The 57,671-nt window shown below is 50.9% G+C and carries 53 protein-coding genes, 1 tRNA gene and 2 pseudogenes (1 of these 56 cut by a window edge); 45 read left to right on the forward strand and 11 right to left on the reverse strand.

From position 1 onward, the window contains the following. The 9 genes and pseudogenes from dsbD to lysS all read left to right on the forward strand — a co-directional run. Nucleotides 1-707, forward strand: partial view of a protein-disulfide reductase DsbD gene (gene dsbD, locus HBM92_RS22065; RefSeq protein WP_000068938.1) — the final stretch only. The gene continues 991 nt to the left of window position 1, outside the view; the window shows 707 of its 1,698 coding nt (coding positions 992-1,698); its start codon lies beyond the left edge, outside the window; the stop codon is at nt 705-707. 36 nt (nt 708-743) lie between these two features. After that, nucleotides 744-1,319 carry a transcriptional regulator gene (locus HBM92_RS22070; protein ID WP_001188520.1) on the forward strand — a complete coding sequence of 192 codons (576 nt, stop codon included), beginning with the start codon at nt 744-746 and terminating at the stop codon, nt 1,317-1,319. 106 nt (nt 1,320-1,425) lie between these two features. Beyond that, nucleotides 1,426-1,501 (forward strand) — tRNA-Phe (locus tag HBM92_RS22075). 197 nt (nt 1,502-1,698) lie between these two features. Next, a pseudogene (locus HBM92_RS25755) lies at nt 1,699-1,858 on the forward strand (integrase); the annotation flags it as partial. Nucleotides 1,859-2,117: 259 nt separating this feature from the next. After that, a complete protein-coding gene (gene cadC, locus HBM92_RS22080; protein WP_001187191.1) occupies nt 2,118-3,656 on the forward strand; it encodes a lysine decarboxylation/transport transcriptional activator CadC in 1,539 nt (512 codons plus the stop codon). 365 nt (nt 3,657-4,021) lie between these two features. Further along, the gene (gene cadB, locus HBM92_RS22085; protein WP_000092909.1) at nt 4,022-5,356 is read left to right on the forward strand and encodes a cadaverine/lysine antiporter; all 1,335 of its coding nucleotides are present in this window, start codon (nt 4,022-4,024) and stop codon (nt 5,354-5,356) included. Nucleotides 5,357-5,435: 79 nt separating this feature from the next. Further along, nucleotides 5,436-7,583, forward strand: a complete 2,148-nt coding sequence (cadA, locus tag HBM92_RS22090; RefSeq protein ID WP_001296667.1) for a lysine decarboxylase CadA — start codon at nt 5,436-5,438, stop codon at nt 7,581-7,583. Nucleotides 7,584-7,642: 59 nt separating this feature from the next. Then, complete coding sequence (gene dtpC, locus HBM92_RS22095) at nt 7,643-9,100, forward strand: dipeptide/tripeptide permease DtpC (protein WP_000856826.1); 1,458 nt, start codon at nt 7,643-7,645, stop codon at nt 9,098-9,100. 236 nt (nt 9,101-9,336) lie between these two features. Continuing rightward, nucleotides 9,337-10,854, forward strand: a complete 1,518-nt coding sequence (lysS, locus tag HBM92_RS22100; RefSeq protein WP_000003806.1) for a lysine--tRNA ligase — start codon at nt 9,337-9,339, stop codon at nt 10,852-10,854. A gap of 118 nt (nt 10,855-10,972) precedes the next feature. Here lysS and ghoT read toward each other — a convergent pair whose 3' ends face one another. From ghoT to yjdI, 4 genes are all read right to left on the reverse strand, one after another. Next, nucleotides 10,973-11,146, reverse strand: coding sequence for a type V toxin-antitoxin system toxin GhoT (gene ghoT, locus HBM92_RS22105; protein WP_001173343.1), 174 nt, complete (start codon nt 11,144-11,146; stop codon nt 10,973-10,975). Between the two features lie 27 nt (nt 11,147-11,173). Continuing rightward, on the reverse strand, nt 11,174-11,470 hold the full coding sequence (gene ghoS, locus HBM92_RS22110; protein ID WP_001312331.1) for a type V toxin-antitoxin system endoribonuclease antitoxin GhoS: 297 nt from the start codon (nt 11,468-11,470) through the stop codon (nt 11,174-11,176). A 228-nt stretch (nt 11,471-11,698) separates the two neighbouring features. Next, entirely contained in the window at nt 11,699-11,971 is a 273-nt protein-coding gene (locus HBM92_RS22115) for a GNAT family N-acetyltransferase (RefSeq protein ID WP_000405647.1), read from the reverse strand. 11 nt (nt 11,972-11,982) lie between these two features. After that, the gene (gene yjdI / locus HBM92_RS22120) at nt 11,983-12,213 is read right to left on the reverse strand and encodes a 4Fe-4S mono-cluster protein YjdI (protein WP_000371715.1); all 231 of its coding nucleotides are present in this window, start codon (nt 12,211-12,213) and stop codon (nt 11,983-11,985) included. Nucleotides 12,214-12,393: 180 nt separating this feature from the next. Between yjdI and HBM92_RS22125 the strand changes: the two genes are divergently transcribed. From HBM92_RS22125 to HBM92_RS22145, 5 genes and pseudogenes are all read left to right on the forward strand, one after another. Next, the gene (locus HBM92_RS22125) at nt 12,394-14,025 is read left to right on the forward strand and encodes a sensor histidine kinase (RefSeq protein ID WP_001216466.1); all 1,632 of its coding nucleotides are present in this window, start codon (nt 12,394-12,396) and stop codon (nt 14,023-14,025) included. Next, the gene (gene dcuR, locus HBM92_RS22130; protein WP_000611291.1) at nt 14,022-14,741 is read left to right on the forward strand and encodes a two-component system response regulator DcuR; all 720 of its coding nucleotides are present in this window, start codon (nt 14,022-14,024) and stop codon (nt 14,739-14,741) included. The genes HBM92_RS22125 and dcuR overlap by 4 nt, the downstream gene beginning before the upstream one ends. A gap of 570 nt (nt 14,742-15,311) precedes the next feature. After that, nucleotides 15,312-16,652, forward strand: a complete 1,341-nt coding sequence (gene dcuB / locus HBM92_RS22135) for an anaerobic C4-dicarboxylate transporter DcuB (protein WP_000899522.1) — start codon at nt 15,312-15,314, stop codon at nt 16,650-16,652. Between the two features lie 77 nt (nt 16,653-16,729). Then, nucleotides 16,730-18,376, forward strand: a complete 1,647-nt coding sequence (gene fumB / locus HBM92_RS22140; protein WP_000066699.1) for a class I fumarate hydratase — start codon at nt 16,730-16,732, stop codon at nt 18,374-18,376. Between the two features lie 122 nt (nt 18,377-18,498). Beyond that, nucleotides 18,499-19,141: pseudogene (locus HBM92_RS22145) on the forward strand (DUF2238 domain-containing protein). On the opposite strand, the gene melA reads toward HBM92_RS22145, so the two are convergent. Beyond that, a complete protein-coding gene (melA, locus tag HBM92_RS22150) occupies nt 19,138-20,493 on the reverse strand; it encodes an alpha-galactosidase (RefSeq protein ID WP_000986622.1) in 1,356 nt (451 codons plus the stop codon). The pseudogene HBM92_RS22145 and the gene melA sit on opposite strands and share 4 nt — an antisense overlap. A 258-nt stretch (nt 20,494-20,751) precedes the next feature. Here melA and melR point away from each other — a divergent pair, with 258 nt between their 5' ends. The 7 genes from melR to pmrB all read left to right on the forward strand — a co-directional run bounded on the left by melR (nt 20,752) and on the right by pmrB (nt 30,234). Next, complete coding sequence (gene melR, locus HBM92_RS22155; protein WP_255123145.1) at nt 20,752-21,684, forward strand: transcriptional regulator MelR; 933 nt, start codon at nt 20,752-20,754, stop codon at nt 21,682-21,684. 198 nt (nt 21,685-21,882) lie between these two features. After that, nucleotides 21,883-24,150 (forward strand): arginine decarboxylase, encoded by a 2,268-nt coding sequence (gene adiA, locus HBM92_RS22160; protein ID WP_001528351.1) that lies wholly within the window; start codon nt 21,883-21,885, stop codon nt 24,148-24,150. A gap of 335 nt (nt 24,151-24,485) precedes the next feature. Further along, entirely contained in the window at nt 24,486-25,247 is a 762-nt protein-coding gene (adiY, locus tag HBM92_RS22165; RefSeq protein WP_001217059.1) for a DNA-binding transcriptional activator AdiY, read from the forward strand. 136 nt (nt 25,248-25,383) lie between these two features. Beyond that, nucleotides 25,384-26,721, forward strand: a complete 1,338-nt coding sequence (gene adiC, locus HBM92_RS22170; protein WP_000093154.1) for an arginine/agmatine antiporter — start codon at nt 25,384-25,386, stop codon at nt 26,719-26,721. Nucleotides 26,722-26,824: 103 nt separating this feature from the next. Then, the gene (gene eptA, locus HBM92_RS22175; protein WP_001443152.1) at nt 26,825-28,468 is read left to right on the forward strand and encodes a phosphoethanolamine transferase EptA; all 1,644 of its coding nucleotides are present in this window, start codon (nt 26,825-26,827) and stop codon (nt 28,466-28,468) included. Further along, entirely contained in the window at nt 28,465-29,133 is a 669-nt protein-coding gene (basR, locus tag HBM92_RS22180) for a two-component system response regulator BasR (protein WP_000697907.1), read from the forward strand. Before eptA ends, basR begins: the two co-directional genes overlap by 4 nt. Then, complete coding sequence (gene pmrB / locus HBM92_RS22185; RefSeq protein WP_001052123.1) at nt 29,134-30,234, forward strand: two-component system sensor histidine kinase PmrB; 1,101 nt, start codon at nt 29,134-29,136, stop codon at nt 30,232-30,234. Here the strand turns inward: pmrB and pmrR are convergent. The 4 genes from pmrR to crfC form a co-directional block, all read right to left on the reverse strand. Continuing rightward, on the reverse strand, nt 30,210-30,299 hold the full coding sequence (gene pmrR, locus HBM92_RS22190; protein ID WP_000797657.1) for an LpxT activity modulator PmrR: 90 nt from the start codon (nt 30,297-30,299) through the stop codon (nt 30,210-30,212). The genes pmrB and pmrR overlap by 25 nt on opposite strands. Nucleotides 30,300-30,410: 111 nt before the next feature. Beyond that, nucleotides 30,411-31,913 (reverse strand): glycine betaine/L-proline transporter ProP, encoded by a 1,503-nt coding sequence (gene proP, locus HBM92_RS22195; protein ID WP_001296659.1) that lies wholly within the window; start codon nt 31,911-31,913, stop codon nt 30,411-30,413. 263 nt (nt 31,914-32,176) lie between these two features. Then, complete coding sequence (locus HBM92_RS22200) at nt 32,177-33,055, reverse strand: YjcZ-like family protein (protein WP_000169154.1); 879 nt, start codon at nt 33,053-33,055, stop codon at nt 32,177-32,179. Beyond that, nucleotides 33,052-35,280: a clamp-binding protein CrfC gene (gene crfC / locus HBM92_RS22205; protein WP_000288549.1), complete on the reverse strand. Its 2,229-nt coding sequence runs from the start codon at nt 35,278-35,280 to the stop codon at nt 33,052-33,054. The genes HBM92_RS22200 and crfC overlap by 4 nt, the downstream gene beginning before the upstream one ends. 402 nt (nt 35,281-35,682) lie before the next feature. On the opposite strand from crfC, the gene HBM92_RS22210 reads away from it, so the two are divergent. The 16 genes from HBM92_RS22210 (at nt 35,683) to phnP (ending at nt 47,567) form a co-directional block, all read left to right on the forward strand. Next, complete coding sequence (locus HBM92_RS22210) at nt 35,683-36,018, forward strand: zinc ribbon domain-containing protein YjdM (RefSeq protein WP_001300891.1); 336 nt, start codon at nt 35,683-35,685, stop codon at nt 36,016-36,018. Between the two features lie 159 nt (nt 36,019-36,177). Beyond that, a complete protein-coding gene (gene yjdN / locus HBM92_RS22215; protein ID WP_001131332.1) occupies nt 36,178-36,621 on the forward strand; it encodes a VOC family metalloprotein YjdN in 444 nt (147 codons plus the stop codon). 132 nt (nt 36,622-36,753) lie between these two features. Then, nucleotides 36,754-37,542 carry a phosphonate ABC transporter ATP-binding protein gene (gene phnC, locus HBM92_RS22220; RefSeq protein ID WP_001193412.1) on the forward strand — a complete coding sequence of 263 codons (789 nt, stop codon included), beginning with the start codon at nt 36,754-36,756 and terminating at the stop codon, nt 37,540-37,542. A gap of 24 nt (nt 37,543-37,566) precedes the next feature. Beyond that, nucleotides 37,567-38,583 (forward strand): phosphonate ABC transporter substrate-binding protein, encoded by a 1,017-nt coding sequence (gene phnD / locus HBM92_RS22225; protein ID WP_000991977.1) that lies wholly within the window; start codon nt 37,567-37,569, stop codon nt 38,581-38,583. A 105-nt stretch (nt 38,584-38,688) separates the two neighbouring features. Continuing rightward, on the forward strand, nt 38,689-39,468 hold the full coding sequence (gene phnE / locus HBM92_RS22230) for a phosphonate ABC transporter, permease protein PhnE (protein ID WP_001296658.1): 780 nt from the start codon (nt 38,689-38,691) through the stop codon (nt 39,466-39,468). 20 nt (nt 39,469-39,488) lie between these two features. Continuing rightward, the gene (gene phnF / locus HBM92_RS22235; protein ID WP_001296657.1) at nt 39,489-40,214 is read left to right on the forward strand and encodes a phosphonate metabolism transcriptional regulator PhnF; all 726 of its coding nucleotides are present in this window, start codon (nt 39,489-39,491) and stop codon (nt 40,212-40,214) included. Beyond that, complete coding sequence (phnG, locus tag HBM92_RS22240; RefSeq protein WP_000542780.1) at nt 40,215-40,667, forward strand: phosphonate C-P lyase system protein PhnG; 453 nt, start codon at nt 40,215-40,217, stop codon at nt 40,665-40,667. Continuing rightward, the gene (phnH, locus tag HBM92_RS22245) at nt 40,664-41,248 is read left to right on the forward strand and encodes a phosphonate C-P lyase system protein PhnH (protein WP_000171593.1); all 585 of its coding nucleotides are present in this window, start codon (nt 40,664-40,666) and stop codon (nt 41,246-41,248) included. Before phnG ends, phnH begins: the two co-directional genes overlap by 4 nt. After that, complete coding sequence (phnI, locus tag HBM92_RS22250; protein ID WP_001304700.1) at nt 41,248-42,312, forward strand: alpha-D-ribose 1-methylphosphonate 5-triphosphate synthase subunit PhnI; 1,065 nt, start codon at nt 41,248-41,250, stop codon at nt 42,310-42,312. The genes phnH and phnI overlap by 1 nt, the downstream gene beginning before the upstream one ends. Beyond that, nucleotides 42,305-43,150 (forward strand): alpha-D-ribose 1-methylphosphonate 5-phosphate C-P-lyase PhnJ, encoded by an 846-nt coding sequence (gene phnJ, locus HBM92_RS22255; RefSeq protein ID WP_000002278.1) that lies wholly within the window; start codon nt 42,305-42,307, stop codon nt 43,148-43,150. Before phnI ends, phnJ begins: the two co-directional genes overlap by 8 nt. After that, a complete protein-coding gene (gene phnK, locus HBM92_RS22260) occupies nt 43,147-43,905 on the forward strand; it encodes a phosphonate C-P lyase system protein PhnK (protein WP_001075531.1) in 759 nt (252 codons plus the stop codon). Before phnJ ends, phnK begins: the two co-directional genes overlap by 4 nt. 110 nt (nt 43,906-44,015) lie before the next feature. Then, a complete protein-coding gene (phnL, locus tag HBM92_RS22265; protein ID WP_000611411.1) occupies nt 44,016-44,696 on the forward strand; it encodes a phosphonate C-P lyase system protein PhnL in 681 nt (226 codons plus the stop codon). Next, on the forward strand, nt 44,693-45,829 hold the full coding sequence (gene phnM, locus HBM92_RS22270; RefSeq protein WP_000586248.1) for an alpha-D-ribose 1-methylphosphonate 5-triphosphate diphosphatase: 1,137 nt from the start codon (nt 44,693-44,695) through the stop codon (nt 45,827-45,829). The genes phnL and phnM overlap by 4 nt, the downstream gene beginning before the upstream one ends. After that, a complete protein-coding gene (gene phnN / locus HBM92_RS22275) occupies nt 45,829-46,386 on the forward strand; it encodes a ribose 1,5-bisphosphokinase (RefSeq protein WP_000145993.1) in 558 nt (185 codons plus the stop codon). Before phnM ends, phnN begins: the two co-directional genes overlap by 1 nt. Next, complete coding sequence (phnO, locus tag HBM92_RS22280; protein ID WP_001110514.1) at nt 46,373-46,807, forward strand: aminoalkylphosphonate N-acetyltransferase; 435 nt, start codon at nt 46,373-46,375, stop codon at nt 46,805-46,807. The genes phnN and phnO overlap by 14 nt, the downstream gene beginning before the upstream one ends. Before the next feature lies 1 nt (nt 46,808). Next, nucleotides 46,809-47,567, forward strand: coding sequence for a phosphonate metabolism protein PhnP (phnP, locus tag HBM92_RS22285; protein WP_000059916.1), 759 nt, complete (start codon nt 46,809-46,811; stop codon nt 47,565-47,567). A gap of 27 nt (nt 47,568-47,594) precedes the next feature. Here phnP and yjdP read toward each other — a convergent pair whose 3' ends face one another. Both yjdP and rpiB read right to left on the reverse strand, forming a co-directional pair. After that, nucleotides 47,595-47,924 carry a DDRRRQL repeat protein YjdP gene (yjdP, locus tag HBM92_RS22290; RefSeq protein ID WP_000819746.1) on the reverse strand — a complete coding sequence of 110 codons (330 nt, stop codon included), beginning with the start codon at nt 47,922-47,924 and terminating at the stop codon, nt 47,595-47,597. Nucleotides 47,925-47,992: 68 nt separating this feature from the next. After that, nucleotides 47,993-48,442, reverse strand: coding sequence for a bifunctional allose-6-phosphate isomerase/ribose-5-phosphate isomerase RpiB (rpiB, locus tag HBM92_RS22295; RefSeq protein WP_000716791.1), 450 nt, complete (start codon nt 48,440-48,442; stop codon nt 47,993-47,995). 358 nt (nt 48,443-48,800) lie between these two features. Here rpiB and alsR point away from each other — a divergent pair, with 358 nt between their 5' ends. The 8 genes from alsR (at nt 48,801) to HBM92_RS22335 (ending at nt 57,664) form a co-directional block, all read left to right on the forward strand. Further along, on the forward strand, nt 48,801-49,691 hold the full coding sequence (alsR, locus tag HBM92_RS22300; RefSeq protein WP_000083216.1) for a D-allose utilization transcriptional regulator AlsR: 891 nt from the start codon (nt 48,801-48,803) through the stop codon (nt 49,689-49,691). A gap of 58 nt (nt 49,692-49,749) precedes the next feature. Beyond that, nucleotides 49,750-50,685 carry a D-allose transporter substrate-binding protein gene (alsB, locus tag HBM92_RS22305; RefSeq protein ID WP_001361478.1) on the forward strand — a complete coding sequence of 312 codons (936 nt, stop codon included), beginning with the start codon at nt 49,750-49,752 and terminating at the stop codon, nt 50,683-50,685. A 126-nt stretch (nt 50,686-50,811) separates the two neighbouring features. Beyond that, nucleotides 50,812-52,344 carry a D-allose ABC transporter ATP-binding protein AlsA gene (alsA, locus tag HBM92_RS22310; RefSeq protein ID WP_000235240.1) on the forward strand — a complete coding sequence of 511 codons (1,533 nt, stop codon included), beginning with the start codon at nt 50,812-50,814 and terminating at the stop codon, nt 52,342-52,344. After that, nucleotides 52,323-53,303, forward strand: coding sequence for a D-allose ABC transporter permease (gene alsC, locus HBM92_RS22315; protein WP_000507101.1), 981 nt, complete (start codon nt 52,323-52,325; stop codon nt 53,301-53,303). The genes alsA and alsC overlap by 22 nt, the downstream gene beginning before the upstream one ends. A gap of 10 nt (nt 53,304-53,313) precedes the next feature. Further along, nucleotides 53,314-54,009, forward strand: a complete 696-nt coding sequence (gene alsE, locus HBM92_RS22320) for a D-allulose-6-phosphate 3-epimerase (protein WP_001314355.1) — start codon at nt 53,314-53,316, stop codon at nt 54,007-54,009. Next, entirely contained in the window at nt 53,993-54,922 is a 930-nt protein-coding gene (gene alsK / locus HBM92_RS22325) for an allose kinase (RefSeq protein ID WP_001171670.1), read from the forward strand. The genes alsE and alsK overlap by 17 nt, the downstream gene beginning before the upstream one ends. 272 nt (nt 54,923-55,194) lie before the next feature. After that, nucleotides 55,195-57,180 (forward strand): alkyl sulfatase YjcS, encoded by a 1,986-nt coding sequence (gene yjcS, locus HBM92_RS22330; RefSeq protein ID WP_001443151.1) that lies wholly within the window; start codon nt 55,195-55,197, stop codon nt 57,178-57,180. Nucleotides 57,181-57,388: 208 nt separating this feature from the next. Further along, on the forward strand, nt 57,389-57,664 hold the full coding sequence (locus HBM92_RS22335) for a YtcA family lipoprotein (protein WP_001317551.1): 276 nt from the start codon (nt 57,389-57,391) through the stop codon (nt 57,662-57,664). Nucleotides 57,665-57,671: the final 7 nt, after the last annotated feature.

The following is a 57,671-nucleotide window of genomic DNA, read 5'->3' on the forward strand; positions in this document are numbered from 1 at the left end:
TTTATGCGCTGGGCATGGGCCTGCCGCTGATGCTAATTACCGTCTTTGGTAACCGCTTGCTGCCGAAAAGCGGCCCGTGGATGGAACAAGTCAAAACCGCGTTTGGTTTTGTGATCCTCGCACTGCCGGTCTTCCTGCTGGAGCGAGTGATTGGTGATATATGGGGATTACGCTTGTGGTCGGCGCTTGGTGTCGCATTCTTTGGCTGGGCCTTTATCACCAGCCTACAGGCCAAACGCGGCTGGATGCGCGTGGTGCAAATAATCCTGCTGGCAGCGGCATTGGTTAGCGTACGCCCACTTCAGGATTGGGCATTTGGTGCAACACATACCGCGCAAACTCAGACGCATCTCAACTTTACACAAATCAAAACGGTAGATGAGTTAAATCAGGCGCTCGTTGAAGCCAAAGGCAAACCAGTGATGTTAGATCTCTATGCCGACTGGTGCGTCGCCTGTAAAGAGTTTGAGAAATACACCTTCAGCGACCCGCAGGTGCAAAAAGCGTTAGCAGATACGGTCTTACTTCAGGCCAACGTCACTGCCAACGACGCACAAGATATGGCGCTGTTAAAGCATCTTAATGTCCTTGGCCTACCGACAATTCTCTTTTTTGACGGACAAGGCCAGGAGCATCCACAAGCACGCGTCACGGGCTTTATGGATGCTGAAACCTTCAGCGCACATTTGCGCGATCGCCAACCGTGAACGACACTTGCAGTGGGAAAGACGGAGGAAAATAGCGTGCAACGTGAAGATGTACTGGGAGAAGCCCTGAAATTATTAGAATTACAAGGGATTGCCAACACCACGCTGGAGATGGTTGCTGAACGTGTGGATTATCCACTGGACGAGCTACGCCGCTTCTGGCCAGACAAAGAGGCAATCCTCTACGATGCGCTGCGTTATCTTAGCCAACAGATAGATGTCTGGCGTCGTCAGCTGATGCTGGACGAAACGCAAACCGCCGAACAAAAGTTGCTGGCACGTTATCAGGCGTTATCGGAGTGCGTTAAAAACAACCGCTATCCGGGCTGTCTGTTTATCGCTGCCTGTACGTTTTACCCCGATCCTGGCCACCCTATTCATCAACTGGCCGATCAGCAAAAAAGCGCGGCCTACGATTTCACCCACGAACTGTTAACCACGCTGGAAGTTGACGATCCGGCGATGGTAGCAAAGCAGATGGAACTGGTGCTGGAAGGCTGTTTAAGCCGAATGCTGGTGAATCGTAGCCAGGCGGATGTCGACACCGCACATCGGCTGGCGGAAGATATCCTGCGCTTCGCCCGCTGCCGTCAGGGTGGTGCACTGACCTGACAGAAACACAGAAAAGAAGCGATTTGCCGCAATCTTAAGCAGTTGAATCGCTTTTACTGAAATTAGGTTGACGAGATGTGCAGATTACGGTTTAATGCGCCCCGTTGCCCGGATAGCTCAGTCGGTAGAGCAGGGGATTGAAAATCCCCGTGTCCTTGGTTCGATTCCGAGTCCGGGCACCAAATTCATATAAACGGACCTCCACGGAGGTCCGTTTTTCGTTTCAGGACGCCACGATTTAAGCGTCCTGCCGCCAAATCAATTCTACCGAACTCAACCAGATTCTCCCCACATCACCAGCAATTTGCGGGCATATCCCAATTCGGGAAAATTTGTTTCTGAGCTATAGCGCTGACTGACGTGAAATGTCGTGCGGCCCCGTGATGCTGTTGAACGTCAAATGACGTCATCAGGAGCGTAACGCATCCATAAAGCACAACATCGGTCTGAACGCCAACTGATGAGATTTTCTGAATGAGAACAAAGAGAAATGTATCGGTCCACTTGCTCATGCAAAGACTAACAATCCATTAAAATAGTAAGCGCTCCGGACAATTTTTCATGGATTATTTTCTGAACATTTTTCTTTGGCAAAGATGATGAATTTTGATGATAAGGAATATTACTTCTGGTTCTCAGTAAAATCCTTTCGTAATACTATGTAATCAAGAAGTTTATGGCGGGTAAAAATAACGTCTTGCATTCACCAATAATATGTAAATAAACCCATCTATAGATGGAAAAAATAGGTTATGGCAATTATCATTGCATCATTCCCTTTTCGAATGAGTTTCTATTATGCAACAACCTGTAGTTCGCGTTGGCGAATGGCTTGTTACTCCGTCCATAAACCAAATTAGCCGCAATGGGCGTCAACTTACCCTTGAGCCGAGATTAATCGATCTTCTGGTTTTCTTTGCTCAACACAGTGGCGAAGTACTTAGCAGGGATGAACTTATCGATAATGTCTGGAAGAGAAGTATTGTCACCAATCACGTTGTGACGCAGAGTATCTCAGAACTACGTAAGTCATTAAAAGATAATGATGAAGATAGTCCTGTCTATATCGCTACTGTACCAAAGCGCGGCTATAAATTAATGGTGCCGGTTATCTGGTACAGCGAAGAAGAGGGAGAGGAAATAATGCTATCTTCGCCTCCCCCTATACCAGAGGCGGTTCCTGCCACAGATTCTCCCTCCCACAGTCTTAACATTCAAAACACCACAACGCCACCTGAACAATCCCCAGTTAAAAGCAAACGATTCACTACCTTTTGGGTATGGTTTTTTTTCCTGTTGTCGTTAGGTATCTGTGTCGCACTGGTAGCGTTTTCAAGTCTTGAAACACGTCTTCCTATGAGTAAATCGCGCATTTTGCTCAATCCACGCGATATTGACATTAATATGGTTAATAAGAGTTGTAACAGCTGGAGTTCTCCGTATCAGCTCTCTTACGCGATAGGCGTGGGTGATTTGGTGGCGACATCACTTAACACCTTCTCCACCTTTATGGTGCATGACAAAATCAACTACAACATTGATGAACCGAGCAGTTCCGGTAAAACATTATCTATTGCGTTTGTTAATCAGCGCCAATACCGTGCTCAACAATGCTTTATGTCGGTAAAATTGGTAGACAATGCAGATGGTTCAACCATGCTGGATAAACGTTATGTCATCACTAACGGTAATCAGCTGGCGATTCAAAATGATTTGCTCCAGAGTTTATCAAAAGCGTTAAACCAACCGTGGCCACAACGAATGCAGGAGATGCTCCAGCAAATTTTGCCGCATCGTGGTGCGTTATTAACTAATTTTTATCAGGCACATGATTATTTACTGCATGGTGATGATAAATCATTGGATCGTGCCAGTGAATTATTAGGTGAGATTGTTCAATCATCCCCAGAATTTACCTACGCGAGAGCAGAAAAAGCATTAGTTGATATCGTGCGCCATTCTCAACATCCTTTAGACGAAAAACAATTAGCAGCACTGAACACAGAAATAGATAACATTGTTACACTGCCGGAATTGAACAACCTGTCCATTATATATCAAATAAAAGCGGTCAGTGCCCTGGTAAAAGGTAAAACAGATGAGTCTTATCAGGCGATAAATACCGGCATTGATCTTGAAATGTCCTGGCTAAATTATGTGTTGCTTGGCAAGGTTTATGAAATGAAGGGGATGAACCGGGAAGCAGCTGATGCATATCTCACCGCCTTTAATTTACGCCCAGGGGCAAACACCCTTTACTGGATTGAAAATGGTATATTCCAGACTTCTGTTCCTTATGTTGTACCTTATCTCGACAAATTTCTCGCTTCAGAATAAGTAACTCCCGGGTTGATTCATGCTCGGGAATATTTGTTGGTGAGTTTTTGTATGTTCCCGTTGGTATAATATGTTGCGGCAATTTATTTGCCGCATAATTTTTATTACATAAATTTAACCAGAAGATGTCACATAACACATTGTAAATATTGAATGTTTATCTTTTCATGATATCAACTTGCGATCCTGATGTGTTAATAAAAAACCTCAAGTTCTCACTTACAGAAACTTTTGTGTTATTTCACCTAATCTTTAGGATTAATCCTTTTTTCGTGAGTAATCTTAGCGCCAGTTTGGTCTGGTCAGGAAATAGTTATACATCATGACCCGGACTCCAAATTCAAAAATGAAATTAGGAGAAGAGCATGAGTTCTGCCAAGAAGATCGGGCTATTTGCCTGTACCGGTGTTGTTGCCGGTAATATGATGGGGAGCGGTATTGCATTATTACCTGCGAACCTAGCAAGTATCGGTGGTATTGCTATCTGGGGTTGGATTATCTCTATTATTGGTGCAATGTCGCTGGCATATGTATATGCCCGACTGGCAACAAAAAACCCGCAACAAGGTGGCCCAATTGCGTATGCCGGAGAAATTTCCCCTGCATTTGGTTTTCAGACAGGTGTTCTTTATTACCATGCTAACTGGATTGGTAACCTGGCAATTGGTATTACCGCTGTATCTTATCTTTCCACCTTCTTCCCAGTATTAAATGATCCTGTTCCGGCGGGTATCGCCTGTATTGCTATCGTCTGGGTATTTACCTTTGTAAATATGCTCGGCGGTACCTGGGTAAGCCGTTTAACCACTATTGGTCTGGTGCTGGTTCTTATTCCTGTGGTGATGACTGCTATTGTTGGCTGGCATTGGTTTGATGCAGCAACTTATGCAGCTAACTGGAATACTGCGGATACCACTGATGGTCATGCGATCATTAAAAGTATTCTGCTCTGCCTGTGGGCCTTCGTGGGTGTTGAATCCGCAGCAGTAAGTACTGGTATGGTTAAAAACCCGAAACGTACCGTTCCGCTGGCAACCATGCTGGGTACTGGTTTAGCAGGTATTGTTTATATCGCTGCGACTCAGGTGCTTTCCGGTATGTATCCGTCTTCTGTAATGGCGGCTTCCGGTGCTCCGTTTGCAATCAGTGCTTCAACTATCCTCGGTAACTGGGCTGCGCCACTGGTTTCTGCATTCACCGCCTTTGCGTGTCTGACTTCTCTGGGCTCCTGGATGATGTTGGTAGGCCAGGCAGGTGTACGTGCCGCTAACGACGGTAACTTCCCGAAAGTTTATGGTGAAGTCGACAGCAACGGTATTCCGAAAAAAGGTCTGCTGCTGGCTGCAGTGAAAATGACTGCCCTGATGATCCTCATCACTCTGATGAACTCTGCCGGTGGTAAAGCATCTGACCTGTTCGGTGAACTGACCGGTATCGCAGTACTGCTGACTATGCTGCCGTACTTCTACTCTTGCGTTGACCTGATTCGTTTTGAAGGCGTTAACATCCGCAACTTTGTCAGCCTGATCTGCTCTGTACTGGGTTGCGTGTTCTGCTTCATCGCGCTGATGGGCGCAAGCTCCTTCGAGCTGGCAGGTACCTTCATCGTCAGCCTGATTATCCTGATGTTCTACGCTCGCAAAATGCACGAGCGCCAGAGCCACTCAATGGATAACCACACAGCGTCTAACGCACATTAATTAAAAGTATTTTCCGAGGCTCCTCCTTTCATTTTGTCCCATGTGTTGGGAGGGGCCTTTTTTACCTGGAGATATGACTATGAACGTTATTGCAATATTGAATCACATGGGGGTTTATTTTAAAGAAGAACCCATCCGTGAACTTCATCGCGCGCTTGAACGTCTGAACTTCCAGATTGTTTACCCGAACGACCGTGACGACTTATTAAAACTGATCGAAAACAATGCGCGTCTGTGCGGCGTTATTTTTGACTGGGATAAATATAATCTCGAGCTGTGCGAAGAAATTAGCAAAATGAACGAGAACCTGCCGTTGTACGCGTTCGCTAATACGTATTCCACTCTCGATGTAAGCCTGAATGACCTGCGTTTACAGATTAGCTTCTTTGAATATGCGCTGGGTGCTGCTGATGATATTGCTAACAAGATCAAGCAGACCACTGACGAATATATCAACACTATTCTGCCTCCGCTGACCAAAGCACTGTTTAAATATGTTCGTGAAGGTAAATATACTTTCTGTACTCCTGGTCACATGGGTGGTACTGCATTCCAGAAAAGCCCGGTAGGTAGCCTGTTCTATGATTTCTTTGGTCCGAACACCATGAAATCTGATATTTCCATTTCAGTATCTGAATTGGGTTCTCTGCTGGATCACAGTGGTCCACACAAAGAAGCAGAACAGTATATCGCTCGCGTCTTTAACGCAGACCGCAGCTACATGGTGACCAACGGTACTTCCACTGCGAACAAAATTGTTGGTATGTACTCTGCTCCGGCAGGCAGCACCATTCTGATTGACCGTAACTGCCACAAATCGCTGACCCACCTGATGATGATGAGCGATGTTACGCCAATCTATTTCCGCCCGACCCGTAACGCTTACGGTATTCTTGGTGGTATCCCACAGAGTGAATTCCAGCACGCTACCATTGCTAAGCGCGTGAAAGAAACACCAAACGCAACCTGGCCGGTACATGCTGTAATTACCAACTCTACCTATGATGGTCTGCTGTACAACACCGACTTCATCAAGAAAACACTGGATGTGAAATCCATCCACTTTGACTCCGCGTGGGTGCCTTACACCAACTTCTCACCGATTTACGAAGGTAAATGCGGTATGAGCGGTGGCCGTGTAGAAGGGAAAGTGATTTACGAAACCCAGTCTACTCACAAACTGCTGGCGGCGTTCTCTCAGGCTTCCATGATCCACGTTAAAGGTGACGTAAACGAAGAAACCTTTAACGAAGCCTACATGATGCACACCACCACCTCTCCGCACTACGGTATCGTGGCGTCCACTGAAACCGCTGCGGCGATGATGAAAGGCAATGCAGGTAAACGTCTGATCAATGGTTCCATTGAACGTGCGATCAAATTCCGTAAAGAGATCAAACGTCTGAGAACGGAATCTGATGGCTGGTTCTTTGATGTATGGCAGCCGGATCATATCGATACGACTGAATGCTGGCCGCTGCGTTCTGACAGCACATGGCACGGCTTCAAAAACATCGATAACGAGCACATGTATCTTGACCCGATCAAAGTCACCCTGCTGACTCCGGGGATGGAAAAAGACGGCACCATGAGCGACTTTGGTATTCCGGCCAGCATCGTGGCGAAATACCTCGACGAACATGGCATCGTTGTTGAGAAAACCGGTCCGTATAACCTGCTGTTCCTGTTCAGCATCGGTATCGATAAGACCAAAGCACTGAGCCTGCTGCGTGCTCTGACTGACTTCAAACGTGCGTTCGACCTGAACCTGCGTGTGAAAAACATGCTGCCGTCTCTGTATCGTGAAGATCCTGAATTCTATGAAAACATGCGTATTCAGGAACTGGCTCAGAATATCCACAAACTGATTGTTCACCACAATCTGCCGGATCTGATGTATCGCGCATTTGAAGTTCTGCCGACTATGGTAATGACTCCGTATGCTGCGTTCCAGAAAGAGCTGCACGGTATGACCGAAGAAGTTTACCTCGACGAAATGGTCGGTCGTATTAACGCCAATATGATCCTTCCGTATCCGCCGGGAGTTCCTCTGGTAATGCCGGGTGAAATGATCACCGAAGAAAGCCGTCCGGTTCTGGAGTTCCTGCAGATGCTGTGTGAAATCGGCGCTCACTATCCGGGCTTTGAAACCGATATTCACGGTGCATACCGTCAGGCTGATGGCCGCTATACCGTTAAAGTATTGAAAGAAGAAAGCAAAAAATAATTAGCTCGTACCAAGGGAAGTGGCTTGCCACTTCCCTTTTTTGCTCATAAGGAGAACACATGAAAACACCCTCACAGCCGCGCGCGATATACTATATCGTGGCGATCCAAATCTGGGAGTACTTCAGTTTTTACGGCATGCGTGCCTTACTCATTCTCTATCTCACCCATCAGCTTGGTTTTGATGATAACCATGCCATCAGCCTGTTCAGCGCATATGCTTCTCTGGTTTACGTTACCCCTATTCTCGGCGGCTGGCTTGCCGACCGCCTGCTCGGCAACCGCACTGCAGTGATTGCCGGCGCGCTGTTAATGACCCTTGGCCATGTGGTGCTGGGCATTGATACAAATTCAACCTTTAGCCTGTATCTGGCGCTGGCAATCATTATTTGTGGCTACGGTTTATTCAAATCAAACATCAGCTGTTTGCTTGGCGAGCTCTACGACGAGAACGATCATCGACGTGATGGCGGTTTTTCGCTGCTGTATGCTGCGGGCAATATCGGTTCTATCGCAGCCCCCATCGCCTGCGGCCTGGCTGCTCAGTGGTATGGATGGCATGTTGGCTTTGCCCTTGCGGGTGGCGGCATGTTTATCGGTTTGTTGATTTTCTTAAGCGGTCATCGTCATTTCCAGTCCACGCGTAGTATGGATAAGAAAGCGCTCACTAGCGTGAAATTTGCCTTACCAGTATGGAGCTGGTTAGTGGTGATGCTCTGTTTAGCCCCAGTATTTTTTACCCTGCTGCTGGAGAACGACTGGTCCGGATATTTGCTGGCGATCGTTTGCCTCATTGCCGCACAAATCATTGCCCGCATGATGATCAAATTCCCCGAACACCGCCGTGCTCTTTGGCAAATTGTATTGTTGATGTTTGTCGGGACGTTGTTCTGGGTACTGGCACAACAGGGCGGCAGTACCATCAGCTTGTTTATCGATCGCTTTGTGAATCGTCAGGCATTCAATATTGAAGTACCTACAGCACTATTCCAGTCGGTGAATGCTATTGCGGTGATGCTCGCTGGGGTTGTTCTGGCCTGGCTGGCGTCGCCAGAAAGCCGCGGCAATTCAGCATTGCGCGTCTGGCTGAAGTTTGCCTTTGGCTTACTGCTGATGGCTTGTGGCTTTATGTTGCTGGCATTTGATGCCCGACATGCAGCGGCTGGCGGTCAAGCGTCAATGGGCGTGATGATATCCGGGCTGGCGCTAATGGGCTTTGCTGAACTCTTTATTGACCCGGTGGCGATTGCGCAAATCACGCGTCTGAAAATGTCTGGCGTATTAACCGGTATTTATATGCTGGCAACAGGCGCGGTCGCCAACTGGCTGGCAGGCGTCGTGGCACAGCAGACGACAGAGTCGCAAATTAGCGGTATGGCAATTGCCGCTTACCAGCGATTCTTTTCTCAGATGGGAGAGTGGACGTTGGCTTGTGTCGCGATCATCGTGGTATTGGCCTTTGCTACCCGTTTTCTGTTTAGCACGCCGACGAATATGATACAGGAGAGCAACGATTAACTGTCGTAAAAACAATTGGTTATGAATAAATTAACTTTCAGTTTATCACACTAGTAAATCGAGATTAATAAGTCATTTAAACCATTTTGATGGTTATTTATTAGTGATATCAACTTGAGGTAAGCGTTAGTTTCGATAAGATAAACTGAGTTATTAATAGTCGAGGCAGATAATACAGTGTACCGATCTGTCTCTTTATCTACGCTAAATTGAAAGCTGGATTTAGAGGAACCAAAATGTCTGAACGAGAAACACGGGGAGCCAATGAGGCTATTGATTTTAACGATGAACTGAGAAATCGCCGCGAAAAACTGGCGGCACTACGTCAGCAAGGTGTGGCGTTTCCCAATGATTTTCGCCGCGACCATACCTCTGACCAGTTGCACGAAGAGTTTGATGCGAAGGATAACCAGGAACTGGAATCCTTAAACATTGAAGTCTCGGTTGCTGGCCGAATGATGACCCGTCGTATTATGGGGAAAGCCTCCTTTGTAACGTTGCAGGATGTCGGTGGCCGTATTCAACTGTACGTTGCAAGAGATAGCCTGCCAGAAGGTGTTTATAACGATCAGTTTAAAAAATGGGATCTGGGTGACATTATCGGTGCCCGCGGTACGCTGTTTAAGACGCAAACGGGTGAGCTTTCCATTCACTGTACTGAGCTGCGCCTGCTGACTAAAGCACTACGTCCTTTACCAGATAAATTCCATGGTCTGCAGGATCAGGAAGTCCGTTATCGTCAACGTTATCTGGACCTCATCGCTAACGATAAATCCCGTCAAACGTTTGTTGTCCGTTCAAAAATTCTGGCCGCTATCCGTCAGTTCATGGTCGCGCGCGGCTTTATGGAAGTAGAAACCCCGATGATGCAGGTAATTCCAGGTGGGGCATCTGCTCGCCCGTTTATTACCCATCATAACGCTCTGGATTTAGATATGTACCTGCGTATCGCGCCGGAGCTGTATCTGAAACGTCTGGTTGTAGGCGGTTTTGAACGGGTATTCGAAATCAACCGTAACTTCCGTAATGAAGGTATTTCTGTTCGCCATAATCCTGAGTTCACAATGATGGAACTCTACATGGCATATGCGGATTACCACGATTTGATTGAACTGACGGAGTCACTGTTCCGCACCCTGGCACAAGAGGTACTGGGTACCACTAAAGTCACTTATGGCGAGCATGTGTTTGATTTCGGCAAACCGTTTGAAAAACTCACCATGCGCGAAGCAATCAAAAAATATCGTCCAGAAACCGATATGGCGGATCTGGATAATTTTGATGCTGCTAAAGCATTAGCTGAATCTATCGGTATTACGGTAGAGAAAAGCTGGGGGCTGGGACGTATTGTTACGGAGATCTTTGATGAAGTGGCAGAAGCACATCTGATTCAGCCAACCTTTATTACGGAATATCCGGCAGAAGTGTCCCCGCTGGCGCGCCGTAATGATGTTAACCCGGAAATCACCGACCGTTTTGAATTCTTCATCGGTGGTCGTGAAATTGGTAATGGTTTTAGCGAATTAAACGACGCAGAAGATCAGGCTGAACGTTTCCAGGAACAGGTTAACGCTAAAGCTGCAGGTGACGACGAAGCCATGTTCTATGACGAAGATTACGTGACTGCGCTGGAATATGGTCTGCCGCCAACCGCTGGTCTGGGTATTGGTATCGACCGAATGATTATGCTGTTTACAAACAGTCATACTATTCGCGACGTTATTCTCTTCCCGGCGATGCGCCCACAGAAATAAATTTCACTTTAATGAACGAAGCAGTCAGGCGACTGCTTCGTTCGTCATTCCGCAAATCCAGTTTTGAGGAGAGACGCTTCGTTTCAAGATAACCAGCGGGTCCACTCAACTACAGCTCCTAAAAGAGAGAAAAAAGTAATGCCACAGGAAGACTCATTGGCCAGGTTATTCCGACCAGAAATGCACTAAGTAAACGAATATGTGTTTTCTCATGTGAGATAAACCAGATAATGACAAAGGATATGTTCACACCAATCACATAAAAAATTAATATTTTAGAGAATAGTGCCATTTTTTATGTTCTTCTTATCCTTCCTGGCTACTTGTAAAACTGACGGAAATAGTCATCAACTGTCATAATGCTGAGGTCAAAATCAATATCCGGTAAGTCTAAGCATTTGAGCCTGATTAAATCTTCGATTTCACTTGCGGCTAACGATGTCGTTATTGCGAAGGAGTTTTCATTCAGTTGTCGTGGTATCCCATATTCATCAGCCACGATAGAGGAGAAATTCATATCATACATCAATGATCTTAACCTTAAGAACACTGAGGAATAAGATGATGGATAATCAAAAGAAACAACATAAGTATTGAACTTGTTTTTACCTTCCATAATATGACTCCTATCAATATTGAACGCTCTGGGGACGCAAAACTTATTAACCCCGAATGATGATTCTCATATAGGAGATATTCTTTTTTTTTTGCTCAGTAAAGGGGATGACTTGGGACAAAAAAACGCTCTCTCTGACCATTCTTTGTGCATCCCCCTACCCTTCAGATGCTCTCCTGCATCACACCGCGGAGAGCATGAAAAATATCGTGACTCTGTACTCTCCCATCAACTGCGAATATCATCATACTCCCGTGTTTTATCAAATTCGTGTTTCGCAAATGGGCATAGTGGGATAATTTTTCGTTTTTCCCGACGCATTTTTTCCACGACTTTCGCAACCAGCTGTTTACCAATCCCTTGTCCTTTCAGGCTTTCATCGACATCGGTATGTTCGATAATCGCTAAATTCTCTCCGGTCGGCACAAAGACAATTTCAGCGATTTGCTTGCCCTGTTCGTCATTAATGTAAAATTTATTGTGGCCTTCGCGTATTTCCATTTTACCCTCGCTTATTTATGACGGTATTTCAGCGCACCGCTCGGGCACGTATCAATCACTTTAACCACAGTGGTGACGTCAACTTCATCCGGCATGATCCACGGCTTACGTTTGAGATTAAATAACTTGCCGTTGCCACGTACGCAATTGCCAGAATGCTGACATATCGCAGTGTTAAAATAGACATCGATATTTTCGCCGGTATAACAGCGATAACCCCCGTCCAGTAGCGCCTGATCCATGACCTTCCCTCTCTCATCAGTATGGTTTTCACTATAAGCATAGCCCCGGAATCTTCATACAGCACTGGCAGTTTCCGTTGCCAGAGTCTCTTCCCCAATATAGCCAATCATTCTTACTCCCTTTGAATTACCCGCCTCATCAGAGATAATGCTTAAGAAATTTGTCACACAAGGAAGCTGATGAGACATTCATTGCCCTACCGTATGTTACGCAAACGTCCGATGAAATTGAGTACCACTGTGATCTTAATGGTCAGCGCGGTACTGTTCTCGGTGCTATTGGTGGTGCATCTGATTTACTTCTCGCAAATCAGTGATATGACGCGAGACGGGCTAGCTAACAAGGCTCTGGCAGTAGCGCGTACCCTCGCCGACTCGCCGGAAATCCGTCAGGGCTTGCAGAAAAAACCGCAGGAGAGTGGAATCCAGGCCATCGCGGAAGCCGTGCGCAAACGCAACGATCTGCTGTTTATTGTCGTTACCGATATGCACAGTCTTCGCTACTCGCATCCTGAAGCCCAGCGTATTGGTCAGCCATTTAAAGGTGATGACATCCTTAAAGCGCTGAATGGCGAAGAAAATGTCGCTATCAATCGCGGTTTTCTGGCGCAGGCTTTACGCGTATTTACCCCCATCTACGATGAAAATCATAAACAAATTGGCGTGGTGGCGATCGGCCTTGAGTTAAGCCGCGTGACCCAACAGATCAATGACAGTCGCTGGAGCATTATCTGGTCGGTACTATTTGGCATGCTGGTCGGACTGATCGGCACATGCATTCTGGTTAACGTACTGAAAAAAATCCTTTTCGGCCTGGAACCCTACGAAATCTCCACACTGTTTGAGCAACGCCAGGCCATGTTGCAGTCCATCAAAGAAGGCGTCGTTGCCGTGGACGATCGCGGCGAGGTCACGCTGATCAACGATGCCGCACAAGAATTGCTGAATTACCGTAAGTCGCAGGACGATGAGAAACTGTCGACGCTAAGCCACTCGTGGTCACAGGTGGTAGATGTCTCGGAAGTGTTACGCGACGGAACCCCACGCCGCGACGAAGAGATTACGATTAAGGACCGACTATTACTGATCAACACCGTTCCGGTGCGCAGTAATGGCGTTATCATCGGTGCCATTTCAACCTTCAGGGACAAAACTGAAGTACGTAAACTGATGCAGCGACTCGACGGTCTGGTCAACTATGCTGACGCACTTCGTGAACGATCCCACGAATTTATGAATAAATTGCATGTGATTCTCGGATTATTGCATCTGAAGAGTTATAAGCAGTTGGAAGATTACATTCTCAAAACAGCCAATAACTATCAGGAAGAGATTGGCTCTCTGCTGGGTAAGATCAAATCTCCGGTTATCGCTGGTTTTTTAATCAGCAAGATTAACCGCGCGACCGATTTAGGCCATACGCTGATTTTAAACAGTGAAAGCCAGCTGCCAGACAGCGGTAGTGAGGATCAGGTCGCGACGCTGATTACCACGTTGGGAAATCTGATAGAAAACGCGCTGGAGGCATTAGGGCCGGAACCCGGTGGCGAAATTAGCGTAACATTGCACTACCGTCACGGCTGGCTGCACTGCGAAGTTAACGATGATGGACCGGGGATCGCACCCGACAAAATCGATCACATTTTTGACAAAGGTGTCTCGACAAAAGGAAGCGAGCGAGGCGTCGGTTTAGCACTTGTCAAACAACAGGTAGAAAATCTCGGCGGCAGCATCGCCGTGGAATCGGAACCCGGGATTTTCACACAATTTTTTGTCCAGATACCCTGGGACGGGGAGAGGTCGAACAGATGATCAATGTATTAATTATCGATGATGACGCAATGGTCGCGGAGCTGAATCGCCGATACGTGGCACAAATCCCGGGCTTTCAATGCTGTGGAACGGCTTCGACGCTGGAGAAAGCCAAAGAGATTATCTTCAATAGCGATACGCCTATCGACCTGATATTGCTAGATATCTATATGCAAAAAGAGAACGGGCTCGATTTACTGCCTGTCCTGCATAACGCGCGTTGCAAAAGTGATGTGATTGTCATCTCCTCCGCTGCCGATGCAGTAACCATTAAAGATTCGCTGCATTACGGTGTTGTGGATTACCTGATCAAACCCTTCCAGGCTTCCCGCTTTGAAGAGGCGCTCACCGGCTGGCGGCAAAAGAAAATGGCGCTGGAAAAACATCAGTATTATGACCAGGCCGAGCTTGATCAGCTAATCCACGGCAGCAGCTCCAACGAGCAGGATCCTCGTCGCTTGCCAAAAGGCTTAACGCCGCAGACGTTACGCACGCTGTGCCAGTGGATTGACGCGCATCAGGACTATGAGTTTTCAACCGACGAGCTGGCTAACGAGGTTAACATCTCGCGTGTTTCCTGCCGTAAATACCTTATCTGGCTGGTCAACTGCCACATATTGTTCACCAGTATCCATTATGGCGTCACGGGGCGTCCGGTTTACCGTTACCGTATTCAGGCAGAACACTACTCACTACTGAAACAATATTGCCAATAACGGATCGCTGGTTATCTGTAAGTAATAATTATTACCGTAATGCAAAATACCCCTGGCACAAGTTACATTGTTCATCAGTAAAACTTGTGCCAGATCAAATATAATTATCCCTCCATCATCGCTAAAAATTAATATCTCTTCAGATGAACGGTGTTTTTAATTTCAAAACGCTAACAAAAGTTAATTAACTATTATGTCACCCACATTATGTGTATTTTTACCCACAAATGGGTAGATCAGATTAATCTATAAACCTAATGATACCTGCCCTGAGAACAAAAAACAGACCGATAAATATCAATAAGATAACAGCAAACAAAACATTAACATCTGCGCTGTACAAACTATAAACCCATCGCCAGAGAGTCTTTCTCTCTGAAAAAGCCGCTTATCACAGTGCATAAATTTGCCGCTGCTTTAATCAGCCAATATTCACTGTGAGGTATTTGCTCAAGCCGGTAACGACCAAACGGATATTTAGTCAGGCTCTGAAAACAGTTCATACAAAACAGAACGTGACTGTGATCTATTCAGCAAAAATTTAAATAGGATTATCGCGAGGGTTCACACATGTTATTTACTATCCAACTTATCATAATACTGATATGTCTGTTTTATGGTGCCAGAAAGGGGGGTATCGCGCTGGGTTTATTAGGCGGTATCGGTCTGGTCATTCTGGTCTTCGTCTTCCACCTTCAGCCAGGTAAACCACCGGTTGATGTCATGCTGGTTATCATTGCGGTGGTGGCGGCATCGGCGACCTTGCAAGCTTCGGGCGGTCTTGATGTCATGCTGCAAATTGCCGAGAAGCTGCTGCGTCGCAACCCGAAATATGTCTCAATTGTCGCGCCGTTTGTGACCTGTACGCTGACCATTCTTTGCGGTACGGGTCATGTGGTTTACACCATTCTGCCGATCATCTACGACGTTGCTATTAAGAACAACATCCGTCCGGAACGTCCGATGGCGGCAAGTTCTATCGGTGCACAGATGGGGATTATCGCCAGTCCGGTGTCGGTTGCGGTCGTATCTCTGGTTGCGATGCTGGGTAATGTCACCTTTGATGGTCGCCATCTTGAGTTCCTCGACCTGCTGGCAATCACCATTCCATCGACGTTAATCGGTATCCTGGCGATCGGTATCTTCAGCTGGTTCCGCGGTAAAGATCTGGATAAAGACGAAGAGTTCCAAAAATTCATCTCCGTACCGGAAAACCGTGAGTATGTTTACGGTGATACCGCGACGCTGCTGGATAAAAAACTGCCGAAAAGCAACTGGCTGGCAATGTGGATCTTCCTCGGGGCAATCGCTGTAGTCGCCCTTCTTGGTGCTGATTCGGACCTGCGTCCATCCTTCGGCGGCAAACCGCTGTCGATGGTACTGGTTATTCAGATGTTTATGCTGCTGACCGGGGCGCTGATTATTATCCTGACCAAAACCAATCCCGCGTCTATCTCAAAAAACGAAGTCTTCCGTTCCGGTATGATCGCCATCGTGGCGGTGTACGGTATCGCATGGATGGCTGAAACCATGTTCGGTGCGCATATGTCTGAAATTCAGGGCGTACTGGGTGAAATGGTGAAAGAGTATCCGTGGGCCTATGCCATTGTTCTGCTGCTGGTTTCCAAGTTTGTAAACTCTCAGGCTGCGGCGCTGGCGGCGATTGTTCCGGTCGCGCTGGCGATCGGCGTTGATCCGGCATACATCGTGGCTTCAGCACCGGCTTGCTACGGTTATTACATCCTGCCGACTTATCCGAGCGATCTGGCAGCGATTCAGTTTGACCGTTCCGGCACCACCCACATCGGTCGCTTCGTCATCAACCACAGCTTTATTCTGCCGGGGTTGATTGGTGTGAGCGTATCGTGCGTCTTCGGCTGGATCTTCGCCGCGATGTACGGGTTCTTATAAATGCACTTTGCGTGCCGCCCGTGACTACACGGCACGCCATTTTCGAATAACAAATACAGAGTTACAGGCTGGAAGCTATGTCAAACAAACCCTTTATCTACCAGGCACCTTTCCCGATGGGGAAAGACAATACCGAATACTATCTACTCACTTCCGATTACGTTAGCGTTGCCGACTTCGACGGCGAAACCATCCTGAAAGTGGAACCAGAAGCCCTGACCCTGCTGGCGCAGCAAGCCTTTCACGATGCTTCTTTCATGCTCCGCCCGGCACACCAGAAACAGGTTGCGGCTATTCTTCACGATCCAGAAGCCAGCGAAAACGACAAGTACGTGGCGCTGCAATTCTTAAGAAACTCCGAAATCGCCGCCAAAGGCGTGCTGCCGACCTGCCAGGATACCGGCACCGCGATCATCGTCGGTAAAAAAGGTCAGCGCGTGTGGACCGGTGGCGGTGATGAAGAAGCGCTATCGAAAGGTGTCTATAACACCTATATCGAAGATAACCTGCGCTATTCACAGAACGCGCCGCTGGACATGTATAAAGAGGTCAACACCGGCACGAACCTGCCTGCGCAAATCGACCTGTACGCGGTAGATGGCGATGAGTACAAATTCCTCTGTGTCGCTAAAGGCGGCGGCTCTGCCAACAAAACGTATCTCTACCAGGAAACCAAAGCCCTGCTGACGCCCGGCAAACTGAAAAACTTCCTCGTCGAGAAAATGCGTACCCTCGGTACTGCAGCCTGCCCGCCGTACCATATCGCGTTTGTGATTGGCGGTACGTCTGCGGAAACCAACCTGAAAACCGTCAAGTTAGCAAGCGCTCACTATTACGATGAACTGCCGACGGAAGGGAACGAACATGGTCAGGCGTTCCGCGATATCCAGCTGGAACAGGAACTGCTGGAAGAGGCCCAGAAACTCGGTCTTGGCGCGCAGTTTGGCGGTAAATACTTCGCGCACGACATCCGCGTTATCCGTCTGCCACGTCACGGCGCATCCTGCCCGGTAGGCATGGGAGTCTCCTGCTCCGCAGACCGTAATATCAAAGCGAAAATTAACCGCGAAGGTATCTGGATCGAAAAACTGGAACACAATCCAGGCCAGTACATTCCAGAAGAACTGCGTCAGGCAGGTGAAGGCGAAGCAGTGAAAGTCGACCTTAACCGCCCGATGAAAGAGATCCTTGCCCAGCTTTCGCAATACCCGGTATCCACCCGCTTGTCGCTCACCGGCACCATTATCGTGGGTCGCGATATTGCACACGCCAAGCTGAAAGAGCTGATTGACGCCGGTAAAGAACTGCCGCAGTACATCAAAGATCACCCGATCTACTACGCGGGTCCGGCGAAAACGCCTGCCGGTTATCCATCAGGTTCACTTGGCCCAACCACCGCAGGTCGTATGGACTCCTACGTGGATCTGCTGCAATCCCACGGCGGCAGCATGATCATGCTGGCGAAAGGTAATCGCAGTCAGCAGGTTACCGACGCGTGCCATAAACACGGCGGCTTCTACCTCGGTAGCATCGGCGGTCCGGCGGCGGTACTGGCGCAGCAGAGCATCAAGCATCTGGAATGCGTCGCTTATCCGGAGCTGGGTATGGAAGCTATCTGGAAAATCGAAGTAGAAGATTTCCCGGCGTTTATCCTGGTCGATGACAAAGGTAACGACTTCTTCCAGCAGATCGTCAACAAACAGTGCGCGAACTGCACTAAGTAACCTCTTCGGCCCAGCGCCTGGCAGCATGCTGCCAGGTGATCCCCCTGGGCCACCTCTTTTGCGATTGTAATTTCACGCTTACTGGTCAATAGTCAGTATTTTCCCTGACTTGCGAACTCACCATGACCCGCACACTCAAGCCGTTAATTCTTAACACCGGCGCACTGGCGCTAACGTTAATCCTGATTTATACCGGCATTTCGGCCCATGACAAACTCACCTGGCTGATGGAAGTGACACCGGTGATTATTGTCGTGCCGCTACTGCTTGCCACCGCTAAACGTTATCCGTTAACGCCGCTGCTCTATACGCTCATTTTCTTTCACGCCATCATCCTGATGGTCGGCGGGCAATACACCTACGCGAAAGTCCCCGTTGGTTTTGAGGTGCAGGAATGGCTGGGGTTGAGCCGTAATCCGTATGACAAACTGGGGCATTTTTTCCAGGGGCTGGTGCCTGCACTGGTGGCACCTCGTGCGCGGGATGTACGTTCGCGGGCGTAAAATGGTGGCGTTTCTGGTCTGTTGTGTCGCGCTGGCGATAAGCGCGATGTATGAGTTAATCGAGTGGTGGGCAGCGCTGGCAATGGGCCAGGGCGCAGATGATTTTCTCGGTACTCAAGGCGACCCGTGGGATACGCAATCCGATATGTTCTGCGCACTACTGGGCGCATTAACGACGGTGATATTCCTCGCTCGCTTTCATTGCCGCCAGCTACGGCGCTTTGGCTTAATCACCAGAGCGCCGGAAGCGATTACCCCTTAACGGTGCAACCAGCCAGGCAGCCAGTCGCCGTGGGCAGCAATCAAGTCGTCAACAAGAGCATATATTTCGTCAATGCCCAGCACGGCGGCAGTATGCGGGTCCATCATCGCGGCGTGGTAAACACGGTCGCGATTTTCCGTAAGAATAGCTTCGGTCAGCAGCGTCTGTACGTTGATGTTGGTTTGCATCAGGGCGGCCAGATGCGAAGGTAACGTACCGACTTTGGTCGGCTGAATGCCATTAGCATCAACCAGACAGGCTACTTCCACGCAACATCCTTGTGGCAGGTTATCAATCAATCCATCGTTACGGACGTTGCCGTAAATCACACTCGGCTCGCCAGTCCAGATAGCGTTCATGATTGTGCTGGCATATTCCCGTGACGGTTTAATATCAATCCGGGAGGCGTTTTTATACTCCTCCAGCTCTTTATGCCAGTTCGCCAGCTGCTCGACGCAGCGTTTCGGGTACTCATCCAGCGGTACTTTATAACGCTCAATCAAATCCTCACGACCTGGCTTAATAAACCACGGTGTGTACTCAGCAAAATGTTCTGACGATTCCGTGACGAAGTAGCCCAGCTTTTTGAACATTTCGTAGCGCACAATATTCTGGCAGCGAGTATTGCCATGAATATTCGGCTTCGGTGCCTGCCCTGCTTCATAAGCCGCCAGCAGTTCCGGGTAGAGATTCACGTAACTGCCGTCGGCGGTTTTGCGCTCCAGTTCCAGGTAAAACGCCATATGGTTGATACCTGCGCAACGGTAACGCAGCGTAGCCGGGTCGATATTGAGGTCACGCGCCAGCTCTTCCGCCGTTCCCTGCACCGAATGGCACAGCCCTACCTGCTTGATATGCGGATAGCGGGCATACATCGCCCAGGTATTCATCGCCATTGGATTAACGTAGTTGAGCATGGTGGCATCGGGGCAGACTTCCGTCATGTCCTCGCAAATTTGCCACAGGTGCGGAATGGTACGTAGCGCGCGCATAATACCGCCCGGCCCCAGCGTATCGGCAATGGTTTGTTCCAGACCATGCCGCTTACAGACCTCGAAATCAGTCACCGTGCAAGGTTCATAACCGCCAATCTGAAATGCCACCACCACAAAATCAGCATCCTGTAAGGCTTCTTTCTGTTGGGTGTGGCAGGTGATTTTGCCGCTGGCCCCTGCTGAATCCATCAGCTTACGCACCACAATGTGCGACTCTTCCAGGCGGGTGGGATCGATATCCATCAGGGCAATATGCGCCGTTTTCAGCGCCTCACGATGGAACACATCACCAAGAATATTTTTAACGAAAATCGTCGAACCAGCGCCGATAAATGTAATTTTAGGTGCAGACATCATGCAGATCTCCTGGCTTGCTTGAATGACTTCATCATGGCAGGCGATATCGCAGAAAACCTCCGGTTTCCCGGTTGAGCATTCCCAAAAACTCAGATCCTAAGTGGCACATCAATAGATCTGAGTTTATGGGAATAAATTACCTGAAAAGCTGAATAATCGACCCCAGTCTTCTCATCCGCTCTCCTCGCACCTCCAGGGAGAGAAATAAAACCGTGCGCCTGTTCGCAGTCATCCTCCCTCACTCCTGCCATAATTCTGATATTCCAGGAAAGAGAGTCATCCATGAATACAGATACGTTTATGTGCAGCAGCGACGAAAAGCAGACCCGTAGCCCACTGTCGCTGTATTCAGAATACCAGCGGATGGAAATTGAGTTTCGCGCACCGCATATCATGCCCACCAGCCACTGGCATGGTCAGGTCGAAGTGAATGTGCCTTTCGATGGCGATGTGGAATACCTGATCAACAATGAAAAAGTGAATATCAATCAGGGTCATATCACGCTGTTCTGGGCCTGTACACCGCACCAACTAACAGATACCGGAACCTGTCAGAGCATGGCGATTTTTAATCTGCCGATGCATCTGTTTCTCTCCTGGCCGCTGGATAAAGACCTGATTAACCACGTCACTCACGGCATGGTGATCAAATCACTGGCGACACAGCAACTTAGCCCGTTTGAAGTGCGCCGCTGGCAGCAGGAATTAAACAGTCCGAACGAGCAAATTCGCCAGCTCGCCATTGATGAAATTGGCCTGATGCTCAAGCGATTTAGCCTCTCTGGCTGGGAACCGATTCTGGTCAATAAAACCTCGCGCACACACAAAAACAGCGTCTCGCGCCATGCGCAATTTTATGTCAGCCAGATGCTGGGCTTTATTGCCGAAAACTATGATCAGGCGCTGACCATCAACGATGTGGCTGAGCACGTCAAACTTAACGCCAACTATGCAATGGGGATATTCCAGCGGGTCATGCAATTGACGATGAAACAGTACATAACCGCGATGCGCATCAACCACGTTCGCGCGTTACTGAGCGATACCGATAAAAGTATTCTCGATATTGCCCTGACGGCAGGCTTTCGTTCGAGTAGCCGTTTTTACAGCACGTTCGGCAAATATGTCGGCATGTCGCCGCAACAATACCGCAAACTTAGCCAACAGCGCCGCCAGACGTTTCCCGGCTAAAGACGATATCAGTATCAGCCAAAAAAATAGTTTAGCCGTCGATAATAAGCAGTGAGAATAATTTAAAATAATCACATAACGTATTGTTTATAAAAATAAATATTTCAAAAATGTTTGTTTTTCACGCGCTTTACAGCCCGAAAAGGCCGGAAGATACTTGCCCGCAACGAAGATTCCTTCATAACCGGGTAAGCAATGATGAAAGTATTAATTGTTGAAAGCGAGTTTCTCCATCAAGACACCTGGGTCGGTAACGCCGTTGAGCGTCTGGCAGATGCTTTAAGCCAGCAAAATGTTACCGTGATTAAATCCACCTCCTTTGATGATGGTTTTGCCATTCTCTCTTCAAACGAAGCCATTGACTGCCTGATGTTCAGCTATCAAATGGAACATCCGGACGAACATCAAAACGTCAGACAATTGATCGGTAAGCTTCATGAGCGCCAACAAAACGTGCCGGTCTTCCTGTTGGGCGATCGGGAAAAAGCCCTCGCCGCAATGGACCGGGATCTGCTGGAGCTTGTCGATGAATTCGCCTGGATTCTGGAAGATACTGCCGACTTTATCGCCGGACGCGCCGTTGCCGCGATGACCCGCTACCGCCAGCAGCTGTTGCCGCCACTGTTCAGCGCGCTGATGAAATATAGCGACATCCATGAATATTCCTGGGCAGCGCCAGGCCACCAGGGCGGCGTTGGTTTTACTAAAACACCCGCCGGACGTTTCTACCATGACTACTATGGTGAAAATCTGTTCCGCACCGACATGGGCATCGAACGCACTTCCCTCGGTTCTTTGCTTGACCATACTGGCGCATTTGGCGAAAGCGAAAAATATGCCGCACGCGTATTTGGTGCCGATCGCTCCTGGTCGGTAGTCGTCGGTACTTCCGGCTCTAACCGCACCATCATGCAGGCTTGCATGACCGATAACGATGTCGTGGTCGTTGACCGTAACTGCCATAAATCCATCGAACAAGGCTTGATGCTGACAGGCGCGAAACCGGTCTACATGGTGCCAAGCCGCAACCGCTACGGCATTATCGGGCCAATCTATCCGCAGGAAATGCAACCTGAAACCTTGCAGAAGAAAATCAGTGAAAGCCCGCTGACCAAAGACAAAGTCGGGCAAAAACCGTCTTACTGCGTGGTGACCAACTGTACCTATGACGGCGTGTGTTATAACGCTAAAGAAGCGCAGGATCTGCTGGAAAAAACCTCCGATCGTCTGCACTTTGACGAAGCCTGGTACGGCTATGCACGTTTCAACCCGATCTATGCCGATCACTATGCCATGCGCGGCGAACCTGGCGATCACAACGGTCCTACCGTTTTCGCCACCCACTCCACCCACAAACTGCTGAATGCGCTGTCCCAGGCCTCTTATATTCATGTACGTGAAGGTCGTGGGGCGATTAACTTCTCCCGCTTCAACCAGGCCTACATGATGCATGCCACCACCTCCCCGCTGTATGCCATCTGCGCATCCAACGACGTGGCAGTGTCGATGATGGACGGCAACAGCGGCCTGTCACTGACCCAGGAAGTGATCGACGAAGCGGTTGATTTCCGTCAGGCGATGGCGCGGCTGTATAAAGAGTTCACCGCTGACGGTAGCTGGTTCTTCAAACCGTGGAACAAAGAAGTCGTCACCGACCCACAAACCGGCAAAACCTATGACTTTGCTGACGCACCAACCAAACTGCTGACCACCGTTCAGGACTGCTGGGTCATGCATCCGGGCGAAAGCTGGCACGGCTTCAAAGATATTCCGGATAACTGGAGTATGCTCGACCCGATTAAAGTCAGCATCCTTGCTCCGGGAATGGGTGAAGATGGTGAACTGGAAGAAATCGGTGTTCCGGCGGCGCTGGTCACAGCCTGGCTTGGTCGCCACGGCATTGTGCCTACCCGTACCACTGACTTCCAGATTATGTTCCTGTTCTCTATGGGCGTGACCCGTGGGAAATGGGGGACTCTGGTTAACACCCTTTGCTCCTTCAAACGCCACTATGATGCCAACACACCGCTGGCGCAGGTGATGCCGGAACTTGTTGAACAATATCCTGACACTTACGCGAACATGGGGATTCACGATCTGGGTGACACCATGTTTGCCTGGCTGAAAGAAAACAACCCTGGCGCACGGTTGAATGAAGCCTATTCTGGCCTACCGGTGGCGGAAATCACCCCGCGTGAAGCGTACAACGCGATTGTCGACAACAATGTCGAACTGGTATCCATTGAAAATCTGCCAGGACGTATCGCGGCAAACTCAGTTATCCCGTATCCGCCAGGAATCCCGATGCTGCTGTCTGGTGAAAACTTCGGCGATAAAAACAGTCCGCAAGTAAGTTATTTACGCTCACTGCAATCCTGGGACCATCATTTCCCTGGATTTGAACACGAAACAGAAGGGACAGAAATTATTGACGGTATTTACCACGTTATGTGTGTGAAAGCGTAACCACTATTCCGCTGAAGGCGTAATTGTTAAATAACATTACGCCGCCTGGCTTGAGGCCTTTTAAGTATGGCAACGTTTTCATAAAAATTGCTGCAAACAAAAAATGTCATGCTTTTTGCGCGGTCCCACCCCGCGCTTTTTTTTGCCTGTTATTTATCCTTTTTTTAGCCTGTAAAAAAATATGTACATGAGAAATTACTATAAAAATTTGTAATATTAGTAAAACTCGTTATTTTTATGCATGTTTATATTCATCATACAATTATATAACCATTTCCCGGTATCGCTTCGCTTTAGCGAGAACTGGTCTTTTATTCGCACTCAGGAGTACATGTATGAGGATTTGCAGCGACCAACCTTGTATTGTTTTATTGACTGAAAAAGATGTCTGGATAAGGGTGAATGGGAAAGAACCTATTAGCCTTAAAGCTAACCACATGGCGTTATTAAATTGTGAAAATAATATTATCGACGTCTCCTCTCTTAATAACACTTTGGTTGCTCATATTAGTCACGACATCATCAAAGATTACCTCCGGTTTCTGAATAAAGATCTCTCGCAAATACCAGTATGGCAACGTAGCGCTACGCCCATCCTCACCCTGCCATGCCTGACGCCAGACGTCTTTCGCGTTGCCGCGCAGCATAGCATGATGCCCGCTGAAACTGAGTCAGAAAAGGAACGAACACGTGCATTATTATTCACTGTGCTATCCCGTTTTCTCGACAGTAAAAAATTCCTTTCACTAATGATGTATATGTTACGTAATTGTGTAAGTGACAGCGTTTATCAAATTATTGAAAGCGATATCCACAAAGACTGGAATCTTAGTATGGTAGCCAGTTGTTTATGTCTTAGCCCAAGTCTGTTAAAGAAAAAGCTGAAAAGCGAAAACACCAGTTATAGCCAAATAATCACCACCTGCCGCATGCGCTATGCCGTAAATGAATTAATGATGGACGGTAAAAATATCTCTCAGGTATCACAGTCCTGCGGCTACAACAGTACGTCGTACTTTATTTCTGTCTTTAAAGACTTCTACGGTATGACGCCGCTGCATTATGTTAGTCAGCACAGAGAACGCACTGTCGCCTGATTTTTAACCTTAACGAAGAGCTATATTAATAACGGCATCAGCGATAACCCGGCCGATAATAATTCAACTATCGAATGCAGGCGTATGATACGACGTAATTTATTGTCACGAAGCTCGCCTTCGCAGGAGTTTAATTATGTCTTCGGATGCTGATGCTCACAAAGTGGGCTTAATCCCCGTCACCCTGATGGTGTCGGGGAATATTATGGGGTCAGGTGTTTTTCTGTTACCTGCAAACCTGGCCTCCACTGGCGGGATTGCCATTTATGGATGGTTGGTGACGATTATCGGTGCGCTGGGGCTCTCGATGGTATACGCCAAAATGTCGTTCCTCGACCCTAGTCCTGGTGGTTCTTACGCTTACGCCCGCCGCTGCTTTGGCCCGTTTCTCGGTTATCAAACCAACGTCCTCTACTGGCTGGCCTGCTGGATCGGCAATATCGCCATGGTGGTCATTGGCGTAGGATATTTAAGTTACTTCTTCCCGATTCTGAAAGACCCATTGGTATTAACCATCACCTGCGTCGTGGTGCTGTGGATCTTCGTCCTGCTGAACATTGTCGGTCCGAAAATGATCACCCGCGTACAGGCCGTTGCTACCGTGCTGGCGCTGATCCCCATCGTCGGGATTGCCGTATTTGGCTGGTTCTGGTTCCGTGGTGAAACCTATATGGCGGCATGGAACGTCAGCGGTCTGGGCACCTTCGGTGCGATTCAAAGTACCCTTAACGTTACGCTGTGGTCGTTCATCGGTGTGGAAAGTGCCTCCGTTGCCGCAGGTGTGGTGAAAAACCCGAAACGCAACGTCCCTATCGCCACCATTGGCGGGGTATTGATTGCTGCCGTTTGCTATGTACTTTCTACCACCGCGATTATGGGGATGATCCCTAATGCCGCACTGCGCGTTTCTGCTTCGCCATTCGGTGATGCCGCACGGATGGCGTTGGGTGACACCGCCGGGGCCATTGTTTCCTTCTGCGCAGCTGCGGGTTGCTTAGGTTCACTGGGCGGCTGGACGTTGCTGGCGGGTCAAACGGCGAAAGCCGCTGCCGATGACGGACTGTTTCCACCGATTTTTGCCCGTGTAAATAAAGCGGGCACGCCAGTGGCGGGGCTGATTATCGTCGGTATTTTGATGACCATCTTCCAGCTCAGTAGCATTTCGCCAAACGCGACCAAAGAATTCGGTCTGGTTTCTTCCGTGTCGGTCATCTTTACACTGGTGCCATATCTTTACACCTGTGCAGCGTTACTACTGCTCGGCCACGGTCACTTTGGTAAAGCACGCCCGGCATACCTGGCAGTTACTACCATTGCCTTCCTCTACTGCATCTGGGCCGTAGTAGGGTCCGGCGCGAAAGAGGTTATGTGGTCATTTGTCACTCTGATGGTAATCACCGCCATGTATGCGCTGAATTACAACCGGCTGCATAAAAACCCGTATCCCTTAGATGCACCAATAAGCAAAGATTAATTCCCCTTAATCAAGCAAACATAAAAGCCAACCTTAAGAACTTAAGGTTGGCTTAATTTTGCTTTGCGAGCATATGCGCACTTTGTTCGATGGAAACACCGTGATGTTGAAGCGCCTACTAAAAAGACCCTCTTTAAATTTATTCTCCTGGTTATTACTTGCTACTTTTTATATCTCAGTCTGCCTGAATATCGCCTTTTTTAAACAGGTGCTACAGGTGTTACCGCTGGATTCACTGCATAACGTGCTGGTTTTCTTGTCGATGCCGGTCGTCGCATTCAGCGTGATTAATATTGTCCTGACACTAGGCTCTTTCTTATGGCTTAATCGTCCACTCGCCTGCCTGTTTATTCTGGTCGGTGCGGCTGCACAATATTTCATCATGACCTATGGCATCGTCATCGACCGTTCAATGATCACCAATATCATTGATACTACGCCGGCGGAAAGTTATGCGTTGATGACGCCACGAATGTTATTAACGCTGGGGTTAAGTGGCGTGTTGGCCGCGATTATTGCCTGCTGGATCAAAATCAAACCCACCACCTCACGCCTGCGCAGCGTTCTTTTCCGCGGGGCCAACATCCTGATTTCTGTGCTGCTGATTCTGCTGGTTGCCGCACTGTTCTACAAAGACTATGCCTCGCTGTTTCGCAACAACAAAGAGCTGGTGAAATCCTTAAGCCCGTCCAACAGCATTGTTGCTAGCTGGTCGTGGTACTCTCACCAGCGGTCAGCCAACCTGCCACTGATACGCATTGGTGAAGATGCTCACCGCAACCCATTAATGCAAAATGGGAAACGTAAAAACCTGACCATTTTGATCGTCGGCGAAACCTCGCGGGCGGAGAACTTCTCCCTCAACGGTTACCAGCGTGAAACTAACCCGCGGCTGGCAAAAGATAACGTGGTCTATTTCCCTAATACCGCCTCTTGCGGCACAGCAACAGCCGTCTCAGTGCCGTGCATGTTCTCGGATATGCCGCGTGAGCACTACAAAGAAGAGCTGGCACAGCACCAGGAAGGCGTGCTGGATATCATTCAGCGAGCGGGCATCAACGTGCTGTGGAATGACAACGATGGCGGCTGTAAAGGCGTTTGCGATCGCGTACCTCACCAGAACATCACCGCGCTGAACCTGCCTGGTCAGTGCATCAACGGCGAATGCTATGACGAAGTGCTGTTCCACGGGCTGGAAGAGTACATCAATAATCTGCAAAGCGATGGCCTCATTGTATTACACACTATCGGCAGCCACGGCCCGACCTATTACAACCGCTATCCGCCGCAGTTCAGGAAATTTACCCCAACCTGCGACACTAACGAGATCCAGACCTGTACCAAAGAGCAACTGGTGAACACTTACGACAACACGCTGGTTTACGTCGACTATATTGTTGATAAAGCGATTAATCTGCTGAAAGAACATCAGGATAAATTTACCACCAGCCTGGTTTATCTTTCTGACCACGGTGAATCGTTAGGTGAAAATGGCATCTATCTGCACGGTCTGCCTTATGCCATCGCCCCGGATAGCCAAAAACAGGTGCCGATGCTGCTGTGGCTATCGGAGGATTATCAAAAACGGTATCAGGTTGACCAGAACTGCCTGCAAAAACAGGCGCAAACGCAACACTATTCACAAGACAATTTATTCTCAACCTTATTGGGCCTGACTGGCGTTGAGACGAAGTATTACCAGGCTGCGGATGATATTCTGCAAACTTGCAGGAGAGTGAGTGAATGAAAATTCTGATTGTTGAAGACGATACGCTGTTATTGCAGGGATTGATTCTGGCGGCGCAAACCGAAGGCTACGCGTGCGATGGCGTGAGCACCGCGCGGATGGCGGAACAAAGCCTTGAGGCCGGTCATTACAGCCTGGTGGTACTGGATTTAGGCTTACCCGATGAAGATGGGCTGCATTTTCTTGCCCGTATCCGGCAGAAAAAATACACTCTGCCGGTGTTAATTCTCACCGCCCGCGATACCCTTACCGACAAAATCGCCGGGCTGGATGTCGGGGCCGACGATTATCTGGTGAAGCCTTTTGCGCTGGAAGAGTTGCACGCCCGTATCCGCGCCCTGCTACGACGCCATAATAATCAGGGCGAAAGTGAGCTGAACGTTGGCAACCTGACGCTGAATATGGGTCGCCGCCAGGTATGGATGAGCGGAGAAGAACTGATTCTGACGCCCAAAGAATATGCTCTGCTGTCGCGCCTGATGCTTAAAGCAGGCAGCCCGGTGCATCGGGAAATTCTCTACAACGATATCTACAACTGGGACAACGAGCCCTCGACCAACACCCTGGAAGTGCATATCCATAACCTGCGCGACAAAGTGGGCAAAGCCCGTATCCGCACCGTGCGCGGATTTGGCTATATGCTGGTCGCAAATGAGGAAAACTAATTGAATCTGATGCGTTTTCTGCGCCGACCAATATCGCTGCGCCAACGGCTGATATTGACCATCGGGGCCATTTTGTTGGTGTTTGAGCTGATCAGCGTCTTCTGGCTATGGCATGAAAGTACCGAGCAGATTCAGCTGTTTGAGCAGGCGCTACGCGACAATCGCAACAACGATCGCCACATCATGCGTGAGATCCGCGAGGCGGTCGCCAGCCTGATTGTCCCCGGCGTCTTTATGGTTAGCCTGACGCTATTTATCTGCTATCAGGCGGTACGCCGCATCACCCGACCGCTGGCGGAGCTGCAAAAAGAGCTGGAAGCGCGCACCGCCGACAACTTAACGCCCATTGCCATTCATAGCGCCACCCTCGAAATCGATGCGGTGGTTTCGGCGTTAAACGATCTGGTCAGTCGCCTGACCAGCACGCTCGATAATGAAAGGTTGTTTACCGCTGACGTCGCGCACGAACTGCGAACGCCACTGGCGGGGGTGCGTTTGCATCTGGAACTGCTGGCGAAAACGCATCACATTGATGTAGCACCGTTAGTGGCACGACTTGATCAGATGATGGAGAGCGTCTCCCAGCTGCTGCAACTGGCGCGTGCCGGACAGTCATTTTCTTCCGGTAATTATCAACATGTAAAACTGCTGGAAGATGTCATTCTCCCCTCGTATGACGAACTCAGTACCATGCTCGACCAGCGCCAGCAAACCCTGCTATTGCCAGAGAGCGCCGCCGACATCACCGTTCAGGGTGATGCAACCCTGCTGCGGATGTTATTGCGAAACCTGGTAGAAAACGCCCATCGTTATAGCCCACAAGGCAGCAACATTATGATTAAGCTGCAAGAAGATGGCGGAGCGGTCATGGCCGTTGAAGATGAAGGACCGGGTATTGATGAGAGTAAATGCGGGGAGTTGAGTAAAGCGTTTGTACGAATGGACAGCCGTTATGGCGGGATTGGTCTGGGGTTAAGTATTGTCAGCCGCATTACACAGTTGCATCACGGGCAGTTTTTCCTGCAAAACCGGCAAGAGACTTCCGGCACGCGGGCCTGGATACGGCTGAAAAAAGATCAGTACGTGGCAAACCAGATATAAAGAAAGCTGCTGACCACCAGCACGCTGAACACGGTAGTTAAACTTTCATAAACACGGTTTTTCATTGCACTCTCCTCCGTTAACCTGGAGGAGAGTATGCGCGTCAGAGATTAAGTGAACCTTAAGAGTTCAATTGACCTGATAAGACAGCGTCACATCAGGCCATCCGTTTCAGCTTATTCATCAATTCGCGGATGTTGCTGCACCAGGCGGGTACGTTTCGCCTGCAAATCGGCAATCTCGTGGTCAATATCATCGATTTTCTGCTCGATATTATCGTAATGCTCGACGAGAATTTCCTTCGCTTCCTGTATATCTGACGCCGCTGGTGTCGCACCTTTCAACGGTCGATTCGCCGTCTCTTTCATGGTTACGCCGGTGATTAAACCAACCACCGCCACTACCATCAGGTAATAGGCAGGCATCATCAGATTCTGCGAGCTTTCGACCAGCCAGGCCGCCAGTGTTGGCGTCAGACCGGCAACCAGCACCGAAATATTAAATGCCGCCGCCAGCGCGCTGTAACGGATATGCGTCGGGAACATCGCAGGCAAGGTAGAAGCCATAACGCCCGTAAAGCAGTTAAGGATCACCGCCAGCATCAGTAAGCCGGCAAAAATCAGGCCGATGACGTTACTGTTAATCAGAATAAACGCCGGGATCGCCAACACAAACAGTGCAACACTACCAAGAAGCACAAACGGACGACGGCCAAAACGGTCACTCAGCAAGCCCATCACCGGTTGAACAAACAGCATACCGATCATAATGGCGATAATAATCAGCACCCCGTGGTCTTCGGAGTAATGCAGGTTATGCGACAAATAACTCGGCATATAGGTCAGCAACATGTAGTAAGTCACGTTGGTGGCAATTACCAGACCAATACATGTCAACAGGCTGCGCCAGTGTTTGGTGGCAATCTCTTTAAACGAGACTTTCGGGCCATCCTGCAAACCTTCGCGGTCGCCCTGTTCCAGTTTATCGACATGCTGCTGGAACGCCGGAGTCTCTTCCAGCGCATGGCGCAGGTAAAGCCCGATAATCCCTAACGGCAGAGCGATAAAGAACGGAATACGCCAGCCCCAATCGAGGAAGTTCTCTTCGCCGACAATGGTCGAAATTAACACCACTACGCCAGCTCCCAGCACAAACCCGGCAATAGAACCAAAGTCCAGCCAGCTGCCCATAAAGCCACGTTTACGGTCAGGGGAGTATTCCGCAACAAATATTGACGCCCCGGTATATTCACCGCCGACCGAGAAACCTTGTGCCATCTTACAGATCAACAGCAGAATCGGTGCCCAAATACCAATCGTGTCGTAGGACGGTATTAAGCCAATACAGAACGTACTGATCGACATAATCACAATAGTGATAGCGAGGATCTTCTGGCGACCATATTTATCGCCCAACATACCAAAGAAGAGCCCGCCAAGCGGTCGAATCAGAAAGGGAACGGAGAAAGTGGCGAGTGCAGCAACCATCTGCACGCTGGGGTCAGCCCCCGGGAAAAAAACTTTACCTAATGCGTAAGCAACAAAACCATAAACACCAAAATCGAACCATTCCATTGCATTACCCAGTGATGCTGCGGTAATGGCTTTACGCAGTTTACCATCATCAATAATGGTGACATCACGAAGGGTAATCGGTTTTACTTTTTTCCTTTTCAGCATAGCTTTCCTCGCAGAGTTGGCCCATTTCCGCAAACGCCAGAAAAATCAGCGCGACGGCCGCAAAAGGGGAGCGGGAATTGCAGGATGCAATCTCTGTAACAAGCGTAGCGGGTTTGCTTACACCCTCCGGTTAAGGAATGTACAATCAAACCAGTTGACGCCTGAATTGGGCAGTTAATGACCTTTTTACCCTACCAGTGTTTAAATTTGTGATCAACTTCACACATGTATTTCGTTTAGGACTCATTGGTGTAACTGATTATTTACACCAAATTTACAGAGAAGATTTCCTCGACCATTGCCCCCGCCAGACGCTGCGCTGAACAGAGTCGTGGCATCCCCAGTGCGACAGTTCGCCAGCGTTGGGTCACTGACCAGCAAACGGGTTGTTTATCTGCCGTGGACCACTTTCCCAGCCAACTTAAAAAATCAGCATGATCCCCGCCCGTCGAAACGGTCGAAGAGGCAAACCACTGATGGTAATAGTGACGCGTGGTCGGGGCCGCATTGATACTCTCTGCCAAATGTTGTGTCGCTTTCACGCGCAAATCACCCAGCAACAACGCCACCGCTTGCGGTCTTCCCAGACGGCAGGCATCGCCAAATGCACCCCAGCGCAACTCCTCCAGAACGATAAAGCAGCGCCCAGGCAACGACCAGGCGTTATACGCCCCAGCACGCCAGCGGGTAAAAATTTGCTCGCTCTGTTCACCCGCCTGCACCAATAGGCCTCGTTGCGTTAACGCCTTTTCCTTCCAGCGACAACGGGCTGAAAACCACTCATACAAGGCGACAATTTGCTGGGGGAGCTCCGGGAAAGCAGAGTGCTGGCGGTGATCCATTTTTTGCAGCAGCGCCAGATGCTGCGCGATCTGCGTCAGCGCCAGATGACCGGGATCCAGCATCGACGCCAGTTTCTCCACCAATGTCAGACGCAGACTAAGCGGCGCATTTAACATGCCGCCGTTCGTCCATGTCTGAAGCTGCACGCGCGCAAGAAGTTCCTGCATCAGTCGTTCACGAAACTGCTGCTGATGGGCTTGTGGAAGGCGGGCATCATCGCCCTGCGCCAGATCCACTAAAAAGCGCGGATGAACCGACTCCAGCACGCGACCGGGGCCGTCCAGTAACGTCTTGGTCAATATCGTTCTGCCGTGAAAAGTGTTTGAATATCATCGCGTAACAGCTGAGCGTCGGTGTAAATCCAGCCGTGAGTCATCACAGTCTGCTGCAATTGCTGTTGCATCAGCCTGACCACCGATTCATTTTGTTGACGCAGAGCCATACTTTCGCGTAAACGCGTCTGTAATTCCGTCAAACATGAAGCGAACTCAGCGAAAAAAGTATTCATGCCTGCCGTAACAGATTCATCGACCTGCTCTGCCAGAACTTTAGCCATTTGTTGGCAATAAAGATCGACTTCTGCGCTTAATGCTCGCTGCAACACACTGTAATCAACCGTCTCTGTCGGGAATTTCTCATTTCCCCGTCCCCAGTCGGGCTGATTCAACCAGCGCGAAAAAATCTCACGCACAACGCCTAAACGCGTGCTCTGCTCGTCCGTTGCTGCCTGGCGCGAAATGACTTCACTGAACAGCTGGCGGGTGTTGAAGTGGGGAACTACGCCGTGAAAAACAGGAAAATGAAACCCAGGACGAAACCCAGACTCACTCAATTCCATTTTGACTTGTTGCTCAATGGGGCGAATAACATCGGTTAACACCCGGCAAAGGGTGGACTCAAGCTCGGCAAAGCGCAGCGTAAAGTCGCGACTGATGGTGTTCTGCGCCGTCTGTAACAGTGTCTCACAGCAGGTACGCATCTCACTTAACGACTCCGAGTCATCCTGAAACAACGCGGCTAACTGCGCATTCACCGCATCTTGCTGTTGACGCAGAAAGTGGTTGGTGGAGGTCAGGGCCAACTCGATTTCATGTTTAATCTCGCCGCTCACCTGCGCCTGATTGAGTTGCAATAGCTGCAAACTTTCTTCGACCTGATGGATATTTTGCTGCAATTGTTCACAAGCGACGTTTAACCCGTGCGCACGAAAATCCAGGTATTCCCGCGCCTGCTGCGCGTAATTCAACAGTTTATGCGCGGCAGATCGCAGAGCATACAACGAGGCGTTAGCGTAAGCGGCATAAAGCAACGCCTGAATTGGCTGGGCGAACAGCGAATCTTCCCACAACTGATCGGCAGCATGGCGAATATGTTCGAGGTCCGCCAGATCGGCATGACGCCAGCGCCTGCCGAGCGCGGCATGGGCAAAATCTTCCACCCAGCGTTGTTGCTCTGGCGCGGGTAACTTACCGTTGTTGGCTAACTCATGGCGCGCCCGATTCGCCAGGTAGCCCCACATCGACGACACCGGAAATATCTGCTGTGGCGTAATACAGCCTTTCATCAGCGTCCCGGAAATCAGTGCCCGCACCTGGTCAGCGTCGTCACTGTTACGATCCTGTTGATCGAACTTATTGACCAGCACATACAACGGCACCGATTGCCCCACCGCCAAAATTGCCTCACGGACCTCTTCATCGGAGATCGATTTCAGTTGCGTATAATCCAGCACCGCCAGTACCGCCGAGGCGCGTGCCAGCTGCTGGTTAAGCATTTTTTGCAGATGCGGTTGCCCGGCTTCATTTGGCCCGGGGGTATCCAGTAACGTCAACTGACCGGGATAACTCTCCAGCCCCGCCAGATGGACAAACTCCACTTCAATCACGGGAATATGCTCAATGGCGGCGTAAGCAGAAAAAGGAAAATCGACGTCCAGCGCCTTCGCCAGTCGCACCAAATCATTCAAACTTTTCAGACAATGAAAAATAGGTTGAGCACCCAGATAATATTTTTCGAAAGCGATGCCATTTTCGATCCGCTGCATAAGCGCACGCATATCTTTATCTATTTCCAGCACATCGGTCAGATGCTTAATATCGCAATCACGCAGGCGCTGTTGTAATTGTTGAATTAAATGGTCGATTGGCGCGACATGTGAAAAATGCAGTACCGGTTCTTTTTGCCCGGGCGTATGGCGAATAAGCGTTGGCAGCGCAGTCATTGGGCGATTGCGATTAGGCAGAACCTCCGTACCAACAATGGCATTAATGGTGGTTGATTTCCCTGCTTTCATGGTACCGACAATCGCCAGCACCATTTCCAGCTGGGAAATTTTACGCAACTCATTATTCAGCATCGCGTGACGTTCGGCGATATTAGGCTGACTCCAGGGTAAAGCCAGTTGTGGCGCATCGTCTCCGGGTACAGAGAGAGGCATTTTTTCCAGTAACTGCAACTGTTGGCGAGAAAGCTGTAACAGGCGTTCAGCCTCCTGACTTAACTCATACAGGGTCTGTGTGTACATAGAAAATTCTTCCTTAAAGCAAATTTTATTACTTTTATTTAGCCAGATTGCTTTTGAGTTCTGTTTTCGGCTTTTATAATTACTGCAAGAAATAATTTTATATTTAGAGTGTTATTTTTTATTAGAATAAATAACGTCTTCCGATACGTTTAAAACGTCAGAAAGATAAAAAATATCATTTGAATTAAAAAAAGAACAAGTAGAACATTAACCTTATCTTAAATAATAAATGGAGGCAAAAAGATTATTTTCTTTTTGCGTTTCCTTTCAAATGAAAACGATCGTCGTCTAAAATCAGCAGTACCCCCGACAAACTCAGGGATTTTGTGTATAATTGCGGCCTTTTTCGGCAATCTGCCGTTTTTTGGCGCTTTTGCCCTGCTGACTTTTGAGGAAATCCACATGTCATTACCACACTGCCCAAAATGCAACTCCGAATACACCTACGAAGATAACGGCATGTACATCTGCCCGGAATGTGCCTACGAATGGAACGACGCAGAACCTGCACAGGAAAGCGACGAGCTGATCGTTAAAGATGCTAACGGCAATCTGCTGGCTGACGGCGACAGCGTGACCATCATTAAAGATCTGAAGGTGAAAGGTAGCTCTTCGATGCTGAAAATTGGCACCAAAGTGAAAAACATCCGCCTGGTTGAAGGCGACCATAACATCGATTGCAAAATCGACGGTTTTGGTCCGATGAAACTGAAATCTGAGTTTGTGAAAAAGAACTGATTGTATTGTGATCGGTAAGCCGGATAAGGCGCTCGCGCCGCATCCGGCAACGATGCCGACTGCCTGATGCGACGCTGACCGCGTCTTATCAGGCTTCCCTCTCATCTGTATAAATTTCGAACTACACTTAACGGGCTTCTCTTAACTGAGGTCACCATCATGCCGTTAAGTCCCTACCTCTCTTTTGCCGGTAACTGTTCCGACGCGATTGCCTATTATCAACGTACGTTGGGCGCGGAACTGCTCTATAAAATCAGCTTCGGCGAAATGCCGAAATCAGCGCAGGACAGCGCCGAAAACTGCCCTTCCGGAATGCAATTTCCCGATACCGCCATCGCGCATGCCAACGTGCGCATTGCCGGAAGCGACATCATGATGAGCGATGCTATACCGTCAGGAAAAGCCAGCTACTCCGGCTTTACGCTGGTGCTCGATTCTCAACAGGTGGAAGAAGGAAAACGCTGGTTTGATAACCTTGCCGCCAACGGAAAAATCGAAATGGCCTGGCAGGAAACGTTCTGGGCGCATGGCTTTGGCAAAGTCACCGATAAATTTGGCGTACCGTGGATGATTAATGTCATCAAACAACAGCCAACGCAATAACCCGCCGGGAGGCCCGCCCTCCCGCACTGTCATCGAATTCCCGTTAACTCTTCATCTGTTAGTCACTTTTAATTAACCAAATCGTCACAATAATCCGCCACGATGGAGCCACTTTTTTAGGGAGGCTGCATCATGCAAACGATTATCCGTGTCGAGAAGCTCGCCAAAACCTTCAATCAGCATCAGGCGCTGCACGCGGTTGATCTGAACATTCATCATGGTGAAATGGTGGCTCTGCTTGGGCCGTCGGGTTCCGGAAAATCCACTCTTTTACGTCACTTAAGCGGTTTGATTACCGGCGATAAATCTGTCGGTAGCCATATCGAGCTGCTGGGCCGCACTGTCCAGCGCGAAGGCCGTCTGGCCCGCGATATCCGCAAAAGCCGCGCCCATACCGGCTACATCTTTCAACAGTTCAACCTGGTGAATCGCCTGAGCGTACTGGAGAACGTGCTGATTGGCGCGCTCGGCAGCACGCCATTCTGGCGAACCTGTTTTAGCTACTTCACCCGCGAGCAGAAACAGCGCGCGTTACAGGCGCTGACCCGCGTTGGCATGGTGCACTTTGCCCATCAACGTGTTTCCACACTCTCCGGCGGCCAGCAACAGCGTGTGGCGATTGCCCGCGCGCTGATGCAGCAGGCGAAGGTCATTCTCGCTGACGAACCCATCGCCTCGCTGGACCCGGAATCGGCACGCATCGTGATGGACACCCTGCGCGACATCAACCAGAACGACGGCATTACCGTGGTCGTCACGCTGCATCAGGTGGATTACGCCCTGCGCTACTGCGAACGCATCGTCGCCCTGCGCCAGGGGCACGTCTTCTACGACGGCTGCAGCCAACTGTTTGATAACGAACGTTTTGACCATCTCTACCGCAGCATTAACCGCGTCGAAGAGAACGCGAAAGCTGCCTGACATCCCCATCATTGAGGAAAACGAATGAACGCTAAGATAATTGCCTCGCTGGCCTTCACCAGCATGTTCAGCCTCAGCACCCTGTTAAATCCGGCATACGCCGAAGAGCAGGAAAAGGCGCTGAATTTCGGCATTATTTCAACGGAATCACAGCAAAACCTGAAACCGCAATGGACGCCGTTCTTACAGGATATGGAGAAGAAGCTGGGCGTAAAGGTCAACGCCTTCTTTGCCCCGGACTACGCGGGCATTATCCAGGGGATGCGCTTCAATAAAGTGGATATCGCCTGGTACGGCAACCTGTCGGCGATGGAAGCGGTGGATCGCGCCAACGGTCAGGTCTTCGCCCAGACGGTCGCGGCGGATGGATCGCCGGGTTACTGGAGCGTGTTGATCGTCAACAAAGATAGCCCGATCAACAACCTGAACGATCTGCTGGCGAAGCGGAAAGATCTCACCTTCGGCAATGGCGATCCTAACTCTACCTCCGGCTTCCTCGTCCCCGGTTACTACGTCTTCGCTAAAAACAATATCTCCGCCAGCGACTTTAAGCGCACCGTCAACGCCGGGCATGAAACCAACGCCCTCGCCGTCGCTAACAAGCAAGTGGATGTCGCCACCAACAACACCGAAAACCTCGACAAGCTGAAAACCTCCGCGCCGGAGAAGCTGAAAGAACTGAAGGTGATCTGGAAATCACCGCTGATCCCTGGCGATCCGATCGTCTGGCGCAAAAATCTTTCCGAAACCACTAAAGACAAGATCTACGACTTCTTTATGAATTACGGCAAAACGCCGGAAGAGAAAGCGGTGCTGAAGCGCCTGGGCTGGGCGCCGTTCCGCGCCTCCAGCGACTTGCAACTGGTGCCGATTCGCCAGCTCGCACTGTTTAAAGAGATGCAAAGCGTGAAGGACAACAAAGGGCTGAACGAACAGGACAAGCTGGCAAAAACCACCGCCATTCAGGCGCAACTGGATGATTTGGACCGCCTGAACAACGCGTTAAGCGCAATGAGTTCGGTGAGTAAAGCGGTGCAGTAAATCGTAGGTCGGATAAGACGCCCCGGCGTCGCATCCGACAATGTGCAGACGTTGATGCCGGATGCGGTGCAAGCACCTTATCCGGCCTACAGACCGGAGCCAAACATGCAAACCATCACCATCGCCCCACCCAAGCGCAGCTGGTTCTCGCTTCTGAGCTGGGCCGTTGTTATCGCCGTGCTGGTCGTCTCGTGGCAGGGCGCGGAAATGGCCCCGCTTACGCTGATTAAAGATGGCGGCAACATGGCGACGTTCGCCGCCGACTTCTTCCCGCCCGATTTCAGCCAGTGGCAGGATTACCTCACCGAAATGGCCGTCACGCTGCAAATCGCCGTCTGGGGCACCGCGCTGGCGGTGGTTCTCTCCATCCCCTTCGGCCTGATGAGCGCTGAAAACCTGGTACCGTGGTGGGTCTACCAACCTGTACGCCGCCTGATGGACGCCTGCCGTGCCATTAACGAAATGGTCTTCGCCATGCTGTTCGTGGTCGCCGTCGGCCTCGGCCCGTTCGCTGGCGTGCTGGCGCTGTTTATCCACACCACCGGTGTACTTTCCAAACTGCTTTCCGAAGCGGTAGAAGCGATTGAACCCGGCCCGGTGGAGGGCATTCGCGCCACCGGTGCCAACAAGCTGGAAGAGATCCTTTACGGCGTACTACCGCAGGTCATGCCGCTGCTGATCTCCTACTCTCTCTATCGCTTCGAATCCAACGTCCGCTCGGCGACCGTCGTCGGTATGGTTGGTGCGGGCGGAATTGGCGTCACGCTGTGGGAAGCGATTCGCGGTTTCCAGTTCCAGCAAACCTGCGCCCTGATGGTGCTGATTATCGTCACGGTCAGCCTGCTGGATTTCCTCTCTCAACGGTTGCGTAAGCACTTTATCTGATTAGCGAGGCATTGATATCTATGCACTTGTCTACACATCCGACCAGCTACCCAACACGCTATCAGGAGATAGCCGCAAAACTTGAGCAGGAGCTTCGTCAACACTACCGCTGCGGCGACTATCTTCCCGCCGAGCAGCAACTGGCGGCGCGCTTTGAGGTGAACCGCCACACCCTGCGCCGCGCCATCGACCAACTGGTGGAAAAAGGCTGGGTACAGCGCCGTCAGGGCGTCGGCGTACTGGTGCTGATGCGCCCGTTCGATTACCCGCTCAACGCCCAGGCGCGTTTTAGCCAGAACCTGCTGGACCAGGGCAGCCATCCCACCAGCGAAAAATTGCTATCGGTGCTGCGCCCCGCCTCCGGTCACGTCGCTGACGCGCTGGGGATAACCGAGGGGGAGAACGTCATCCACCTGCGCACCCTGCGTCGGGTCAACGGCGTCGCGCTCTGTTTAATCGACCACTACTTTGCGGACCTCACCCTCTGGCCGACGCTGCAACGTTTCGACAGCGGTTCGCTGCACGATTTTCTGCGCGAGCAAACGGGGATTACGCTACGACGCAGCCAGACGCGGATCAGCGCCCGCCGCGCCCAGGCCAAAGAGTGCCAGCGTCTTGAAATCCCGAATCTGTCGCCGCTGCTGTGCGTGCGCACCCTTAACCACCGTGACGGTGAAAGCAGCCCGGCGGAGTACTCCGTCAGCCTGACGCGCGCCGACATGATTGAATTCACTATGGAGCACTGAATGCACGCAGATACCGCGACCCGCCAGCACTGGATGTCCGTGCTGGCGCACAGCCAACCGGCTGAACTGGCAGCCCGCCTGAACGCGCTGAACATCAACGCCGATTATGAGGTGATCCGCGCCGCTGAAACTGGCCTGGTGCAGATTCAGGCGCGAATGGGCGGCACCGGCGAACGCTTTTTTGCTGGCGACGCCACGCTCACCCGCGCCGCCGTGCGTCTGACTGACGGCACGCTCGGCTATAGCTGGGTGCTGGGGCGCGACAAACAGCACGCCGAACGTTGTGCGCTGATTGATGCGCTGATGCAGCAAAACCGCCACTTTCAAAACTTATCAGAAACCCTTATTACCCCGCTGGACGCTGACCGTATGGCACGCATTGCCGCGCGTCAGGCCGAAGTGAACGCCAGCCGGGTCGACTTCTTTACGATGGTTCGCGGAGACAACGCATGACCCTGGAAACCGCTTTTATGCTTCCCGTGCAGGATGCCCAGCACAGTTTTCGTCGCCTGTTAAAGGCCATGAGCGAGCCGGGCGTGATTGTCGCCCTGCATCAGCTCAAGCGCGGCTGGCAGCCGCTGAATATCGCCACCACCAGCGTGCTGCTGACGCTGGCCGATAACGACACGCCGGTGTGGCTTGCCGCACCATTGAGCAACGATATCGTCAATCAGAGCCTGCGTTTTCATACCAACGCGCCGCTGGTTAATCAGCCGAAACAGGCGACCTTCGCGGTAACAGATGAGGCGATCTCCAGCGAGCAGCTCAACGCCCTTTCCACCGGCACTGCCGTTGCACCAGAAGCGGGCGCAACGCTGATTTTACAGGTCACCAGCCTGAGCGGTGGGCGTATGTTGCGCCTCACCGGCGCAGGTATTGCCGAAGAACGGATGATCGCCCCGCAACTGCCAAAGTGCATTCTTCATGAACTTACCGAGCGCCCGCACCCGTTCCCGCTCGGCATCGACCTGATCCTGACCTGCGGCGAGCGCCTGCTGGCTATTCCGCGAACCACTCATGTGGAGGTGTGCTGATGTACGTTGCCGTGAAAGGGGGCGAAAAGGCGATCGACGCCGCCCACGCCCTGCAAGAGAGCCGACGCCGGGGCGATACTGATTTGCCTGAACTGAGCGTCGCCCAGATTGAACAGCAGCTTAACCTCGCGGTAGATCGCGTGATGACCGAAGGCGGTATTGCCGACCGCGAGCTGGCCGCGCTGGCGCTGAAACAGGCCAGCGGCGATAACGTCGAAGCGATTTTCCTGTTGCGCGCCTACCGCACCACGCTGGCGAAGCTGGCGGTCAGTGAGCCGCTCGACACCACCGGGATGCGTCTCGAACGGCGTATTTCAGCAATTTATAAAGACATTCCCGGCGGCCAACTGCTTGGCCCCACCTACGACTACACCCATCGCCTGCTCGATTTCACCCTGCTGGCAAACGGCGAAACGCCGACGCTGACCACAGCCGACAGCGAACAACAGCCGTCGCCGCACGTTTTCAGCCTGCTGGCGCGTCAGGGGCTGGCGAAGTTTGAAGAAGATAGCGGCGCACAGCCGGACGACATCACCCGCACGCCGCCGGTTTACCCCTGCTCACGCTCCTCCCGCCTGCAACAATTAATGCGCGGCGACGAAGGCTATTTGCTGGCGCTGGCCTACTCCACCCAGCGTGGTTACGGACGCAATCATCCGTTCGCAGGCGAAATCCGCAGCGGCTATATCGACGTGTCGATTGTGCCGGAAGAGCTGGGATTTGCGGTGAACGTCGGCGAACTGCTGATGACCGAATGTGAAATGGTCAACGGTTTTATCGACCCGCCGGATGAACCACCGCATTTTACACGCGGCTATGGGCTGGTGTTCGGCATGAGCGAGCGCAAAGCAATGGCGATGGCGCTGGTTGACCGTGCGTTGCAGGCACCGGAATACGGCGAGCACGCAACAGGTCCGGCACAGGATGAAGAGTTCGTGCTGGCCCATGCCGACAACGTCGAAGCCGCAGGCTTTGTCTCGCACCTCAAACTCCCGCACTACGTCGATTTCCAGGCCGAACTGGAGCTACTCAAACGTCTGCAACAGGAGCAGAACCATGGCTAATCTGAGCGGCTACAACTTTGCCTACCTCGACGAGCAGACCAAACGCATGATCCGCCGCGCCATCTTAAAAGCGGTGGCAATCCCCGGTTATCAGGTGCCGTTTGGCGGACGCGAGATGCCGATGCCCTACGGCTGGGGAACCGGCGGCATTCAGCTCACCGCCAGCGTGATTGGCGAAAGCGACGTGTTGAAGGTGATTGACCAGGGCGCAGACGACACCACCAACGCCGTGTCGATTCGTAACTTCTTTAAGCGCGTGACCGGGGTGAACACCACCGAGCGCACGGACGATGCGACACTTATCCAGACGCGTCACCGCATACCCGAAACGCCGCTGACCGAAGATCAGATCATTATCTTCCAGGTGCCGATCCCCGAACCGCTGCGCTTTATTGAGCCGCGAGAGACGGAAACGCGCACCATGCACGCGCTGGAGGAGTACGGCGTGATGCAGGTGAAACTGTATGAAGATATCGCCCGCTTCGGTCATATCGCCACCACCTACGCCTATCCGGTGAAGGTGAACGGGCGCTACGTAATGGACCCGTCGCCGATCCCGAAATTCGATAACCCGAAAATGGACATGATGCCCGCCCTGCAACTGTTTGGCGCGGGGCGCGAGAAGCGCATCTATGCCGTGCCACCGTTTACCCACGTGGAAAGCCTCGATTTCGATGATCATCCGTTCACCGTCCAGCAGTGGGATGAACCATGCGCCATCTGCGGATCGACCCACAGTTACCTCGACGAAGTGGTGCTGGATGACGCCGGAAACCGCATGTTTGTCTGCTCCGATACCGATTATTGCCGCCAACAGAACGAGGCCAAAAGCCAATGAATCAACCGTTACTTTCGGTCAATAACCTGACCCACCTTTATGCCCCGGGCAAAGGCTTCAGCGATGTCTCTTTTGATTTATGGCCGGGAGAAGTTCTGGGCATTGTTGGGGAGTCCGGTTCCGGGAAGACCACGCTACTGAAATCAATTTCCGCCCGCCTGACACCACAGCAAGGGGAAATTCGCTACGAGAACCGTTCGCTGTACGCGATGAGCGAGGCCGACCGCCGTCGCCTGCTGCGCACCGAATGGGGTGTGGTGCATCAGCATCCGCTTGACGGCCTGCGCCGCCAGGTGTCGGCAGGCGGCAATATCGGCGAACGGTTGATGGCAACCGGAGCGCGTCATTACGGCGATATTCGCGCCACCGCGCAGAAATGGCTGGAAGAGGTGGAGATTCCCGCCAACCGGATCGACGACCTGCCGACCACCTTTTCCGGCGGCATGCAGCAACGTTTGCAGATTGCCCGCAACCTGGTGACGCATCCGAAGCTGGTGTTTATGGATGAACCCACTGGCGGGCTGGATGTGTCGGTACAGGCGCGCCTGCTGGACCTGCTCCGCGGTCTGGTGATGGAGCTTAACCTGGCGGTGGTGATTGTCACCCACGATTTAGGCGTCGCCCGTCTGCTGGCGGACCGTTTGCTGGTAATGAAGCAAGGGAAAGTGGTGGAGAGTGGGTTAACCGACCGGGTGCTCGACGACCCGCACCATCCGTATACCCAGTTGCTGGTGTCATCGGTTTTGCAGAATTGAGCTGGTGCCGGATGCGGCGTAAACGCCTTATCCGGCCTACAAATGCGCTCCCCGTAGGTCGGATAAGACGCATCAGCGTCGCATCCGACACCCGAACCACGAGGCGAAAAATGATTAACGTACAAAACGTCAGTAAAACCTTCATCCTGCACCAGCAAAACGGCGTGCGCCTGCCTGTATTACAAGGCGCCTCACTCACCGTCAACGCCGGCGAATGCGTGGTACTCCACGGCCATTCCGGCAGTGGAAAATCAACTCTGCTACGCTCGCTGTATGCCAACTATCTACCCGACGAAGGGCAAATCCAGATCAAACACGGTGATGAATGGGTCGACCTGGTCACCGCGCCAGCGCGCAAAGTGGTGGAGATCCGCAAAACCACTGTCGGCTGGGTAAGCCAGTTTCTGCGCGTCATCCCACGTATTTCGGCACTGGAAGTGGTGATGCAGCCGCTGCTCGATACCGGCGTACCGCGTGAAGCCTGCGCCGCTAAAGCCGCGCGTCTCCTCACCCGCCTGAACGTGCCTGAACGCCTGTGGCACCTTGCGCCATCGACCTTCTCCGGTGGCGAACAGCAGCGTGTCAACATCGCGCGCGGTTTTATCGTCGACTATCCGATTCTGCTGCTGGATGAACCCACCGCCTCGCTGGACGCTAAAAACAGCGCCGCCGTAGTGGAACTGATCCGCGAAGCCAAAGCCCGCGGCGCGGCCATCGTCGGTATCTTCCATGACGAAACCGTACGCGAGCAAGTCGCCGACCGCCTGCACCCAATGGGAGTCTCTTCATGATTATCAATAACATCAAACTGGTGCTGGAAAACGAGGTGGTACACGGTTCTCTGGAGATGCAGGACGGCGAAATCCGCGCCTTTGCCGAAAGCCAGAGTCACCTGTCAGAAGCAATGGACGGCGAAGGCGGCTGGCTGCTACCGGGGCTGATTGAGCTGCATACCGATAATCTGGATAAATTCTTCACCCCGCGCCCGAAAGTTGACTGGCCTGCCCACTCGGCGATGAGCAGCCACGACGCGCTGATGGTGGCGAGCGGCATCACCACCGTGCTGGACGCCGTGGCGATTGGTGATGTACGCGACGGCGGCGATCGGCTGGAGAATCTGGAGAAGATGATCAACGCCATCGAAGAGACGCAGAAACGCGGCGTCAACCGTGCCGAGCACCGTCTGCATCTGCGCTGCGAACTGCCGCATCACACCACGCTGCCGCTGTTTGAAAAACTGGTACAGCGCGAACCGGTAACGCTGGTGTCGCTGATGGATCACTCACCGGGCCAGCGCCAGTTCGCCAACCGCGAAAAATATCGTGAATATTATCAGGGCAAATACTCGCTCACCGATGCGCAGATGCAACAGTACGAAGAGGAGCAACTGGCGCTCGCCGCACGCTGGTCACAGCCGAATCGCGAATCCATCGCCGCAATGTGCCGCGCGCGACACATTGCGCTCGCCAGCCACGATGACGCCACGCACGCCCACGTAGCCCAATCCCATCAGCTTGGCAGCGTGATCGCCGAATTTCCCACCACGTTCGAAGCGGCAGAAGCCTCGCGCAAGCATGGCATGAACGTGCTGATGGGCGCGCCGAATATCGTGCGCGGCGGTTCGCACTCCGGCAACGTGGCGGCCAGTGAACTGGCGCAGCTTGGCCTGCTGGATATCCTCTCTTCCGACTACTACCCCGCCAGCCTGCTCGATGCGGCATTTCGCGTCGCCGATGACGAGAGCAACCGCTTTACGCTGCCGCAGGCGGTGAAGCTGGTGACTAAAAATCCGGCGCAGGCGCTTAATCTTCAGGATCGCGGGGTGATTGGCGAGGGCAAACGCGCCGACCTGGTGCTGGCGCATCGCAAGGGCAACCACATTCATATCGACCACGTCTGGCGTCAGGGTAAAAGGGTGTTCTGATGACGGGAAAACTGATTTGGTTAATGGGGGCCTCTGGCTCCGGAAAAGACAGTCTGTTGACGGAACTCCGCCAGCGGGAACAAACTCAGCTACTGGTAGCGCATCGCTACATCACGCGCGCCGCCAGCGCCGGAAGTGAAAACCATATCGCCCTGAGCGAGCAGGAGTTTTTTACCCGCGCGGGGCAGAACCTTCTGGCCTTAAGCTGGCACGCTAACGGTCTGTATTATGGCGTCGGCGTCGAGATTGACCTCTGGCTGCACGCTGGATTTGACGTGGTGGTCAACGGCTCACGCGCCCATCTGCCGCAGGCGCGGGCGCGCTATCAATCGGCGCTGCTGCCCGTTTGTTTACAGGTTTCGCCAGAGATCCTGCGCCAGCGCCTGGAAAACCGTGGTCGTGAAAATGCCAGTGAAATTAACGCCCGGCTGGCGCGCGCTGCCCGCTATACTCCTCAGGATTGTCTTACGCTCAATAATGACGGCAGCCTGCGCCAGTCGGTCGACAAGTTGCTGACGCTGATTCATCAGAAGGAGAAACACCATGCCTGCTTGTGAGCTTCGCCCGGCTACGCAGTACGACACCGACGCAGTTTACGCGCTGATTTGTGAGCTAAAACAGGCGGAGTTTGACCACCAGGCGTTTCGCGTGGGGTTTAACGCCAATCTGCGCGATCCGAACATGCGCTACCATCTGGCGCTGCTGGATGGCGAAGTTGTCGGCATGATCGGCCTGCATTTGCAGTTTCATCTGCATCATGTCAACTGGATCGGCGAAATTCAGGAACTGGTGGTGATGCCGCAGGCGCGCGGTCTGAACGTCGGCAGTAAATTACTGGCATGGGCAGAAGAAGAAGCCCGCCAGGCCGGGGCCGAAATGACCGAGCTTTCCACCAACGTGAAGCGCCACGACGCGCACCGATTTTACCTGCGCGAAGGCTACGAGCAGAGCCACTTCCGCTTCACCAAGGCGCTGTAACATGAGCCTGACCCTCACGCTCACCGGCACCGGCGGCGCACAGGGCGTTCCGGCATGGGGCTGCGAGTGCGCGGCCTGCGCCAGAGCGCGACGCTCGCCGCAGTATCGCCGCCAGCCATGCAGCGGCGTCGTGAAGTTTAACGACGCGATCACCCTGATCGACGCCGGGCTGCACGATCTCGCCGATCGCTGGTCGCCCGGATCGTTCCAGCAGTTTTTGCTGACGCACTACCATATGGATCACGTCCAGGGGCTGTTCCCGCTGCGCTGGGGCGTGGGCGACACAATCCCGGTCTACGGTCCACCGGATGAGCAGGGCTGCGACGATCTGTTTAAACATCCGGGCCTGCTTGATTTCAGCCACACGGTGGAGCCGTTTGTGGTGTTTGATTTGCAGGGGTTGCAGGTCACGCCGCTGCCGCTTAACCATTCGAAACTCACTTTCGGCTATCTACTGGAAACGGCACATAGCCGGGTGGCGTGGCTGTCTGACACTGCAGGCCTGCCGGAAAAAACGCTGAAATTTTTACGCAATAATCAGCCACAGGTAATGGTGATTGATTGCAGCCACCCACCGCGCGAGGATGCACCGCGTAATCACTGTGATTTAAATACCGTGCTTGCGCTGAATCAGGTTATCCGCTCGCCACGGGTGATTCTGACCCATATCAGCCATCAGTTTGATGCGTGGCTGATGGAAAACGCGCTACCATCGGGGTTTGAGGCGGGGTTTGATGGGATGGAGATTGAGGTGGCGTGAGGGAAAATACCCGCGCCGGCCCCTATATCAACGCCCATACTCATCTTCCATTCTCCGCTCTTCATCTTCCAGTTGCCGACGCTCCTGATCAAGCTGGCGCTGGCGATCGTCCAGCTGCCTGCGGCGATCTTCAAACTGGCGGCGGCGGTCATCATATTGTCTGCGCCGATCGTCGCTCACTTCACGCTGCCAGCCGTCGTCGCGCGAATCTTCATAGTCTCGCCCACGGTCAGGGTTATAAGCGTCGTTAATCGCCTGCTGAATATTGCCAATGGTGTCGTCGATAATATCGGCCTGGGCCGGAACGGTGGACAGCGTGAGCAGGGTGAATAAAAGAAATAGCGGAAAGCGTTTCATTAGCCAACCTCAAAAAGAAACTCTATCCACATTAGTCATTACTCATCCATGCAAGTAGTGGATGAATCTCAATTCCTTTGCTGCTCTATTGCCGTAATCGCCTCCACGCGTTGTTGATGACGACCGCCTTCGTACTGTGCGCCCAGCCACGCATCGACAATCATTTTTGCCAGTTCGAGGCCAACCACTCGTGAACCAAAAGCCAGCACGTTGGTATCGTTATGCTGCCGCGAAAGTTGCGCGGAATAAGGTTCGCTACAAACGACCGCGCGAATTCCGGCAAACTTGTTCGCCGCTATCGAAATACCGACGCCAGTGCCACAAATCAAAATCCCGCCATCAGCCTCTCCGCCAGCAACGGCCAGTGCGACTTGACTGGCGTAATGCGGATAATCAGTACGCTCTGACGACCAGGTTCCTTTATCAATCACTTCAACGCCACGCTCAACTAAATGTGCCACTATTTCATGTTTTAAAATGAAACCGACATGATCACAGCCAAATGCAATCTTTTTCATTCATCTTCCCCGCCCGTGCAAAACTTCACAATCAAAAAACATTTGTGATGTAAATGAATTAAAAACATCCAAAATCGATGAAATCCGCCTTCCCGATCTGTTTTACAGAGTTACATCTGGCAGCGCAATAGCGTTAAAGACACTCACTATCCAGCAACATCTATCATCTAATAAACCAGAAAGACAAATAACATCATGTTTTTAAAGTGATTAAATGAAACGAAATTTTAAGCCACTCTCCATTATTCACAACAAAATAAACTTTATAAATTTTATTTTTTTGTGAAGTTGCCAGCATCTTTTCTGTTCTTGCTGTGGTGATATAGTGGCGTCTTCAATTCAAGGACAAGAGAACGTGATGAGCCAGTCAGAGTTTGATTCAGCGCTTCCGAACGGTATCGGGTTAGCGCCTTACCTGCGAATGAAGCAGGAAGGAATGACAGAAAACGAAAGCCGCATCGTGGAGTGGTTACTCAAACCCGGTAACCTGAGTTGTGCACCCGCAATTAAAGATGTCGCAGAAGCTCTGGCGGTATCTGAAGCGATGATCGTTAAGGTATCAAAGCTGCTGGGGTTTAGCGGCTTTCGTAACTTACGCAGTGCGCTGGAAGATTATTTTTCTCAGTCAGAACAAGTATTGCCTTCCGAGTTGGCTTTTGATGAAGCGCCGCAGGATGTGGTGAATAAGGTATTTAACATCACTTTACGCACCATTATGGAAGGTCAGTCGATCGTCAACGTTGATGAGATCCACCGTGCCGCCCGCTTTTTCTATCAGGCCAGACAGCGGGATTTGTACGGTGCCGGAGGATCAAATGCTATCTGTGCTGATGTACAGCACAAGTTTTTGCGCATTGGCGTACGCTGCCAGGCCTATCCGGACGCTCACATCATGATGATGTCTGCTTCGTTGTTACAGGAAGGAGATGTGGTGCTGGTGGTGACCCATTCCGGGCGAACCAGTGATGTAAAAGCGGCTGTAGAACTGGCAAAAAAGAACGGGGCAAAGATTATTTGTATAACGCATAGCTATCATTCACCAATAGCGAAGCTGGCCGATTATATTATTTGCTCACCGGCCCCGGAAACACCGTTATTAGGTCGTAATGCCTCGGCAAGAATATTACAACTGACTTTGCTGGACGCGTTTTTTGTCTCTGTCGCCCAGCTCAACATTGAACAAGCTAATATTAATATGCAAAAAACCGGCGCAATTGTTGATTTCTTCTCACCAGGCGCGCTGAAATAAGAAAAAGGTAATTCCGCCATCGCGGAGTTACCTCTCCCCTTACCGTGAGAACATGATTATGAATAAATATCTGAAATATTTCAGCGGCACACTCGTGGGCTTAATGTTGTCAACCAGCGCTTTTGCTGCCGCCGAATATGCCGTCGTATTGAAAACACTCTCCAATCCATTTTGGGTAGATATGAAAAAAGGCATTGAAGATGAAGCAAAAACGCTGGGCGTCAGCGTTGATATTTTTGCCTCTCCTTCAGAAGGCGATTTTCAATCTCAATTGCAGTTATTTGAAGATCTCAGTAATAAAAATTACAAAGGTATCGCCTTCGCACCATTATCCTCAGTGAACCTGGTCATGCCTGTTGCCCGCGCATGGAAAAAAGGCATTTATCTGGTCAATCTCGATGAAAAAATCGACATGGATAATCTGAAAAAAGCAGGCGGTAATGTGGAAGGTTTTGTCACCACCGATAATGTTGCCGTCGGGGCGAAAGGCGCGTCATTCATTATTGACAAGCTGGGTGCCGAAGGGGGTGAAGTCGCAATCATTGAGGGTAAAGCCGGTAACGCCTCCGGTGAAGCGCGTCGTAATGGTGCCACCGAAGCCTTCAAAAAAGCAAGCCAGATCAAGCTTGTCGCCAGCCAGCCTGCCGACTGGGACCGTATTAAAGCACTGGATGTCGCCACTAACGTGTTGCAACGTAATCCGAATATTAAAGCGATCTATTGCGCGAATGACACGATGGCAATGGGTGTTGCTCAGGCAGTCGCAAACGCTGGAAAAACGGGCAAAGTGTTGGTCGTCGGTACAGATGGCATTCCGGAAGCCCGCAAAATGGTGGAAGCCGGACAAATGACCGCGACGGTTGCCCAGAACCCGGCGGATATCGGTGCAACGGGTCTGAAGCTGATGGTTGACGCTGAGAAATCCGGCAAGGTTATCCCGCTGGATAAAGCACCGGAATTTAAACTGGTCGATTCAATCCTGGTCACTCAATAAAACTGAATGATGCCGGATGATGATGCTAATGAAGTGTCTTATCCGGCCAACAAAATAACCTGAACGTAGACCTGATAAACGTAGCCATCAGGCAATAATACGATATTTCGTGCAGAGAGGTTATTTATGGCCACGCCATATATATCGATGGCGGGGATCGGCAAGTCCTTTGGTCCGGTTCACGCATTAAAGTCGGTTAATTTAACGGTTTATCCTGGTGAAATACATGCATTACTAGGAGAAAATGGTGCGGGTAAATCTACGCTAATGAAAGTGTTATCCGGGATACATGAGCCGACCAAAGGCACCATTACCATTAATAACATTAACTATAACAAACTGGATCATAAATTAGCGGCACAACTCGGTATCGGGATTATTTATCAGGAACTCAGCGTTATTGATGAATTAACCGTACTGGAAAATTTATATATTGGTCGTCATCTGACGAAAAAAATCTGTGGCGTCAATATTATCGACTGGCGAGAAATGCGTGTCCGCGCCGCCATGATGTTATTACGCGTGGGCTTGAAAGTTGATTTAGATGAGAAAGTGGCGAATTTATCTATCAGCCACAAGCAGATGCTGGAAATTGCCAAAACGCTGATGCTCGACGCCAAAGTCATCATCATGGATGAACCCACCTCCTCACTCACCAATAAAGAGGTGGACTATCTGTTTCTGATCATGAATCAGTTGCGTAAGGAGGGTACGGCCATCGTCTATATCTCGCATAAATTGGCGGAAATTCGCCGTATTTGCGACCGCTATACGGTGATGAAAGACGGCAGCAGCGTTTGCAGCGGCATGGTGAGCGATGTGTCAAATGACGATATCGTCCGTCTGATGGTAGGCCGCGAATTGCAAAACCGTTTTAACGCGATGAAGGAGAATGTCAGCAACCTTGCGCACGATACGGTTTTTGAGGTGCGCAACGTCACCAGCCGTGACAGAAAAAAGGTCCGGGATATCTCATTTAGCGTCTGCCGGGGAGAAATATTAGGCTTTGCCGGACTGGTCGGTTCCGGACGTACTGAACTGATGAACTGCCTGTTTGGCGTTGATAAACGCGCTGGCGGAGAAATCCGTCTTAATGGCAAAGATATCTCTCCACGTTCTCCCCTGGATGCCGTGAAAAAAGGGATGGCTTACATCACTGAAAGCCGCCGGGATAACGGCTTTTTCCCCAACTTTTCTATCGCTCAGAACATAGCTATCAGCCGCAGTCTGAAAGACGGCGGCTATAAAGGCGCGATGGGGTTGTTTCATGAAGTTGACGAGCAACGTACCGCTGAAGCCCAGCGCGAACTGCTGGCGCTGAAATGTCATTCGGTAAACCAGAACATCACTGAACTCTCCGGCGGTAACCAGCAGAAAGTCCTGATCTCCAAATGGCTGTGCTGTCACCCGGAAGTGATCATTTTCGATGAACCTACCCGTGGCATCGACGTTGGCGCGAAAGCCGAAATTTACAAAGTGATGCGCCAACTGGCGGACGACGGAAAAGTCATCCTGATGGTGTCATCTGAACTACCTGAAATTATCACCGTCTGCGACCGCATCGCCGTGTTCTGCGAAGGACGACTGACGCAAATCCTGACCAATCGCGATGACATGAGCGAAGAGGAGATTATGGCATGGGCTTTACCACACGAGTAAAAAGCGAAGCGAGCGAGAAGAAACCGTTCAACTTTGCGCTGTTCTGGGATAAATACGGTACTTTTTTTATCCTGGCGATCATCGTCGCCATTTTTGGTTTGCTGTCGTCAGAATATTTTCTGACCACCAATAATATTACCCAGATTTTTGTGCAAAGCTCCGTGACGGTACTGATCGGCATGGGGGAATTCTTCGCTATCCTGGTCGCCGGTATCGACCTTTCGGTTGGCGCGATTCTGGCGCTTTCCGGTATGGTGACCGCTAAACTGATGTTGGCAGGTATTGATCCGTTTCTCGCGGCGCTAATTGGCGGTGTACTGGTTGGCGGCGCACTGGGGGCGATCAACGGCTGCCTGGTCAACTGGACGGGACTACACCCGTTCATTATCACCCTTGGCACCAACGCTATTTTCCGTGGGATCACGCTGGTGATCTCCGATGCCAACTCGGTATACGGCTTCTCATTTGACTTCGTGAACTTCTTTGCCGCCAGCGTAATTGGGATACCTGTCCCCGTTATCTTCTCGCTAATTGTCGCGCTCATCCTTTGGTTTCTGACAACGCGTATGCGGCTCGGACGCAACATCTACGCACTGGGCGGCAACAAAAACTCGGCGTTCTATTCCGGGATTGACGTGAAATTCCACATCCTGGTGGTGTTTATCATCTCCGGTGTTTGTGCAGGTCTGGCAGGCGTCGTCTCAACTGCACGACTCGGTGCCGCAGAACCGCTTGCCGGTATGGGTTTTGAAACCTATGCCATTGCCAGCGCCATCATTGGCGGCACCAGTTTCTTCGGCGGCAAGGGGCGCATTTTCTCTGTGGTGATTGGCGGGTTGATCATCGGCACCATCAACAACGGTCTGAATATTTTGCAGGTACAAACCTATTACCAACTGGTGGTGATGGGCGGATTAATTATCGCGGCTGTCGCCCTTGACCGTCTTATCAGTAAGTAAGGAATTGAACATGAAAATCTCCCCCTCGTTAATGTGTATGGATCTGCTGAAATTTAAAGAACAGATCGAATTTATCGACAGCCATGCCGATTACTTTCACATCGATATCATGGACGGCCACTTTGTGCCGAATCTGACGCTCTCACCGTTCTTCGTAAGCCAGGTAAAAAAACTGGCGAGTAAACCGCTCGACTGCCATCTGATGGTAACGCGTCCGCAGGATTACATTGCTCAACTGGCACGTGCGGGAGCTGATTTCATCACTTTGCATCCGGAAACTATCAACGGTCAGGCATTCCGCCTGATTGATGAAATCCGCCGTCATGGCATGAAAGTGGGGCTGATTCTTAATCCGGAAACGCCGGTTGAGGCCATGAAATACTATATCCATAAGGCTGATAAAATTACGGTCATGACTGTCGATCCCGGTTTTGCCGGACAACCCTTCATTCCTGAAATGCTGGATAAAGTTGCCGAACTGAAGGCATGGCGTGAACGAGAAGGTCTGGAGTACGAAATTGAGGTGGACGGTTCCTGCAACCAGGCAACTTACGAAAAACTAATGGCGGCAGGGGCGGATGTCTTTATCGTCGGCACTTCCGGCCTGTTTAATCATGCGGAAAATATCGACGAAGCATGGAGAATTATGACCGCGCAGATTCTGGCTGCAAAAAGCGAGGTACAGCCTCATGCAAAAACAGCATAACGTCGTAGCGGGCGTGGATATGGGGGCAACGCATATCCGCTTTTGTCTGCGGACAGCAGAAGGTGAAACGCTACACTGCGAAAAAAAGCGGACCGCAGAAGTTATTGCTCCCGACCTGGTGTCGGGTATCGGCGAAATGATTGACGAGCAACTCAGGCGCTTTAACGCTCGCTGTCATGGTCTGGTGATGGGATTTCCGGCGCTGGTCAGTAAAGATAAACGCACCATTATTTCTACGCCTAACCTGCCGTTAACAGCGGCAGATTTATATGATCTCGCCGATAAGCTCGAAAATACGCTGAATTGTCCGGTTGAGTTTTCCCGCGACGTTAACCTGCAACTCTCCTGGGACGTAGTAGAAAACCGCCTTACGCAACAACTGGTTCTGGCAGCCTATCTCGGTACGGGGATGGGGTTCGCAGTGTGGATGAACGGTGCGCCGTGGACGGGTGCACACGGTGTGGCAGGCGAACTGGGCCATATCCCCCTGGGAGATATGACCCAACACTGCGCGTGTGGTAATCCTGGGTGCCTGGAAACCAATTGCTCTGGAATGGCGCTAAGACGCTGGTACGAACAACAGCCCCGAAATTACCCATTGAGCGATCTTTTCGTCCATGCGGAAAACGCCCCTTTCGTCCAGAGTCTGCTTGAAAACGCGGCACGAGCCATTGCCACCAGCATTAATCTGTTCGATCCCGATGCGGTGATTCTGGGTGGTGGCGCGATGGATATGCCCGCCTTCCCACGCGAGACTCTCATTGCCATGACCCAAAAGTACCTGCGCCGTCCACTGCCGTATCAGGTCGTGCGCTTTATTGCCGCCTCATCTTCTGACTTTAATGGCGCTCAGGGTGCAGCAATATTGGCGCATCAACGTTTTTTGCTACAGTCCTGTGCTAAAGTCCCATGAGTAAAGCGTTGGCACAGTAGCGCAATATCCCGCTGTGCCAACGACAGGTACAATATATATAATAATTACATAAAACAGCCCATATTATTCCCAGCAATGATAGTTCTACTGTAATTTTCCCTCTTCAGCACAAATGCCTAATAAAATGGCTCGTTCCGCTCACACTTCCACTTATTAAAGTCGCAATTTCAGAATTATGATAACGCCAGCTTTAAATGACGTATTTTGCATGGATTACATATTTACGACATAAATGATAAATGGAGATTTATATGAATAACTCTCGGTTATTCCGTTTGAGCAGGATTGTTATTGCGTTCACTGCCGCCAGCGGCATGATGATAAATACCGCTTACGCAACAGATGAAGCGAAAGCCGCCACTCAATATACCCAACAGGTTAATCAGAATTACGCCAAATCATTACCGTTTAGCGATCGTCAGGATTTTGACGATGCCCAGCGTGGATTTATCGCTCCGCTGCTGGATGAAGGTATTCTGCGTGATGCGAACGGTAAAATTTACTACCGCGCGAATGATTACAAATTTGATATTAATGCCGCTGCGCCGGAAACCGTAAACCCCAGCCTGTGGCGTCAGTCGCAGATCAACGGCATTTCAGGCCTGTTCAAAGTCACCGATAAAATGTATCAGGTGCGCGGCCAGGATATCTCTAACATTACGTTCGTTGAGGGCGAGAAAGGCATTATTGTTATTGACCCACTGGTGACGCCACCTGCCGCAAAAGCCGCACTTGACCTTTACTTCCAGCATCGCCCGCAAAAACCCATTATTGCCGTTATCTATACCCACAGCCACGCCGACCACTATGGCGGCGTGAAAGGCATCATCTCTGAAGCCGATGTTAAATCCGGAAAAGTTCAGGTGATTGCTCCAGCTGGCTTTATGGACGAAGCCATCAGCGAAAACGTGCTGGCGGGTAACATCATGAGCCGCCGTGCGCTCTACTCTTACGGTCTGTTACTGCCGCACAACGCGCAAGGCAATGTGGGTAATGGCCTTGGCGTGACGCTGGCAACGGGCGACCCGAGCATTATTGCACCGACTAAAACTATCGTGAGAACTGGCGAGAAGATGATTATCGACGGCCTGGAGTTTGACTTCCTGATGACCCCAGGTAGCGAAGCGCCAGCGGAAATGCACTTCTATATTCCGGCCCTGAAAGCCCTGTGTACCGCCGAGAATGCCACGCATACCCTGCACAACTTCTACACCCTGCGCGGCGCGAAAACCCGCGACACCAGCAAGTGGACCGAGTATCTGAACGAAACATTGGATATGTGGGGTAACGACGCGGAAGTACTGTTTATGCCGCACACCTGGCCGGTTTGGGGCAATAAGCATATCAATGATTATATTGGTAAATATCGCGATACTATCAAGTACATTCACGACCAGACCCTGCACCTGGCGAACCAGGGCTACACCATGAATGAAATCGGCGACATGATTAAGCTGCCGCCTGCGCTTGCCAATAACTGGGCCAGCCGCGGCTATTACGGTTCTGTCAGCCACAACGCCCGCGCGGTATATAACTTCTATCTTGGCTATTACGACGGTAACCCGGCTAACCTGCATCCGTATGGTCAGGTGGAGATGGGTAAACGTTACGTGCAGGCGCTGGGCGGTTCTGCCCGCGTCATCAACCTGGCGCAAGAAGCGAACAAGCAAGGTGATTATCGCTGGTCGGCAGAACTGCTGAAACAGGTGATTGCTGCCAACCCGGGTGACCAGGTCGCGAAGAATCTGCAAGCGAATAACTTTGAACAGCTGGGCTATCAGGCCGAGTCCGCCACATGGCGCGGTTTCTACCTGACCGGCGCGAAAGAGCTGCGCGAAGGGGTGCATAAGTTCAGCCACGGCACCACCGGTTCCCCGGACACCATTCGTGGGATGTCGGTCGAAATGCTGTTCGACTTTATGTCCGTTCGCCTCGATAGCGCGAAAGCCGCGGGTAAAAATATCAGCCTGAACTTCAATATGAGCAACGGCGATAACCTCAACCTGACGCTGAACGATAGCGTGCTTAACTACCGTAAAACACTGCAACCGCAAGCTGACGCCTCTTTCTACATCAGCCGTGAAGATCTGCACGCCGTGCTGACCGGACAGGCAAAAATGGCCGATCTGGTGAAAGCGAAGAAAGCCAAAATTATTGGCAATGGCGCGAAACTGGAAGAAATTATCGCCTGTCTGGATAATTTCGATTTGTGGGTGAATATCGTAACCCCAAATTAATGTCACTCGCTTTTGGGGGCGCTGAAGCCCCCAAAAGCATTTATTTTAAAAATATATACAGCAAATTAATACATGAAATATATAAGTTATGAATGCGGTGGCTGAATAAAGCTATTTTTATTCATCAAGAAAATAGCCATACTGACGCCTTCAATGGATATTGATATTCACTACAGATATTGTTCGCAGCAGACAGGATGTATTTAATATGCCAACAGTTCTCTCTCGCATGGCGATGCAACTCAAAAAGACAGCCTGGATAATTCCCGTCTTCATGGTATCGGGATGCTCATTATCTCCGGCGATCCCGGTGATCGGCGCTTATTATCCCGGCTGGTTTTTCTGCGCTATTGCCAGCCTTATTTTGACGCTCATCACGAGGCGAATTATTCAGCGGACAAATATCAATCTGGCATTTGTCGGAATTATTTATACCGCCCTTTTTGCTCTCTACGCCATGCTGTTCTGGCTGGCATTTTTCTAATCTATTT

Source organism: Escherichia sp. E.sYA108, from assembly GCF_011754335.1.
In the GTDB taxonomy this organism is placed as follows: Bacteria; Pseudomonadota; Gammaproteobacteria; order Enterobacterales; family Enterobacteriaceae; genus Escherichia; species Escherichia coli.

What these genes read in the sequence shown, in the direction of transcription:
- cadC (WP_001187191.1), top strand. Translation starts at nt 2,118, where the DNA reads ATGCAACAACCTGTAGTTCGCGTTGGCGAATGGCTTGTTACTCCGTCC.
- cadB (WP_000092909.1), top strand. Translation starts at nt 4,022, where the DNA reads ATGAGTTCTGCCAAGAAGATCGGGCTATTTGCCTGTACCGGTGTTGTT.
- cadA (WP_001296667.1), top strand. Translation starts at nt 5,436, where the DNA reads ATGAACGTTATTGCAATATTGAATCACATGGGGGTTTATTTTAAAGAA.
- dtpC (WP_000856826.1), top strand. Translation starts at nt 7,643, where the DNA reads ATGAAAACACCCTCACAGCCGCGCGCGATATACTATATCGTGGCGATC.
- lysS (WP_000003806.1), top strand. Translation starts at nt 9,337, where the DNA reads ATGTCTGAACGAGAAACACGGGGAGCCAATGAGGCTATTGATTTTAAC.
- ghoT (WP_001173343.1), bottom strand. Translation starts at nt 11,146, where the DNA reads ATGGCACTATTCTCTAAAATATTAATTTTTTATGTGATTGGTGTGAAC.
- ghoS (WP_001312331.1), bottom strand. Translation starts at nt 11,470, where the DNA reads ATGGAAGGTAAAAACAAGTTCAATACTTATGTTGTTTCTTTTGATTAT.
- HBM92_RS22115 (WP_000405647.1), bottom strand. Translation starts at nt 11,971, where the DNA reads ATGGAAATACGCGAAGGCCACAATAAATTTTACATTAATGACGAACAG.
- yjdI (WP_000371715.1), bottom strand. Translation starts at nt 12,213, where the DNA reads ATGGATCAGGCGCTACTGGACGGGGGTTATCGCTGTTATACCGGCGAA.
- HBM92_RS22125 (WP_001216466.1), top strand. Translation starts at nt 12,394, where the DNA reads ATGAGACATTCATTGCCCTACCGTATGTTACGCAAACGTCCGATGAAA.
- dcuR (WP_000611291.1), top strand. Translation starts at nt 14,022, where the DNA reads ATGATCAATGTATTAATTATCGATGATGACGCAATGGTCGCGGAGCTG.
- dcuB (WP_000899522.1), top strand. Translation starts at nt 15,312, where the DNA reads ATGTTATTTACTATCCAACTTATCATAATACTGATATGTCTGTTTTAT.
- fumB (WP_000066699.1), top strand. Translation starts at nt 16,730, where the DNA reads ATGTCAAACAAACCCTTTATCTACCAGGCACCTTTCCCGATGGGGAAA.
- melA (WP_000986622.1), bottom strand. Translation starts at nt 20,493, where the DNA reads ATGATGTCTGCACCTAAAATTACATTTATCGGCGCTGGTTCGACGATT.
- adiA (WP_001528351.1), top strand. Translation starts at nt 21,883, where the DNA reads ATGAAAGTATTAATTGTTGAAAGCGAGTTTCTCCATCAAGACACCTGG.
- adiY (WP_001217059.1), top strand. Translation starts at nt 24,486, where the DNA reads ATGAGGATTTGCAGCGACCAACCTTGTATTGTTTTATTGACTGAAAAA.
- adiC (WP_000093154.1), top strand. Translation starts at nt 25,384, where the DNA reads ATGTCTTCGGATGCTGATGCTCACAAAGTGGGCTTAATCCCCGTCACC.
- eptA (WP_001443152.1), top strand. Translation starts at nt 26,825, where the DNA reads ATGTTGAAGCGCCTACTAAAAAGACCCTCTTTAAATTTATTCTCCTGG.
- basR (WP_000697907.1), top strand. Translation starts at nt 28,465, where the DNA reads ATGAAAATTCTGATTGTTGAAGACGATACGCTGTTATTGCAGGGATTG.
- pmrR (WP_000797657.1), bottom strand. Translation starts at nt 30,299, where the DNA reads ATGAAAAACCGTGTTTATGAAAGTTTAACTACCGTGTTCAGCGTGCTG.
- proP (WP_001296659.1), bottom strand. Translation starts at nt 31,913, where the DNA reads ATGCTGAAAAGGAAAAAAGTAAAACCGATTACCCTTCGTGATGTCACC.
- crfC (WP_000288549.1), bottom strand. Translation starts at nt 35,280, where the DNA reads ATGTACACACAGACCCTGTATGAGTTAAGTCAGGAGGCTGAACGCCTG.
- HBM92_RS22210 (WP_001300891.1), top strand. Translation starts at nt 35,683, where the DNA reads ATGTCATTACCACACTGCCCAAAATGCAACTCCGAATACACCTACGAA.
- yjdN (WP_001131332.1), top strand. Translation starts at nt 36,178, where the DNA reads ATGCCGTTAAGTCCCTACCTCTCTTTTGCCGGTAACTGTTCCGACGCG.
- phnC (WP_001193412.1), top strand. Translation starts at nt 36,754, where the DNA reads ATGCAAACGATTATCCGTGTCGAGAAGCTCGCCAAAACCTTCAATCAG.
- phnD (WP_000991977.1), top strand. Translation starts at nt 37,567, where the DNA reads ATGAACGCTAAGATAATTGCCTCGCTGGCCTTCACCAGCATGTTCAGC.
- phnE (WP_001296658.1), top strand. Translation starts at nt 38,689, where the DNA reads ATGCAAACCATCACCATCGCCCCACCCAAGCGCAGCTGGTTCTCGCTT.
- phnF (WP_001296657.1), top strand. Translation starts at nt 39,489, where the DNA reads ATGCACTTGTCTACACATCCGACCAGCTACCCAACACGCTATCAGGAG.
- phnG (WP_000542780.1), top strand. Translation starts at nt 40,215, where the DNA reads ATGCACGCAGATACCGCGACCCGCCAGCACTGGATGTCCGTGCTGGCG.
- phnH (WP_000171593.1), top strand. Translation starts at nt 40,664, where the DNA reads ATGACCCTGGAAACCGCTTTTATGCTTCCCGTGCAGGATGCCCAGCAC.
- phnI (WP_001304700.1), top strand. Translation starts at nt 41,248, where the DNA reads ATGTACGTTGCCGTGAAAGGGGGCGAAAAGGCGATCGACGCCGCCCAC.
- phnJ (WP_000002278.1), top strand. Translation starts at nt 42,305, where the DNA reads ATGGCTAATCTGAGCGGCTACAACTTTGCCTACCTCGACGAGCAGACC.
- phnK (WP_001075531.1), top strand. Translation starts at nt 43,147, where the DNA reads ATGAATCAACCGTTACTTTCGGTCAATAACCTGACCCACCTTTATGCC.
- phnL (WP_000611411.1), top strand. Translation starts at nt 44,016, where the DNA reads ATGATTAACGTACAAAACGTCAGTAAAACCTTCATCCTGCACCAGCAA.
- phnM (WP_000586248.1), top strand. Translation starts at nt 44,693, where the DNA reads ATGATTATCAATAACATCAAACTGGTGCTGGAAAACGAGGTGGTACAC.
- phnN (WP_000145993.1), top strand. Translation starts at nt 45,829, where the DNA reads ATGACGGGAAAACTGATTTGGTTAATGGGGGCCTCTGGCTCCGGAAAA.
- phnO (WP_001110514.1), top strand. Translation starts at nt 46,373, where the DNA reads ATGCCTGCTTGTGAGCTTCGCCCGGCTACGCAGTACGACACCGACGCA.
- phnP (WP_000059916.1), top strand. Translation starts at nt 46,809, where the DNA reads ATGAGCCTGACCCTCACGCTCACCGGCACCGGCGGCGCACAGGGCGTT.
- yjdP (WP_000819746.1), bottom strand. Translation starts at nt 47,924, where the DNA reads ATGAAACGCTTTCCGCTATTTCTTTTATTCACCCTGCTCACGCTGTCC.
- rpiB (WP_000716791.1), bottom strand. Translation starts at nt 48,442, where the DNA reads ATGAAAAAGATTGCATTTGGCTGTGATCATGTCGGTTTCATTTTAAAA.
- alsR (WP_000083216.1), top strand. Translation starts at nt 48,801, where the DNA reads ATGAGCCAGTCAGAGTTTGATTCAGCGCTTCCGAACGGTATCGGGTTA.
- alsB (WP_001361478.1), top strand. Translation starts at nt 49,750, where the DNA reads ATGAATAAATATCTGAAATATTTCAGCGGCACACTCGTGGGCTTAATG.
- alsA (WP_000235240.1), top strand. Translation starts at nt 50,812, where the DNA reads ATGGCCACGCCATATATATCGATGGCGGGGATCGGCAAGTCCTTTGGT.
- alsC (WP_000507101.1), top strand. Translation starts at nt 52,323, where the DNA reads ATGGGCTTTACCACACGAGTAAAAAGCGAAGCGAGCGAGAAGAAACCG.
- alsE (WP_001314355.1), top strand. Translation starts at nt 53,314, where the DNA reads ATGAAAATCTCCCCCTCGTTAATGTGTATGGATCTGCTGAAATTTAAA.
- alsK (WP_001171670.1), top strand. Translation starts at nt 53,993, where the DNA reads ATGCAAAAACAGCATAACGTCGTAGCGGGCGTGGATATGGGGGCAACG.
- yjcS (WP_001443151.1), top strand. Translation starts at nt 55,195, where the DNA reads ATGAATAACTCTCGGTTATTCCGTTTGAGCAGGATTGTTATTGCGTTC.
- HBM92_RS22335 (WP_001317551.1), top strand. Translation starts at nt 57,389, where the DNA reads ATGCCAACAGTTCTCTCTCGCATGGCGATGCAACTCAAAAAGACAGCC.